Source organism: Acidovorax sp. 99 (assembly GCF_003096455.1).
Classification (GTDB): Bacteria; Pseudomonadota; Gammaproteobacteria; order Burkholderiales; family Burkholderiaceae_C; genus Acidovorax; species Acidovorax delafieldii.
The window spans coordinates 898,109-955,779 of sequence record NZ_QEKU01000001.1 but is presented as its reverse complement, the minus strand read 5'-3'; the positions used below and the strand labels follow the sequence as shown (position 1 = coordinate 955,779).

The following is a 57,671-nucleotide window of genomic DNA, read 5'->3' as shown; positions in this document are numbered from 1 at the left end:
GGTACTCGCCAACGGAACGGGTGCGGAAGTGAGCATCACGGCCAGCGGCAGTTACGTCACCAATGTTGCGCAGGGGCAGGCTTACAACATTGTTGTGCGCACCCAGCCGGTGGGGCAGACCTGCGTGGTGGAAAACGGCTCGGGTGTGGTGACGGGCCCGGTCACCAACATCCTGGTGACCTGCACCACCAACACCTATGTGGTGGGTGGGACCGTCACGGGCCTGGTGGGGGGGCTGAGGCTGCGGCTGAACGGCGCTTCAGATTTGCTGTTGACTGAGAACGGCGCTTTCCGGTTTGCATCGCCGGTGTCTCACGGCAGCGCCTATGCGGTCACGGTGTATGCGCAGCCTGTGGATCAGGCCTGTACGGTCGAAGCTGGCACCGGAGTCGCTGTGGCGCCGGTCACCCAGGTGAGGGTGCTTTGCAGCACGATCTATACGCCGCCTCCGCCACCGCCCCCACCGCCGCCAGCTCCTCCGGCGCCGGGTGGTCTGGGCATTGGCTACGGGACGAAGGCGCTGATCTTTTCGTGGACTTCGGCGCCGGGTGCAACCAGCTACACGGTGTATGAGGATCCGGATGGCGCGGGCCCGCTGACACCCGTGCAGATCGGGTCCACCGCCACCACAGGGCTGACCTATGCAGTACCGGTGCTGCTGCACCTGCGGCTGAATGCCACCTACACCGTGCAGGCCTGCAATGCAGGTGGTTGCAGCGCCCCGTCGACTTCTGTGGCAGCCGACATGGTGCGCGCCATTGGGTACTTCAAGGCGTCGGCGACCACCGCCGAAGGCCGCTTTGGCAACCGTGTGGCCTTGTCCAGCAACGGCACCACCTTGGCCGTGGGGGCGTATGGCGAGGGGGGCAACACCGGCGCGGTGTACGTCTTCACGAAGAGTGGCGCCACGTGGTCGCAGCAGGCGCGCATTGCCGCCCCCAACGGCGAGGCCAACGATTATTTTGGCAATGCCGTGGCGCTGTCTGCCGACGGCAACACGCTGGCCATCGGCGCGGATGGCGAGAGCGGCGACCAGAAGGGCACGTTTGCGACGATGCCCGCCACCAACAACCTGGCCAGCAACTCCGGCGCCGTCTATGTGTATTCCCGCACGGGCGCCGTCTGGTCGCAGCAGGCATTCATCAAGGCGAGCAACGCAGATGCCGACGATCTTTTCGGTTCATTCGTAGCCCTCTCGAACGACGGCAACACCCTGGCGGTCGGGGCCTATAACGAGGATGGTGACCTGACCGGAACACACGGCAATGCAGCCTATGCTGCGTCCGGGGCCGCCTACGTCTTTGCCCGCACGGGCACCAGCTGGGCACAGCAAAGTTACCTCAAGGCCGCCAACGCCGGTGCGGGAGATTTCTTCGGCATCTACCTCAGCCTGTCTGGCGCGGGCGACACCCTGGCGGTGGGTGCGTTCTTTGAGCGCAGCGCCTTGGCGAGCGATCCTGCGGACGACACCTTGACCAATGCCGGTGCGGCTTATGTGTTCCAGCGCAATGCGGGGGCATGGTCGCAGCAGGCCTATCTGAAGGCCCCCAGTCCCCAAGCGCAGGACCGCTTCGGTGTGTCGGTCATCCTGTCAGGCGACGGCAACACGCTGGCGGTTGGCATGGATGGAGACAGCAGCAACTACACAGGCACCTTCGTCGTGCCGCCACCGCGCAACACCCTGGCACTCAACTCTGGCGCGGTGTTTGTGTTCATTCGCGCAGGTGGCGTCTGGCAGTCACAGGCGTATTTGAAAGCCTCCAACACCCGCACCCCCCACCGGTTTGGCAACAACTTGGCCATGTCCAGCGACGGCAACACGCTGGTGGTGCCGTCGTACCGCGACGACAGCAATGCGCGCGGATTCAATGGCGACCAGGCCAACACCGCCGCTGCGGATGCGGGCGCTGTGCTGGTGTTCCGCCGCAGCGCGGGCACCTGGGCGCAACAAGCCTACCTGAAGGCACCCAATACGGGCACTGGGGATCGGTTCGGTGGCCGTGTGGCGATATCGGGTGACGGCACGACCCTGGCCGTGGGGGCGTCCACCGAAGACAGTGGATCGACTGGCGTTGGCGGCAATCAGTCGGACGAAAGCAGCACCAACGCGGGCGCGGTGTACCTGTACTGAAAACTGGATGATGGGCGGCCGTCAACATGCCGCCCCTTCCTCTATCGGCGGATGGCGAGGGGCTCAGCACCCCTCGGCATCCTTGACGGTTGCTTTGTCTATGAGCGTTGCACGCCTTACCGCACCCGCATGCCGGGCGTGGCGCCGGGCCAGGGGTTGAGCACGTAGATGCCGGGGTTGGCCTTTTCGTCGCCATGGCTGGCGGCCAGCACCATGCCTTCGCTCACGCCAAACTTCATCTTGCGCGGCGCCAGGTTGGCCACCATCACGGTGTGCTTGCCCACCAGATCTTCGGGCTTGTAAGCGCTGGCAATGCCGCTGAACACGTTGCGCGTACGGCCTTCGCCCACGTCCAGCGTCAGGCGCAGCAGCTTGGTGGAGCCCTCGACCGGCTCACAGTTCACGATCAGCGCAATGCGCAAGTCGATCTTGGTGAAGTCGTCGATGGTGATGGTGGGGGCCAGTTCCTCGCCACCAGGAAGGGAGTTGGCTGCTACGGTTTCAGTAGCTCCTGGCGCTTGCTCTGCTTGCGCTGGGGCCTCAAACAGTGCTTCAAGCTGTTCGGGGGTGACGCGCTGCATCAGGTGCTGGTAGGGCTGGATGGCCTGCACGTCGCCTGCCACGTTCCACTGCTGCATGTTCACGCCCACAAAGCCTTGCACCGCCTGGGCCAGGCCCGGCAGCACGGGGGCCAGGTAGCGGGTGAGCGTGGCAAAGGCGTTGACCAGCACCGAGCACACCTGGTGCAGCGCCTCGTTGTTGGCAGCGTCCTTGGCCAGATCCCAGGGCTTGTTCTGGTCCACATAGGCGTTGACCTTGTCGGCCAGCAGCATGATCTCGCGCGTGGCCTTGCTGTATTCCCGCGTTTCGTACATCTGCGCGATGGCGTCGCTGGCACCGCGCACCTCGGCCAGCAGGGCCGCGCCCGTGGTGCCAAATTGGTCGGTCAGCTTGCCGTCAAAGCGCTTGGTCAAGAAGCCCGCCGCCCGGCTGGCAATGTTCACGTACTTGCCGATCAAATCGCTGTTCACACGCAGCATGAAGTCTTCGGCATTGAAGTCGATGTCTTCGTTGCGTGCGCTCAGCTTGGCCGCCAGGTAGTAGCGCAGCCATTCGGCATTCATGTTCAGGCTCAGGTACTTGAGCGGGTCCAGGCCCGTGCCCCGGCTCTTGCTCATCTTCTCGCCGTTGTTCACGGTCAAAAAGCCGTGCACAAACACGTTGTTGGGCGCCTTGCGGCCGCTGAAGTGCAGCATGGCGGGCCAGAACAGCGTATGGAAGGTGACGATGTCCTTACCGATGAAGTGGTACTGCTCCATCGCCGGGTCGGCCATGTAGGCGTCGTAGCTTTCGCCGCGCTTTTCCAGCAGGTTCTTCAGGGATGCCAGGTAGCCCACGGGGGCATCCAGCCACACGTAGAAGTATTTGCCGGGCGCGTCGGGGATCTCGATGCCGAAATAGGGTGCGTCACGGCTGATGTCCCAGTCGCCCAGGCCTTCGCTGGTGGTGCCGTCGGGGTTGGTGCGGACGGTGAACCACTCCTTGATCTTGTTGGCCACCTCGGGCTGGAGCTTGCCGTCCTGCGTCCAGTTCTCCAGAAACTCCACGCAGCGTGGGTCCGACAGCTTGAAGAAGAAGTGCTCCGAATTCTTCAGCTCGGGCTTGGCACCCGACAGGGCCGAGAAGGGGTTGATCAGGTCGGTGGGGGCATACACCGTGCCGCACACCTCGCAGTTGTCGCCATACTGGTCCTTGGCGTGGCACTTGGGGCATTCGCCCTTGATGTAGCGGTCGGGCAGGAACATGTTCTTCTCGGGGTCGAAGAACTGCTCGATGGTGCGTACTTCGATCAGGCTGCCATCGGCGCGGTCGCGCAGGTCGCGGTAGATCTGGCGGGCCAGTTCATGGTTTTCGGGCGCATCGGTGCTGTGCCAGTTGTCAAAGCTGATGTGAAAGCCGTCCAGGTACTGCTTGCGGCCTGCGGCAATGTTGGCCACGAACTGCTGGGGCGTGACGCCTGCCTTTTCGGCGGCAATCATGATGGGCGCGCCGTGCGTGTCGTCCGCGCCCACAAAGTTCACCGCGTTGCCCTGCATTCGCTGGAACCGCACCCAGATGTCGGCCTGGATGTATTCCATGATGTGGCCGATGTGGAAGTTGCCGTTGGCGTACGGCAGGGCGGTGGTCACGAAGAGTTTGCGGGCGGATGTCGTCATTGGAATGCGGCTTTCTCAGGCGGAACCCGCGATTTTAGGCGGTTGTCATGAAGCCATTCAGTGCAGGACAGATGGATGCATGGGGAGATCGAGCGAGTGCACATCACTTGCATCTGTTTGTAGATGGCGCCGGTCATAATGCACAGCATCTCTCGCTGCGGTGCGTCCGTTTTCCCTCCAGCACACTCCCACTCTCTATACGAGTCCCGTTCATGCACCAGCATCTCAGTTTTACTTGGTTGGGTACCTCTTGCGCTTAGCCACGCTCATCATCAAGGTTGCGGCGACGATGTGTTTCGCAATGTCCGTGCACGCTGCCCCCGTCATCACCACCATTGCGGAAGAACCGTTTGCCTACGCGGGCGGCGTATCTATCGGCGGTTTGAACGGTGGCTCTGGCTGGAGCGCAGCGTGGACCGCAGGCGCGCGCCAGCACCGTACCAATGCGACGAGTCTTACGTTACTGGGTTTGAGCAGTTCTGGCGGCAAACTAGTCGATAACGGCAATGCCGTGAATGTGAGCGTCAACGCTCGGACACTGCCTATGCAGAGTTCCGGCGTTGTCTTCGTGCAGTTCTTGGCCCAGTTTGGCACCCAGTCCGGACTTGGCACGCCGCAGATTCGGCTCTTCAACTCGGTCACCGGCTCAAACGCTGCTGCGGTGGGTAATAACGGCCGGTGCGGCAGTCCGGTTTTCGCGCTTTTTGGTCCCGATCTGGTGACGGGCCCTTGCAGCGCAGTGGCCCTGAGCTCGCTCAACGTGATTGTGCTGCGCATCGATTACACAGCAACGAGCACCAGCATGTGGGTGTTGCCGGACTTCAGCGGCTTTGACTACCTCAATCCGCCCACGCCCTCGGCGGTGTACGCGGGGCTGGCGGTTCCATTTGACACAGTCCAGGTTGTGACGCGGGCGCCAGCGCTGCTTGACGAACTGCGAATCTTCACAGTTGCGGCTGCACCAGCGCAGCCGACACCTGTTCCCTTCATGTCCTGGACTGCGTTGATTCTGTTATCAGGACTCGTGGGTTTGTTGGGTTGGCGTCGCGCTGGGATCTTTCGGGCTTGATCGCGCACCGGGTGCGGCTAGGGGTTGCGCGAGGGAAGTTTTACTCGTGCAGCCGTGTCTGCAACTCTGCCCCGGAATCCGTCCACCCAAAGAACCGGCAAACCTCCCCGCGCATGGCCAGCGTATCGGCCCGGCCCAGGGCCATCAGCTCTTGCGTGTAGCCGGACTCGAACAGCAGGTAGCTGGCCAGCGCCGCGCCGCGCACATCGGCCATGTTGGAGGTGACACCCAAGGCGCCCAGCATGGTGCGCACGGGGCCAGGCAGGTCGCCCACATGGCGTGCAGCCACGGCGTCCAGGCGCTGCGAGGGGGCAATCACCAGCAGCTCGATGGGGCGCAGTGCACTGTGCAGGCGCTTTTCTTCGGGGATGAGGGACAGGGTCTGGTTGATGCGCTGCACGCGCTCCACGTCCACCGCCAGCGCGTCCAGAAAGATGTTGGACAGCGCATGGCCCGCGATCTGCGCCAGGGTGGGGTAGTTGGGTGTGGGGTTGGCGGCAGCGTCGCCCTTGGGCTCGTGCATGCGGCCTGCGCCGATCACCAGGATGCGCTCGGCCCCCAGGTGGATGGCCGGGGCGATGGGCGCTGATTGGCGCATCGAGCCGTCGCCAAAGTATTCGATGTGGTCATCCACCTCGATGCCCTTGGCCGGAAAGATGAAGGGAATGGCCGAGGACGCCAGCAGATGCTCGTGCGTGATGCGGTCGCTGGCCGCCTTGCGCTGCGAGCGCACCCAGGGCTTGACGGGTGCGGCGGCTTCAAAAAAGGTGACGTGTTCGCCCGAGCTGTAGCTCGACGCTGTGACGGCAAGCGCTGTGAGATGCCCTTTGCGGATCAGCCGGGGCAGGCGCACCAGCGGCACCATCTTGACCAGCAGTTTTTCGAGCGGGGTGTTGTCCAGCAGCGACTTGGGCCGCATGCGCCGCCAGCGCGCCAGCGCCCAGCCCAGCGACACCAGCGTGAGCCAGCGCGCGCCGCTGCGCATCACGCTGAGCGAGTCGGCGCCATACACCTGGCTGGCATGGAACTGCCGCCACACGCGGGCGATGCGGCGCACGGCGCGGTCAAAGTGGTCGGCCCCGCAGGCCAGCGCGGCTGCATTGATGGCCCCCGCCGAGGTGCCGGTGATGATGGGAAAGGGGTTGGGCCCGTGCGCTTCGCCACAGGCCTGGCGCAGGTCGGCAATCGCTTCCAACACCCCCACCTGGTAGGCGGCACGGGCACCGCCGCCGGTCAGTAGCAGGCCCGTGGCGGGTGCAGAGGGCGCGGTGCCAGGGGCTGCGGTGGAGGATGTGGACGGCATGGACGGTCGGAGGGTGTGAGGCCCCCAGTGTGGAGGGGCCCCCGGGCGCAGCTCATGTGGGAAAACCCGCATGTGTGGGCCACCCCACGGGGGGTTGGGGGGGTTAACGCTGCTTGATCAGCAACTGCGCCACCGCGTCGCCCTGCAGCACCACGATGCCGTGCTCCCGGGCAAACGCCTGGGCGTTCTCGCTGACCTGGCCCAGGGCGGCCACGTAAACGCCCGCCGACGCATCGGCAGCGGTCATGGCCGTGTGCAGCTCCCGCAGGGGCTCCACCCCGTGGGTAGCGGCCTTCCAGCGCTTGGCGCTGACCAGCGTGGTCTTGCCGCCTTGGCTCAGGCGCATGTCGGCCCCGGTGGCGTTGCTGCCGGTCAGGCGCTCCACCCTGTAGCCCGCGCGTTCCCAGGCGGTGGCCAGAGTGTCGGCGAAGCTGCGCCAGGGCATGCTGCCCACGGCCTCCAGCATCTCCACCACCTTGGCGGGGTTGGGCGCGCGCAGCTGCTTCCAGGCTGCAATGCAGCCCACCACAAAGATGGGGAACCCTGCCAGCGCGCCCACGACAAAGTACTCCTTGGGCAACAACGCCCCGGCCGCCAGCGTGATGAGGCCCACCACCACAAAGCTGATCCACCACGGCGAGCGCAGCAGGACGGCAAACAGGGAGTTTTCGGACATCTTGAATTTCACGGGAGGCCTTTTTGGAGAGAGCGACGATGCAATGCGGTGCGCATTGTCCTTCAGCGGCAGGGGGCGGGAGCTTGGGAATAGACTACCGGCCCCACAGGAGTTATTTGAATGGCAGTCACCGAACAGGGCCTTTTGGCCGCACTTTCCAGCGTGCTGGACCCCCATACGGGCAAGGATTTTGTCAGCAGCCGCGCCCTGCGCAACCTGCAGATCACCGGTGGCGACGTGGCGTTTGACGTGGAACTGGGCTACCCCGCCAAGAGCCTGGTGCCCGAGCTGCGCCGCAGCCTGGTGGCCGCCGCCAAGGGCGTGGCGGGCGTGGACAACGTGTCGGTCAACATCACCACCAAGGTCATCGCCCACGCCGTGCAGCGCGGCGTGCAGCTCTTGCCCCAGGTCAAGAACATCATCGCCGTGGCCTCGGGCAAGGGCGGCGTGGGCAAGAGCACCACGGCCGCCAACCTGGCCCTGGCCCTGGCTGCCGAAGGCGCCAGTGTGGGCGTGCTTGACGCCGACATCTACGGCCCCAGCCAGCCCATGATGCTGGGCATCAACCGCCGCCCCGAAAGCGACGACGGCAAGACCATGGAGCCGCTCGAAAACTACGGCGTGCAGGTCATGTCCATCGGCTTCCTGGTGGACCAGGACGAAGCCATGATCTGGCGCGGCCCCATGGCCACCCAGGCGCTGGAGCAGCTCTTGCGCCAGACCAACTGGAAGGACCTGGACTACCTCATCATCGACATGCCGCCCGGCACTGGCGACATCCAGCTCACGCTGAGCCAGCGCGTGCCCATGACCGGAGCCGTGATCGTGACCACGCCGCAGGACATCGCGCTGCTGGACGCCAAGAAGGGCATCAAGATGTTCGAGAAGGTGGGTGTGCCCATCCTCGGCATCGTCGAGAACATGGCCGCCCACGTGTGCAGCAACTGCGGCCATGTGGAACACATCTTTGGCGCCGACGGCGGCAAGAAGATGGCGGCCGAATACCACATGGACTACCTGGGCGCGCTGCCCCTGGACATGAGCATCCGCCTGCAGGCCGACAGCGGCAAGCCCACCGTGGTGGCCGATCCGGACGGGGATGTGGCCAAGATCTACAAGAAGGTGGCGCGCGATGTGGCGGTGAAGATCGCCCAGCAGGCCAAGGATTTCTCGAACAAGTTCCCCACCATCTCGATCAGCAAGAACACCTGATCCTCCTGATCTGCCGCACTGCGCCATGAACCTGCTCGCGTCCCTGCGCTACCTGGTCGCGCTGCACGAGCACCGGCACTTTGGCCGGGCGGCGCAGGCCTGCCACATCACGCAGCCGGCGCTTTCCAACGCGCTGCGCGCGCTGGAAAAGGAGTTTGGCGTGGTGGTGGTGCGCCGGGGGCGCAGCTTCGAGGGCTTCACGCCCGAGGGTGAGCGTGTGCTGGCATCCGCCCAGCGCATGCTGCACGAGCATCAGGTGCTGCAGCAGGACCTGAGCGGCGACGCCGCCCACCCGCGCGGCACGCTGCGCCTGGGCGCGGTGCCCACGGCCATGCCCATCCTCGCGCGGTTTGCGGCGCAGCTGCAGGCGCGGCACCCGGGCATCGTGCCGGTGGCACTGTCGATGAGCTCGCAGGCGTTGGAGGCCGGGCTGGAAAACATTTCGCTGGACCTGGCGCTGGGCTACACCGAGCGCATGCCCGCACGCGGCGGCCCGCTGCGGGCCTGGCCGCAGTATGTCGAGCACTACTTTCTGCTGCGCCGCGCACCGCGCCCGCTCCAGGGCCCGGCGCGTGGGCTGCAGATCGGCCCGTCCATGGCCTGGGCCGATGCAGCGGCCTTGCCGCTGTGCCTGCTCACCCCGGAGATGCACAACCGCAGCCTGGTCGATGGCGCCTTCCGCGCGGCAGGCGCCACGGTCATGCCCGCCATGGAAACCGATTCGGTGCTGACCCTGGCGCTGAGCGTGGTGGCGGGCCAGTTGTGCAGCGTCCTGCCCGGGGCGCTGGTCGATGCCGTGCGCGGTCATGAGGGGCTGGAGGCCCTGCCGCTCAAGGGCCCGGTGCTGACCACCCCCATCGGATTCATGTCGCACCGCCAGGTGCAGCCCACCCGCGCCCTCGATGCAGCGCTGGCACTGGCGCAGGACCCCGACTGGTTGCAGCACGCCGCCGCACACAGCGGGCTTCTGGTCGCCGATTGAGCGCTGACCGCACGGGTTGCGGTGATTGATTCATAGGGAGCGGCAAAAACGGCCGTTTCATTTGTTTTTGTGATCGACCCATGTGCATCGGCAATTTGACGCCGCAGGCGCCCGTGGCCGACACTGCGGCGGCCCGGGCACCCTATGCAGGTGCCTGCATACAACCAGATCAGCGCCCCACGCCCCCGGTCCATGCACCTTGCCCCCGAAGCCCCCACCGTCGCCGCCGTGTCCGTCAACGACATGCGCGAACGCATCCGCCGCAAAAGCCGCCTCAAGGGCCGCCAGCCCGAAGACGCGGCCATGGCCGAGGTGGCGCAACTGCTGGGCCCGCGCCCGGCCACCGGCTTTCGGCGTGACCTGCTCATCGAATACCTACACTGCCTGAACGACCACTTTGGCGTGCTGCACGACCGGCACCTGGTGGCACTCGCCAAGCAGATGAACCTGCCGATGGCCGAGGTATACGAGGTGGCGAGCTTCTACCACCACTTCGAGATCGTGCGTGGCGAAGAGGCCCAGGCGCCCCGCCTTGTGGTGCGGGTGTGCGACAGCCTGAGCTGCAGCATGACGGGCGCCCGCGACCTGCTGGCCGCGCTGCCCGAGCGCCTGCGCGCGGCCGGGCAGGGCGATGTGCAGGTGTTGGCCGTGCCCTGCTTGGGCCGGTGCGAGCAGGCGCCCGTGGCGGTGGTGCACCAGTGCCCGGTGCCCCACGCCACGGTCGGTGGGGTGCTGGAAGCTGTTGATTTGAAGCCCAATCGGGCGGTAGCGCTACATCCATATGCCCAAGGTGCTATCAATTTTGATATTGCTGAGTGTGTGGAGGCGAGCGTGCCTGCGCAGCCGGATGGAATCAGCCCCGGGCACACCGACCTGGCCACCTACCGCGCCCACGGTGGGTACCAGACCGCCGCTGCGCTGGTCAATGGCGAGATGGACGCCGAGGCCGTGCTGGCCGCCATGGAAGACTCCGGCCTGCGCGGATTGGGGGGCGCAGGCTTTCCGGCCGGGCGCAAGTGGCGCATCGTGCGCGAGCAGGCCGCGCCACGCCTGATGGCCCTCAACATCGACGAAGGCGAGCCCGGCACCTTCAAGGACCGTACTTACCTCGAACGTGACCCGCACCGTTTTCTGGAAGGCGTGCTCATTGCCGCCCAGGTCGTGGGCACTGAGGCCGTCTACATCTACCTGCGCGACGAATACCACGGCTGCCGTGCGCTGTTGCAGCGGGCTTTGGATGACCTGCGTGCCGAGCCGCCGTGCCCCTTGCCCCACATCGAGCTGCGGCGCGGCGCGGGCGCCTACATCTGCGGCGAAGAGTCGGCCATGATCGAGAGCATCGAAGGCAAGCGTGGCGAACCCCGCATGCGCCCGCCCTACATCGCGCAGGTGGGTCTGTTCGGCCGGCCCACGCTGGAGCACAACTTCGAGACGCTGTACTGGGTGCGCGACATCGTGGAGCGCGGGCCGCAGTGGTTTGCCAGCTTTGGCCGCCACGGGCGCAAGGGGCTGCGCAGTTTCAGCGTGAGCGGCCGGGTGAAACACCCTGGCGTCAAGCTCGCGCCTGCGGGTATCACGGTGCAGGAACTCATCGACGAATACTGCGGCGGCATGCTGGACGGCCACCAGCTCTATGCGTACCTGCCCGGCGGCGCCTCGGGCGGCATCCTGCCTGCCAGCCTGAACCAGATTCCCCTGGACTTCGACACGTTGCAGCCCTACGGCTGCTTTATCGGCTCGGCCGCCGTCATCGTGCTCAGCCAACACGACCGCGCGCGCGACGCGGCGCTGAACGTGATGCGCTTTTTTGAACATGAAAGCTGCGGCCAGTGCACGCCGTGCCGCGTGGGCACGGCCAAGGCGGCCACGCTGATGCAGGCGCCGCAGTGGGATGAGGAGTTGCTGGACGACCTAGCGCAGGTGATGGGCGATGCGTCCATCTGCGGCCTGGGGCAGGCGGCGCCCAACCCCATCCGCTGCATCCACAAATACTTTGCGCATGAGGTGGGCGAGGGGCCCTGGCCGGGCGACCTGCCCAAGCCGCGCAACAGCCCGCTGGCGGAGCAACTGCTGAAGGGAGCCCAGCCATGAGCAGCTTGCAAGACACCGACGGCGTGGCCTTTGAGCTGGACGGCCAGCCCGTCACCGCCCATCCTGGCGAAACCATCCTGAAGGCTGCGCAGCGCCACGGCGTGGAGATCCCGCACCTGTGCTACAGCGACGGCCTGCGCCCCGACGGCAACTGCCGCGCCTGTGTGGTGGAGATCGCGGGCGAGCGCACGCTGGCCCCCAGCTGCTGCCGCGCACCCACTGAAGGCATGAAGGTGCAGGCGACCAGCCCGCGCGCCCGCAAGAGCCAGCAGATGGTGGTGGAGATGCTGCTGTCCGATATGCCGGAGGTGGGCTATCAATGGAATGATGACCAGTCAGATACTCCTGAATTGATAGCTGGAAGCCCATGTGTATCTAGCGCTACAGGCGAAGTGGACTCAAAAACTGCCCCAGCGGTAGGCCAGCACGGCGAACTGAGCGCCTGGGCTGATCGCTTGGGCGTTTCGGTGCGCCCGACCCTCAAAGCCCTGCGCCGCGAGCAACCCGCGCCTGACCTCAGCCACCCCGCCATGGCCGTGAACCTGGACGCCTGCATCCAGTGCAACCGCTGCGTGCGCGCCTGCCGCGAAGAGCAGGTCAACGACGTGATTGGCTACGCGCTGCGCGGGGCCGACAGCAAGATCGTCTTCGACCTCGACGACCCCATGGCGGAGAGCACTTGCGTGGCCTGCGGCGAATGCGTGCAGGCCTGCCCCACCGGCGCGCTCAGCCCCAAGACGCACATCGGCTCGCAAAAGGTGGACCGCAAGGTCGATTCGGTCTGCCCGTTCTGCGGCGTGGGCTGCCTCATCACCTACAACGTGCGCGATGAAAAAATTATCAGCGTCGAAGGGCGCGACGGCCCGGCCAACCACGGCCGCCTGTGCGTGAAGGGACGCTTTGGTTTCGACTACGCCCACCACCCCGACCGCCTCACGGCGCCGCTGATCCGCAAGCCCGGCGTGCCCAAGGAGGTGCGGCCCTACGGTGCCGACTGGCGCGATACCTTCCGCGAAGCGACCTGGGACGAAGCGCTGGACCTGGCCGCAGGCCAGCTCAAGACCCTGCGCGACACGCACGGCCGCAAAGCGCTGGCGGGCTTCGGCTCGGCCAAGGGCAGCAACGAAGAGGCCTACCTGTTCCAGAAGCTGGTGCGCACCGGCTTCGGCAGCAACAACGTGGACCATTGCACGCGGCTGTGCCATGCGTCCAGCGTGGCCGCGCTGCTCGAAGGCGTGGGGTCCGGCGCGGTGAGCAACCCGGTGAACGACGTGGAGCATGCGGAGCTGATCTTTGTGATCGGCTCCAACCCCACGGCCAACCACCCCGTGGCCGCCACGTGGATGAAGAATGCCGCACAGCGCGGCGCGAAGATCGTGCTGGCCGACCCGCGCATCACGGACATCGGCCGCCATGCCTGGCGCACGCTGCAGTTCAAGGCCGACACCGACGTGGCCATGCTCAACGCGCTGATCCACACGGTGATGGACGAAGGCCTGGTGGATGACGCCTTCATCCGCGACCGCGCCAACAACTTCGAGGCCCTCAAGGCCAACGTGATGGGCTGCAGCCCCGAGGCCATGGCGCCGGTGTGCGGCATCCCGGCAGAGACGCTGCGCCAGGTAGCGCGGGCGTTCGCAAAAAGCAAAGCCTCGATGATTTTGTGGGGTATGGGCGTGAGCCAGCACGTGCACGGCACCGACAACGCACGCTGCCTGATCGCGCTGTGCGCCGTCACCGGCCAGATCGGCAAGCCCGGCTCCGGCCTGCACCCGCTGCGCGGCCAGAACAACGTGCAGGGCGCGAGCGACGCGGGGCTGATCCCCATGATGTTCCCCAACTACCAGCGCGTGGACAATGCGGGGGCGCATGCCTGGTTCGAGGACTTCTGGGGTACCCGGCTCGACGAGTCACCAGGCTACACCGTGGTCGAGATCATGCACAAGGCCCTGGCGCCTGACAGCGACCCGCACAAGGTGCGCGGCATGTACATCATGGGCGAGAACCCCGCCATGAGCGACCCCGACCTGAACCACGCGCGCCACGCGCTGGCCAGCCTGTCGCACCTGGTGGTGCAGGACATCTTCCTGACCGAGACCGCCTGGCTGGCCGACGTGGTGCTGCCCGCCAGCGCCTGGCCTGAAAAGACGGGCACGGCCAGCAACACCGACCGCATGGTGCAGATGGGCCGCCGCGCGCTCAATCCGCCGGGCGATGCGCAGCCGGACCTGTGGATCATCCAGCAGATCGCCGCGCGCATGGGGCTTGGCTGGAACTACGAAGGCGAGGAGTCTGGCGTGGCCGCTGTCTACGACGAAATGCGCCAGGCCATGCACGCCAGCATCGAGGGCATCACCTGGGACCGCCTCGCACGCGACTCCAGCGTGACCTACCCCTGCCTCACGCCTGACGACCCGGGCCAGCCCATCGTCTTCACCGAAAAATTCCCCACGCCCACGGGCCGCCTGCAGTTGGTGCCCGCCAGCGTGATCCCGGCGGCAGAGAAGCCCGATGCCGACTACCCCCTGGTACTCATCACCGGCCGCCAGCTGGAGCACTGGCACACCGGCAGCATGACGCGGCGCAGTACCGTGCTGGACGCGATCGAGCCCATGGCCACCGCGTCGCTGCACGGTGACGAACTGGTTCGGCTGGGCGTGGCGCCCGGCGCGCTGGTGGGCATCCGCTCGCGGCGCGGCATGGTGCAGGTGCGCGTGCGCCGCGACGACGGCACACCGCACGGCACGGTGTTCATGCCATTTGCCTATGTGGAGGCGGCGGCCAATCTGCTCACCAACGCGGCGCTGGACCCGTTTGGCAAGATCCCCGAATTCAAATATTGCGCCGTGGCGGTGGATGTCATGCAGGCCACTGGCGTGCCGGGCTGACACCGCGCGATCCGTACGCTGGCTGTGGGGCTTTGCACCGCGCGCTGCGGGCAAGGGGTTACTCCGGGGTACAGTCGCAGCCCATGACAGAGCGCCCCTACACCGACGTTGCCGTGATCATGCGGCGCGAGCACATCGACAACCGCTGGCAGCCCTGGCGGTGGTCCCTGGCCGAGGTGGTGATCCACGAGCCCGCCTTTGGGACCGAACCCCGCCCGCTGATCCAGGACGAGCGCGAGCAGCGCTGGCTGTTCCCGGGCTTTCGCGTGGAGCTGTTCCGCGACGACGCCGAGGGTTATCACCTGAACCTCACTTCGCCCGCGCCCTGCTGGTTTGTGATGTGGCGCCAGGATGAAGACACCGGCGCGGGCGAGGTCCCCATGGCCCGCCCGGTGGCGGTGAGCCTGAGCTACCACGACGCCGGCCGCTGGCTGGACGCACAGGAAACCGTGGAGCAAGTGCCCGCCGATGCCGAGGTGGTGGAGGCACTGCGCGCCTTTGTGGCCGAGCATTACCAGCCCGAGCCCAAGCGCCGCAAGCGCCCCGAGAGCTTTCGCACGCTGCAGGACCGCTTTGGCAACCCCGCGTCCGTGTCCACCGACAAGCCGCGTGGCGGCGGTGGTGGCGGTGGCGGTGGCCATGCGGGAGGCGCGCGAGGAGGTGGCGACCATGGCTGACGGATTCCTCGGCCGCTGGTCGCGGCGCAAGCAGGATGTGCTGGCGGGCAAGCCCGTGCAGGACCCGCCGCCGCCCACCCCCCAGGTGGCAACCCCCGCGCCGGTGGCCGCTGTGGCAGCGCCCGTCGCACCTGCAGCCCCTGCTGCCCCTGCCCCGGAGGTGCCACCGCCGCCCACGTTGGCGGATGCTGAGGCGCTCACGCCCGCGTCCGACTTCAAACCGTTTGTGGCCCGTGCCGTGTCGCCTGAGGTGCGCAATCTGGCCATGAAAAAGCTGTTTGCCGACCCGCACTTCAATGTGATGGACGGCCTGGACATCTACATCGGCGACTACACCCAGCCCGACCCGCTGCCTGCAGGCATGCTGCGCAAGATGGCCAGTGCGCATGCACTGGGCTTTTTTGACCACGAGAAAAAGGCCGCGACCCCTGCGCAGGGTTTGCCAGGTGATGCTGCGCCGGACGCGGCCCCTGCGGCCGCAATATCCCCGCCGGGCAGTCAGCCTCGGGATGATGCGGAGGCGCAAAGCCCCGCAGACGTGGCACAGTCCCAGGTATGCAACGCTGTTCCTAGCGTTCCCTCTAGCGAGCCTGAGGTGGCCCCACGCTCTGCCCAGGATGCGGTGGTCACGCCAGCCAGCCATACCCACAATGACCACGACGCTCATCTGCGACTGCAACCAGACGATGCCCCTCAACGCCAAGGCGTTGGGCGAGGCGCTGCATGAAGACCTGACCCTTCACTCTACCCTGTGCCGGCGCGACGCGGGGGCGTTCCAAAAGGCCATCCAGTCCGGGCAGGACGTGGTGGTGGCCTGCACCCAGGAGCAGCGCCTGTTTGGCGACCTGGGCCAGCAGACCGAGGGTGCGGTGTCGCCCATCCGGTTTGTGAACATCCGCGAAACCGGGGGCTGGAGCCGCGATGCTGCCAAGGCCAGCCCCAAGATCGCCGCGCTGCTGGCGGCCGCCCGGCTGCCCGACCCTCCGCCCGTACCCACGGTCACCTACAAAAGCACGGGCCGCTTGCTGATCATCGGACCGCTCGACCAGGCCGAGCAGGCGGCTGCCCTGGTGTCGGATGTGCTGGATGTGACGCTGTTCACCCAAGGCCCTGGCAATGCCGGTGGCGCGCAGGCGCGGCGCTATCCGGTGCTGGGTGGCCGCATCACGGGTCTCACCGGCTGGCTGGGTGCGTTTGAGCTGCAATGGGCGGCCGACAACCCCATCGACCTGGACCTGTGCACGCGCTGCAACGCTTGCGTGGCGGCCTGTCCTGAAAACGCGATTGGCCTGGATTACCAGATCGATCTGGCCGCCTGCCAGTCGCACCGCGCCTGCGTGAAGGTGTGCCAGGTGGCGGGCGCCATCGACTTCACCCGCGATGCCACGGCGCAGACCGAGCGTTTTGACCTGGTGCTGGACCTGCGTTCATCCACTGCCACGCCCACCTTCCTGCAGCACGCGCTGCCGCAGGGCTACCTGCGCTGGGACGGGCGGGACCTGGGCACGCTGCTCAAGCTGCGCGAGCTGGTGGGCGAGTTCGAGAAACCCAAGTTTTTTGTCTACAAACAAAAGCTCTGCGCCCACAGCCGCAACGAAACCGTGGGCTGCAATGCCTGCGTGGATATCTGCTCGGCCGAGGCCATCAGCAGCGACAAGGGCCGCCAGCAAATCAAGGTGAACCCCAACCTTTGTGTGGGCTGTGGCGCTTGCACCACCGTGTGCCCCACGGGCGCACTGACCTATGCCTACCCCAGTGCGACGGAGCAGGGCACCAAGCTCAAGACGCTGCTGTCCACCTACACCGCCGCCGGCGGCAAGGATGCGGCATTGCTGCTGCACAGCCAGGAGCGCGGCCAGGCGCTGGTGGAAGAACTGGGCCGTGCTGCTCAGCTGAAGTTGGCGCACGGCGTGCCTGCCAATGTGATCCCGGTGGCGCTGTGGCACACGGCCAGCACGGGGGTAGACCTGTGGCTCAGCGCCATGGCCTATGGTGCGTCGCAGGTGGTGGTGTTGAGCACCGATGAAGAAGCGCCGCAGTACCTCGAAGGCCTGCAGGCGCAAATGGACGTGGCGCAGGCCATCCTGCGCGGCCTGGGCTACACCGGCACCCATGTGCAGTTGCTGCGTGCCAACCACCCCACCGCGCTGGATGCTGCACTGCAGACTCTGGGCCAGACGCGCCAGAAGACCCCGGCCGTGGCTGCACGCTTTGCGGTGGCCCAAGAGAAGCGCAGCACGCTGGAGATGGCACTCGACCATCTGATCGAGCAGGCCCCGATGCCCGTAGACGAGCGGCCTGCGGCCATTGCTCTGCCTGCCGTGGGGTCGCCGCTGGGCACGATTGAAGTCAACAAAGACCGCTGCACCCTGTGCCTGAGCTGCGTGAGCGCCTGCCCCGCCAGTGCGCTGCAGGACAACCCGCAGATGCCGCAGCTGCGCTTCATCGAAAAGAACTGCGTGCAGTGTGGCCTGTGCGCCACTACCTGCCCCGAAGACGCCATCACCCTGCAGCCGCGCCTGCTGCTCACGCCCGAGCGTGCGCAACTGCGGGTGCTTAACGAAGCCAAGCCCTGGGCCTGTGTGCGCTGCAGCAAGCCCTTTGGCACGGTGAAGGCCATCGAGGCCATGCTGGGCAAACTGTCGGGCCACCCCATGTTCCAGGGCGAGGCGCTGGAGCGCCTGAAGATGTGCAGCGACTGCCGCGTGATTGACCTGTATTCCGCACAAAACGAGACGAAAGTGACCGACCTGTGAGCGCCTCATCCACCTTGACTCCCCTGGGCGGCAGCTCTGCGCTCGATGAGGAAACTGCCCGCGCCGAGCTGTACGGCTTGTTGTCGCAGCTGTATTACGTGGCGCCCGGCCCGGAGCTGCTGTCGGCCTTGCGGGTGGCAGTGACGGAGGCGCCTGCCGATGGCGGCTTTCTGCAGGAGCCCTGGCAGCAACTGGTGGCGGCGTCGCGTGCGCTCAGCGATGCTGCCATTGCACAGGAGTTTGACCGGCTCTTTGGTGGTGTGGGCAAGCCCGAGGTGTTTTTGTATGGCTCGCACTACCTCAGCGGGTTTCTCAACGAGAAGCCGCTGGCGCGTCTGCGTACCGATTTGCAGCAGCTGGGCCTGGCGCGGGACGAGACCATGCCCGAGACCGAGGACCATGTGGCCTACCTGCTGGAGGTCATGCGCTATCTGATCGCTGGAGACGATGTAGCTGTCTGCAACCTGACATCGCAGCGTGAATTTTTTTCAACGCATCTGCAGCCCTGGGTTCTTCAGCTCTGCGATGCCTTGGCCGCACAGCCGCAAGCACGGTTTTATGCGGCTGTGGCGCACTTCACGCGGGCCTTTGTGTCGGTGGAGACCCAGGGCTTCGACATGTTGGATTGATCCCTCCAGATGCTCGTAAACCCTCGATATGCCGCTACAAAAGATGAGTGTGTTACTGGGAGTTGTAAAGCCCGATGGCGGGTTTTTACACACTGACATAGACTGTATGAATTCCGTTTCATAGCTGCCAGCCTTTCTGGAGACAAGCATGCAGAACAGCCAGCCAAATTCCTCCCGCCGGAGCTTCTTTTCCGGCGCCGCCACCGTAGGGGCTGCCGCAGCAGCCGTGGTGGCACTCCCCCATGTCGCGCCGTCCGATGCCGTGGTGTCCGAGCCCGCGCGCGTCGCACCCGAAAAGGGCGGTGGCTACCACCTGTCTGCCCGCGTGAAGCAGTACTACAAGACCACCCAACTTTGACATCGGGGCACGCCATGTTGCTAACCAAGAAGTCTTCCCATTCTGTGCAGGGCAACGGCTCTGCATCGCCTTTTGTGCACAGCCTGCGCCGTGGCCTGTCGCAGGCCCTGCCCACCATGGACCGTCGCTCGTTCCTGCGCCGCTCTGGCCTGGGAGTGGGCGTGGGCATCGCGGCCTCGCAGCTCACGCTGGTCAAGAAATCCAACGCTGCCGAAGGTGCCAAGGTCGGCATCGGCGACAGCAAGATCGAAGTGCGCCGTACGGTGTGCACCCACTGCTCGGTGGGCTGCGCGGTCGATGCCGTGGTCGAGAACGGCGTGTGGGTGCGACAGGAGGCGGTGTTCGACTCGCCCATCAACCTGGGTGCCCACTGCGCCAAGGGCGCAGCCCTGCGCGAGCACGGCCATGGCGAGTACCGCCTGCGTTATCCCATGAAGCTGGTCAACGGCAAATACGAGCGCATCAGCTGGGACACGGCCCTGAACGAAATCACGGCCAAGATGCAGGAGCTGCGCAAGGCCAGCGGTCCTGACAGCGTGTACTTTGTGGGTTCGTCCAAGCACAACAACGAGCAGGCCTATCTGCTGCGCAAGTTCGTGAGCTTCTGGGGTACCAACAACTGCGACCACCAGGCGCGTATCTGCCACTCCACCACGGTGGCGGGTGTGGCCAATACATGGGGCTACGGCGCCATGACCAATTCGTACAACGACATGCAAAACAGCAAGGTCGCTCTGTACATCGGTTCCAACGCGGCCGAAGCGCATCCGGTGTCCATGTTGCACATGCTGCACGCCAAGGAAACCGGCTGCAAGATGATCGTGGTGGACCCGCGCTTCACCCGCACGGCCGCCAAGGCGGACGAGTACGTGCGCATCCGCTCCGGTACCGACATTCCCTTCCTGTTTGGTGTGCTGTACCACATCTTCAAGAACGGCTGGGAAGACAAGAAGTACATCAACGACCGTGTCTATGGCATGGACAAGGTGCGCGACGAAGTGCTGGCCAAGTGGACGCCTGACAAGGTGGAAGAGGCTTGTGGCGTCAAGGAAGACCAGGTTTTCAAGGTCGCCAAGATGCTGCACGAGAACAACCCTGGCACCATCGTGTGGTGCATGGGCCAGACGCAGCACACCATCGGCAATGCCATCGTGCGTGCATCGTGCATCTTGCAGCTGGCTTTGGGCAACGTGGGCAAGAGCGGTGGCGGCACCAACATCTTCCGCGGCCACGACAACGTGCAGGGCGCCACCGACGTGGGGCCCAACCCAGACTCGCTGCCTGGCTACTACGGCCTGGCCGAAGGCTCGTGGAAGCACTTCGCCGCTGTGTGGGGAGTGGACTTCGAGTGGATCAAGAAGCAGTATGCGTCGCCCGCGATGATGACCAAGAACGGCATCACCGTGTCGCGCTGGATCGACGGTGTGCTGGAGAACAACGAGCTGATCGACCAGGACTCCAATCTGCGCGGCGTGTTCTTCTGGGGCCATGCGCCCAACTCGCAGACCCGTGGTCTGGAGATGAAGCGCGCCATGGACAAGCTGGACCTGCTGGTGGTGGTAGACCCTTATCCATCGGCCACCGCCGCGATGGCTGCCATGCCAGGCAAGGCCGAAGATTTGAACCCGAACCGTGCGGTGTATCTGCTGCCCGCAGCCACGCAGTTCGAGACCAGTGGTTCGTGCACGGCATCCAACCGGTCGCTGCAGTGGCGCGAAAAAGTGATCGAGCCGCTGTGGGAGAGCCGCTCCGACCACATGATCATGCACCAGTTCGCCGAAAAGCTGGGCTTTGCCGCCGAGCTCTCCAAGAACTACAAGATGCAGAAGGTCAAGGGCATGGACGAGCCCGTGCCCGAGGACATCCTGCGCGAGATCAACAAGTCGGTCTGGACCATTGGCTACACCGGCCAGAGCCCTGAGCGCCTGAAGGCCCACATGAAGAACATGCACCTGTTCGATGTGAAGACCCTGAAGGCCAAGGGCGGCAAGGACAAGGAGACTGGTTACGACTTTGGCGGTGACTATTTTGGCCTGCCATGGCCCTGCTATGGCACGCCGGAGCTCAAGCACCCAGGCTCGCCCAATCTGTACGACACCTCCAAGCATGTGATGGAAGGCGGCGGCAACTTCCGCGCCAACTTCGGCGTGGAAAAGGACGGCGTCAACCTGCTCGCAGAGGACGGCTCCCATTCGGTGGGCAGCGAGATCACCACGGGCTACCCCGAGTTCGACCACGTGCTGCTCAAGAAGCTGGGCTGGTGGGACGATCTGAGCGATGCCGAAAAGGCCAAGGCCGAGGGTAAGAACTGGAAGACCGACCCCACGGGCGCGATCATTCGGGTGGCCCTCAAGCACGGTTGCCATCCATTCGGCAATGCCAAGGCGCGCGCTGTGGTGTGGAACTTCCCGGACGCCATTCCGCAGCACCGTGAGCCTCTGTATGGCACGCGTCCTGACCTCATGGCCAAGTATCCGACCCACGACGACAAGAAGGCCTTCTGGCGCCTGCCTACCCTGTACAAGAGCGTGCAGGAGAAAAACGTGGCCGACAAGGTGCACGAGAAATTCCCGCTCATCATGAGCTCGGGTCGTCTCGTGGAGTACGAAGGCGGCGGCGAGGAAACCCGCTCCAACCCCTGGCTGGCGGAGCTGCAGCAGGAGTCGTTCGTCGAGATCAACCCCAAGACGGCCGCCGACCGGGGCATCCGCAACGGCGAGCGCGTATGGCTCAGTTCTCCCACCGGTGCCCGCATCAACGTGCAAGCACTCGTCACCGAGCGCGTGGCACCCGATACCGTGTGGATGCCGTTCCACTTCTCGGGCCGCTGGCAAGGGGCGGACATGCTGGCGTACTACCCCAAGGGTGCGGCACCTGTGGTGCGCGGTGAAGCCGTCAACACGGCCACCACCTATGGCTACGACAGCGTGACCATGATGCAAGAAACCAAGACCACGATCTGCAACGTGGAACGCGCCTGATCGCGCCACGCAAGGAGACACACATGGCACGAATGAAATTCATCTGTGACGCAGAGCGCTGCATCGAATGCAACGGCTGCGTGACCGCCTGCAAGAACGAACACGAAGTACCGTGGGGCGTGAACCGCCGCCGCGTGGTCACCCTGAACGACGGTGTGCCGGGTGAAAAGTCCATCTCGGTGGCCTGCATGCACTGCAGCGACGCACCTTGCATGGCGGTCTGCCCCGTCAACTGCTTCTACCGCACCGAAGAGGGTGTGGTGTTGCACGACAAGGACGTGTGCATTGGCTGCGGCTACTGCAGTTATGCCTGCCCGTTTGGCGCGCCGCAGTTCCCATCGTCCGGCACCTTTGGTGTGCGCGGCAAGATGGACAAGTGCACCTTCTGCGCCGGTGGTCCTGAAACCCATGGCAGCCAGGCCGAGTTTGAAAAATACGGCCGCAATCGCCTGGCCGAAGGCAAGCTGCCCGCCTGCGCAGAAATGTGTTCTACCAAAGCCCTGCTGGCCGGTGACGGCGATGTGGTGGCGGATATCTTCCGCAACCGCGTGGTGCAGCGTGGCAAGGGCTCCGAAGTGTGGGGCTGGGGCACGGCCTACGGCTCACAACAGGCAGGTCAGCCTGCAGGAGGCAAGTCATGATGCAGCGCACCATACACATGACCTTGGCCGCTGCGGTGGCCGCCCTGGCATTGACGGGCTGCGGCGAGAAACCGCAGACCGGCGCGGGCATTCGCAGCGATGCTCCGTCTTACGCCGGCACCGGCAGCAACTTCACGCAGCCTGGCTGGAAAGCCGGCGACAAAACCAGCTGGGAAGCGCAGTTGAAAGCGCGCCAGCAGTACGGCCAGAACGAATACACCCGCACCCAGGCGAAGTGAGGTCCACCATGAAATACATCGTGTGGTCCATGGCCTTGGCGGCCAGCCTGGCCTGTGGGCTGGCTGGCGCCCAGACGCCGCCTGCTGCGCCCGACGCATCTGCGGCAGCTCCTGCAGCCACGGCTGCACCGGCTGCGGTGGGGGGTGTACAAAGCCAGAATATCTTTCAGGTCAAACCCGACGCCAGCGCTGATCCCAAATACGCGGAACAGACCAATGGCGAGCGCATGAAGGTGCAGCCCGGCAACAACGCGCCCATGTGGCGCCAGGTGGGGCAGGGCGTGACAGGCTACAGCAGCTTGCCTGTGACCCAGGCGCCCGAGGCGGGCAACCTGATCCAGCGCTTTGTGCAGTACCCCGGCTCGCGCTACACCAATGCGGGCGAGGCGTGGCGGCAAGTGCGCAACCACTGGATCATCCCCTACGGTGCGGCGCTGTTTGCCATCGTGTTGCTGGCTTTGGGCATCTTCTACTTTGTGAAAGGCCCGCTGGGGCATGAGCATCCCGACGGCACCGGCCCCCGCCGCATCGAGCGTTTCACCCCGTTCGAGCGTGCGGCCCACTGGGCCAATGCGTTTGCATTCGTCGCGCTGGCCATCTCAGGCATCGTGATGGCGTTTGGCAAGTTCTTCCTGTTGCCCATCCTGGGGACCACGCTTTTTGGCTGGTTGACCTATGCGCTCAAGAACGTTCACAACTTTGTGGGTCCGTTGTTTGCCGTGTCGCTGCTGGTGATCATTCTTACGTTCATCAAGGACAACATCGCCAACCGCGCTGACTTTGTCTGGTTGGCCAAGGGCGGCGGCATGCTGGGCAAGGGTAATCATGAGGTGCCCTCACACCGCTTCAATGCGGGCGAGAAGGGCTTGTTCTGGTGGGGCATCACCATCCCCGGCATCTTTGTGGTGGCCACTGGCCTGGTGCTCGACAAACTCATCCCCGGCTTTGGCGACGTGCGTGGCGACATGCAGATCGCCCACATGATCCACGCCACTCTGGCCATCTGGATGATGGCGCTGATCTGTGGTCATATCTACATGGGCACAGTGGGCATGAAGGGTGCCTACAAGGCCATGCGCACCGGCTATGTGAGCGAGGGCTGGGCCAAGGAACACCATGAGCTGTGGTACGACGATGTGCAGGCCGGCAAGATCCCGCGCCAGCGCAGCGCTAGCCTGTCAGCGACCGACGTAACAGCATCTGCGGGCCAGCAGCCCGCCCAGGTATGAGGATCCACTCCATGACGAGATCAAGCATCCGCACCTCTTTGCTGGCGCTGTGCGCGGCAGCCGTATGCACTGTGGCATCCGCCAAGCTGCCGGCCCCGTCCCCCGAGGCGGCCGCCAAGGCCGCCGAAGCGGCAGCCAAGGCTGCATGGGCTGGCAAGGTGGACAACTACAAGTTGTGCCTGTCGCAAGACAAGGTGGCCGCGCACTACCGCAAGACCACGCCTTCGGCCAAGCCCGCGGCTGCTACTGGTGCTGCTTGCACGGACCCTGGTCCCTTCGCCTACACACCGCCAGCGGCCAAGCCTGCAGAGGCTGCTGGTGCACACTCGCCACCTGGCACCGCCAGCAGCCCTCCCAGCACGCAGGTACCTGCCGCTGCAGCTGCACCGGCCTCCAAGTCCTGACACGCGCCCTGCCGCGCTGGGCTCGAAGCCGCGTTCCCTGGTGGGGCGCGGCTTTTTTTCTGGGCGCGATGTGCCAGGTGCACCGCCGAGCCAGCAATCGCAGAGCGATACGGCACCAGCCCGCCCCCTTGGTGCAGTGGACCGGGCCACGCAGCGGTTCATTCCCGTGCGCTAACCGCGGTAGCACCACACTGCGTATATTTGCCCCATGAGTTCCAGTTCTTTGTCCACTCCTTCAGTTTTGTCTTCGCCCTCTCTGCCGCGCCTGACGCAGGCCCACGCCCCGCTGACCCATGCAGTGGAGGTCGTCAACGAACTGGGCGCACGGGAACAGGTACAGATCCCCGCCGAGCGTCCGCTCACGATCTACGTGGACAAGCGCGAGCTCGTGACGCTGATGACACTGGGCGCGCAACCAGAGCTGCTGGTGCTGGGTTATCTGCGCAACCAGCGGCTGGTCGAATCGGTGCTCGACATCGAATCGATCACGGTCGATTGGGAGGTCCACGCCGCCGCTGTGCGCACGCGCCATGGCATTGCACGGATCGAAGAGCGCACGGCCAGCAAGGTTGTCACCACGGGCTGCGGACAGGGCAGCGTGTTTGGCGGGCTCATGGACGAGGTGGACCGCATCCAGTTGCCCGACGCCCGCCTGACCCAGGGCCAGCTGTACGGCATTGTCAACGCGATTCGCCTCAAGGAGACCACCTACAAGTCGTCCGGTTCGGTGCACGGCTGTGCCCTGTTCAAGGGGGAGGACTTGCTGATTTTTGTGGAAGACGTCGGCCGCCACAATGCGATCGACACCATCGCCGGCTGGATGTGGATGAATCCTGAGACGTGCTCATCCAGCGACTGTGCAGGAGACCCCGCAACCTCTCCCATGTCGGGGGCAGACAAAGTGTTCTACACCACCGGCCGCCTCACCAGCGAGATGGTCATCAAGTCCGCGCAGATGGGGGTGCCCATTGTGGTGTCTCGCAGCGGCATGACCCAAATGGGCCATGCCGTGGCCCAGCAGCTGGGCCTGTGCGCCATCGGGCGCGCCACCAACCGCCGGTTTGTGTGCTACAGCGCTACGCACCGCCTGGTACTGCAGCCAGAACTGGCCCAGGCACCGGTGGTGCCCCCCGCCCGGGCTGCTGGTGAAGTGTGAGGCGGCAGCGCTCAATGGTTAGCGCCCGCGCAGACGGGGTGGTGCTGGGGCCGTTGCCGCTCAATAGTCTTTGAGTCGGCCACCGCAGCGGCGTCGAGCACCTTCGGCCCGCCTTTGGCCTGCGGCCCATGCAAAGGCATGGGGCGAGACGAAAAAAAGCCGGCTACAGGGAGCCGGCTTTTTTCATGAGCCACAGGGCTCAATAGCGGCCGCCGCCGTAGCCGCCCGTGCCATAGCCAACGTCCGAGCGTTTGCTCGCACTGTAGCCATTGGCGCTGTAGCCTCCTGCTCCGCCACCTTCTTCACGGGGGCGGGCCAGATTCACCACAATCGAGCGCCCATCGACGGACATGCCGTGCAGCGCGCTGATGGCGGCTTGGGCCACTTCGGCCGACGCCATTTCCACAAAGCCGAAGCCCTTGGAGCGACCGGTTTCGCGGTCCATCATGACCTTGGCGGAGGACACACTGCCGAACTCGGCAAAGTTGCTTTGCAGGCTGGAATCGGTCACGGAATAGGGCAGGTTGCCCACGTAGATCTTGGTGCTCATGGAAGAGCCTTTCTGAAGGATGGCACGCAACGAAGGGCGCACCGTTGGGGTACAGCACTGTGAGCGGAAGCCCACGGCAACTGGGATGAGGAAATGGAGCCTGCGGTCAGCAGAACTTCAGCACACAGGGGGATGGGACATGCACGCTTGCAGCCAGCCCTGGGTGACGGCAAAGAGCCTGGCTGCTTCGCGCGAGGCAAAGGCTTTGTCAAAACGGAACACTCGGCAGTAGCTGCCGTTGCCACTTGAACGATGGACCGAGAAGGAGGCGCGGAAGCGGCCGCAGTCGGTCGGGTGTGTCGCGGGCGAAACGACGTATTGGCCCATGGAAATGGCGTTATTTGAAATCTGGTGCATTCGGGAGCGCAGGCCAGCATCGACCTGCGTGAGCATCGAGGGACTCGGTGGGCTGCAGCTCTTCAGACCCACTGGGCGACAAGGTCGCAAAAGGCAGCCTGCCGTGGCGCGGTAGACCGCTGGGAGGCAGGCGTTGCGGTGACTGCTGGCGTCAAAAGCCGTGACCACGACAAAGCAGAGTATATGCGATTAGTTATTTAATTTTTATTTAATATTATTTTCTGTTTTAAAAGACGGTGCCAGTCCTTCGATTGCTCCTACGAAGGCCGGGGGGGCGCTGGCGCAATAGCGAGCTCGTCCATCGCTCTCCATCGTCTTTTGGCCCGTTCCCGCAGCCTCTTGCGTCCTGCCTTCGACGGATTCCACGGCCACAGAAGGCGTCACCCCGCGATGGCATGATGCGCGCATGAAAGACCTGAACGCCAGCAGTAGCACCTGGGCCGACACGTTGCCCAGCCAGTGGGGACCAGAACTGGCCCACACGGAAATTGAAGTTCCTTTGAGCCGGTCGCCACAAGACCTGCCCACATCGTCTGCCATCAGGGCGGTTTCCGCCACGGAGCGCCTTTCCCTGTGGGGCTGGATGCGCGAAGGACTGCGCGCTGCACTGTTTCTGGCACCGCGTACAGGGGCTGCGGCACCCACGCCCTGGCAGTTGCTGGTGTTGTCGTTGATCAGCGGCGCGTTGCTGTTGGGCGCTGCACGGTTACAGGTCGTGGGCCCGGCCCAGTTCAGCATGCGTGGCTGGCTCACCCCCATGTGGAGCAGCCTGGTGCTGCTGTGGCTGGCTTGGTGGGCCATGGCGCCAGCACAGCGTGCTCCTACCCCTGCGCCCGAGCTGGGTGTGCCCGGCCCTTCGGGCGGGCTGGCCGCGTGGTATGTGCTGTCGGCGTGGGCGCCCTTGGCCCCCTTGCTGGTGCTCTATGTCCTGATGGGATTGGCGGTTCACCAGCCTGCACTGTGGAATGGGACGGTGGCAAGCATTCTTTTCTGGGTGGCCTACGGCGTGCTCACGGTATGGGTGCTGGCCACGTTGGTGGTGGTGAGTGCCCGCTTCATCCGATCGCGGGTGCGCACTGCGGTCTTTGGCGTGGCGATGGCTGTGGTGGTCGGGGTGGGCATGTGGCAGTTTCAGGACCAGCCCTGGGAGGAAGACGCCCTGGCGGTGGCCGATGCGTCGGCCGACGGAGCACAGCCTCCAGAGCCTGCGCAACTGGCGCTATCGCAAGGCCTTTTTGAGAACCAGCAGCTGCTGTGGCAACAGCAGGTGGATGCTTTGTTGCCTCAGCGTCCCGGCGTTGTGGATGTCTATGGGTTGGTGTTCGCGCCCTATGCGGATGAAAACGTGTTCCGCCGCGAAAGCACGATGGTCAACACGCTGCTGCAGGATCGGTTTGACGCCCAGGGCCGGGTTCTGCACCTGCTCAACCATGCTGAAACTGCCGAGACCCACCCCTGGGCGACGCCCGAGAATCTGCAACGCGCCATTGCCGCGCTGGCCGCGCGCATGGATCGCGAGCATGATGTGCTGGTGATTTACATGACCTCGCATGGCGCACGCAACCATGAACTGGCCGCCGCACACTGGCCGCTGCAGGTGCCCCCGGTGACGCCCGAGATGCTGCGCGCAGCGCTGGACGAATCGGGCATCCGCAACCGCGTGATCGCAGTGTCTGCCTGCTTTTCGGGAGGCTGGATCGAACCGCTGGCCACCGACAGCACCCTGATCATGACGGCGGCCGACGCCACCCACACCTCGTATGGCTGCGGCAGGCTGTCTGAGCTGACCTTCTTTGGCCGCGCGGTGTTTCATGAACAACTGCGCCAGACCCATTCCTTCACCGAGGCCTTTGCCAAGGCTGTGCCGCTGATTCAGCAGCGTGAGGTCGAGGCCGGCAAGGCCGACGGATTTTGGAACCCGCAGATCCGCGTGGGCCAACAGATCGCCCCGGTGTTGCAGGCGCTGGAGCAGCGGCTGCAGACGGAGGCACCAAATGCCTCCAGCGCAGCCCCTGCGCCGGCGGCCGAAGCGCCGGGCCCGGTGCCAGCGACAGCTGCGGCGATCGACGCCGCCACAGCGCCATCCCCGCGGCACTGATGCGTTGAACGCGTTCTAACACCCCACGGCCCGCCAGCCCGTTCGCTTTGCGCTAAGGTCTGTCCATGAACCTGTCTTTCCTGCGCCTTGGCTGGCGCACCCTGGCCCGGGACCTGCGCGCGGGCGAGTTGCGCCTGTTGATTGTGGCGGTCACCCTGGCAGTGGCCGCGCTCACATCTGTGGGTTTTTTTGCCGATCGCCTGCAAGGCGGACTGCAGCGCGATGCCCTGCAGCTGCTGGGGGGGGATGCAGTCGTGGCCAGCGACAACCCAACGCCCGCTGCATTCGTGGAGCGCGCCAAGGCGCTTGGGTTGCAATCGGTGACCACGCTGGGCTTTCCGACCATGGGCCGCGCGAGCGATGCGCAGGGCGGTGCCAGCAAGCTGGTGGCACTCAAGAGCGTGCAGCAGGGTTACCCGCTGCGCGGCAGCCTCACGGTGGCAGATGCCCCCGGCGCGCTGGAGCAGCCGACGCGTGACATCCCGGCGCCCGGCGAGGTGTGGGTGGACGCGCCACTGCTCGAATCGCTCAACCTCGCCATGGGCGACAAGCTGTTGCTGGGCGATGCGCAACTGCGCATCGCGCGCATCATTGTCATCGAGCCTGACCGGGGGGCGGGCTTCATGAGCTTTGCGCCACGTGTGATGGTGAACGAACGCGACCTGCCCGCCACGGGGCTCGTGCAGCCTGCCAGCCGCCTGACCTACCGCTTTGCCGTGGTCGGCCCGGCGTCGGCCATCAAGGCGTTCAACGATTGGGCGGTGGTCGAGGCCAAGAAGCCCGAAGTGCATGGCGTGCGCGTGGAGTCGCTGGAAAGCGGCCGCCCCGAGATGCGCCAGACGCTGGATCGCGCGCAGAAATTCCTGAGCCTGGTAGCGCTGCTGGCTGCACTGTTGTCTGCCGTGGCCGTGGCGCTGGCCGCGCGCGGGTTTGCGGCGGAGCACCTCGACGCTTCGGCCATGCTGCGTGTGCTGGGGCAGAGCCAGCGCACCATTGCTGGGGCCTATACCACTGAGTTCGCGCTGATCGGCCTGTTTGCCAGCTCCTTGGGTGTGGCGCTGGGCTATGTGGTGCACTACGCGTTTGTGCTGCTGCTGGCGGGATTGGTGGAATCGGCCTTGCCTTCGCCCAGTCTGTGGCCGGTGGTGTTTGGCCTGGGCATGGGGCTCACGCTGCTGTTTGCGTTTGGCTTGCCGCCGGTGCTGCAGCTGGCGCAGGTGCCACCATTGCGGGTGATACGGCGTGATGTGGGGGGGCTCAAGCCCGCATCGCTGGCAGTGCTGGGTATCGGCATTGCGGGCTTCGCTGCGCTGTTGCTGGCTGTCAGCAGCGACATCAAGCTGGGTCTGATTGCCGTGGGTGGTTTTGCCGGCGCCGTGGCGCTGTTTGCAGGCCTGTCATGGGTGGCGGTCAAGCTTCTGCGCAAGAGCGTGAACGAAAGCACGGCCCCGCGCTGGCTCGTGCTGGCCACGCGGCAGATTTCTGCGCGCCCGGCCTATGCCGTAGTGCAGGTCAGCAGCCTGGCGGTGGGTCTGCTGGCCCTGGTGCTGCTGGTGCTGCTGCGCACCGACCTCATCAGCAGCTGGCGCAAGGCGACCCCGCCAGATGCCCCCAATCGCTTTGTCATCAACGTGATGCCTGACCAGTCGGAGGCCTTTCAGCAGACGCTCAAGGACAGCGGAGTGGGTCGCTACGACTGGTACCCCATGATCCGCGGCCGGCTGGTGGCTGTGAACGGCAAGCCAGTGGGCCCCGACAATTACACCGACGACCGCGCCAAGCGCCTGGTGGACCGGGAATTCAACCTGTCCAACGCTGTGGAGGCACCGCCCCACAACCAGGTGGTGGCTGGGCGCTGGACGCCCGGCGAGGAGGGCGCCATCAGCGTGGAAGAAGGTATCGCCCAGACGCTGGGCCTGCAGCTGGGTGACCGTTTGCAGTTCGATATGGGCGGCGTGCAGGACGAGGCCCGCATCACCAGCCTGCGCAAGGTGGACTGGGGCTCCATGCGCGCCAACTTCTTTGTGATGTACCCGGTGGCCGAGGTCAAGGATGTCCCGGTCACCTACCTGGCCGCCTACCGCGCTCCAGAAACCCACGGTTTCGACAACGCGCTGGTGCGCCAGTTTCCCAACATCACCAACGTGGACATGGGCGCCACCATTGCCCAGGTGCAGCGGGTGCTGGAGCAGGTGATCCGGGCGGTGGAGTTCTTGTTTGCCTTCACGCTCGCAGCTGGGCTGGTGGTGCTGTTTGCCGCCGTCACGGCCACCCGCGAAGAGCGCGCACGCGAGTACGCCATCATGCGTGCCGTGGGGGCCCGTGCCAGCCTGCTGCGCCAGGTGCAGCGGGCCGAGCTGGTGGGTGTGGGCCTGCTGGCGGGCTTTCTGGCCAGCGCGGTGGCGGTGGGCGTGGGCTGGGCATTGGCGCGTTATGTGTTTGACTTCACCTGGACCGCCGCCCCCTGGGTGCCGCTGGCCGGTGCGCTCGCGGGCGCGGTGCTGGCGCTGGCCGCAGGCTGGTGGGGTTTGCGCGAGGTGCTGCTGCGCCCGGTGGTGGACACGCTCAGGCGGTCTGCCGAGTAACTGGACAGCAGCAGACGCACTGCACTGCGTCCGGAAAGGGTGAGAGTCCGCACGAGCGCCCTCTGCCTTTGGCCGGTGCCAAGCGCTTTCCGAGGGTGTTTGTCGTGGCAGCTGCGGGACATTGCTCGCCCCGCGATGCAACGACCGCACGCGGCGCAAGGTGTTGCGGCCATTGGCCTCGCCGGCCCAGAGTTTGAATAAAAACAGACGATAGCGCCGAATTCATATGCGCTGATAGCTATCAAATAGATAGCGAATACTCGCCAATGCGCTGGCTGCGCCTACTGCATTTTTGCTGCTCCGGGCCCGAAAAATCGCTTTTTGGGCCACCGGTGCGACAATAGAGGGCTAAATGACAAGTTCCTTTTCCAATCTATCGCTGGCTGAGCCGCTGGCGCGCGCCGTAGCCGAAATGGGCTACGAGTCCATGACGCCCATCCAGGCGCAGGCCATCCCGGTGGTGCTCACCGGCCAGGACGTGATGGGCGCAGCCCAGACCGGCACCGGCAAAACCGCCGCGTTCTCGCTGCCTTTGCTGCAGCGCCTGCTCAAGCACGAGAGCAGTTCCACATCCCCCGCTCGCCACCCTGTGCGCGCTCTGGTGCTGTTGCCCACCCGTGAGCTGGCCGACCAGGTGGCCCAGCAGATTGCGCTGTACGCCAAGTACACCAAACTGCGCAGCACCGTGGTGTTTGGCGGCATGGACATGAAGCCCCAGACCATCGAGCTGAAAAAAGGCGTCGAAGTGCTGGTGGCTACGCCGGGCCGCCTGCTCGACCATATCGAGGCCAAGAATGCGGTGCTCAACCAGGTGGAGTACGTGGTGCTCGACGAGGCCGACCGCATGCTGGACATCGGTTTTCTGCCCGACCTGCAGCGCATCCTGAGCTACCTGCCCAAGCAGCGCACCACGCTTCTGTTCAGCGCCACCTTCTCGCCCGAGATCAAGCGCCTGGCCAGCAGCTACCTGCAAAACCCCGTCACCATTGAGGTGGCCCGCCCGAACGAAACGGCCTCCACGGTGGAGCAGCGCTTTTACAGCGCCAATGATGACGACAAGCGCCGAGCCATCCACCAGGTGCTCAAGACGCGCGGCATCAAGCAGGCTTTCATCTTCGTGAACAGCAAGCTCGGATGCGCCCGTTTGGCGCGCAGCCTGGAGCGTGAGGGCCTCAAGACCGCAGCCTTGCACGGCGACAAGAGCCAGGACGAGCGACTGAAGGCGCTGGAAGCCTTCAAGAGCGGCGAGGTTGATCTGCTGGTGTGTACCGATGTGGCTGCGCGCGGCCTGGACATCAAGGACGTGCCTGCGGTGTTCAACTTCGACGTGCCTTTCAATGCGGAAGACTATGTGCACCGCATTGGCCGCACGGGCCGTGCGGGCGCGTCCGGCCTGGCCGTCACGCTGGTGTCGGGCAGCGATGCCCGCCTGGTGGCCGACATTGAGAAGCTGATCAAGAAGAAGATCGATCTCGAAGCCATCGAATACGAAGAAGACCGCCCCCGCGGCCGCATCAACGACGGCCGCCGCGCATGGCGTGAAGCAGGCGAGACCGGTGATCCGCGCGATGCGATTCCAGGGGCAGTGCGTGAACGCAGCGAGCGCCGCGAACCCCGCGAGTCGCGTGAACACCACCGGGGTTTCCGCCCTGCCGTGGCCTCGCGCGATCCCTTCTTCGAAAAGCCTTACGAACCCAGCAGTGCGGATACCGCCCCCGCCTGGGAGGCCGCCGCCAAATCGCCTGCGCGCAGCAGCATTTCGGCCAACATCAAGCCCAAGCGCAAGGTGGCAGCCCTCTTCAAGGCCACTCAGCCAGAAACTTCGGTGCAGTGATAAAAAACAGGCCTTTTGGGCCTGTGGCACCAGAAGAATAAGCGCTGGCAGCTATATTTTCAATAGCGGTCAAGCTCCCTTCAACTTGCGTGAAGGCGGTGGTCGGCCCTGAGGTTGGGGGCCAGGCCGCGCAGCAAGCGCGTGTCGATGCCGCCGAACAGAACGGCCTGCCCACCACGCTGCTGCACAAACTGCTGTGCCGCCCCCGCGCTGCCAAAGGCGGGCAGGTTGCCGGCCAGCACGGGCCCCAGGGCCGACGAACCTGTCACGTACACCGCTTCCTGCGCGTTCAGCCACAGCCCCGTGTCGGTATCGGTCACGTAGCGGGCCACGATGGCGTCGTGCGTGCGGCCCCGCGTGTAGTGGTCCACGTTGCCCAGGTACAGCATGAGACTGAGCGGCGAGTCGAAAAAGTAGGCGTCCCCGTCCGCAAAAATGACCTGCGCCGCCCACGCCCGTGCGCGTGCCGGGTACATGCCACACACCGGGCAGCGCGCTTCGGCGGGCACCTCGCGCGCAGCGGCCAGGGGCTGGCCCAGCGCAGGGTCGTAGGGCGTGGGAGGCGCCACCACGCACACATCGTCGCCAACTCCCTCCAGGGCGGCGTTGCCGGATGGCGGGGGCGGGGTGCGCTGGGGCCATTGCCACGCCACAAGGCCTGTCGAGCCCAGCAGCAGGGCTGCGAGCACGGCGCGCCGAGCGGCGGGGCGGGGTGGGGGCGGTATCAATGCCGACACGGGTGGCTCACATGCGTGTGTCTTGCTGGGCCCCGCCGCTCAGGTCCACCATGGCGGGCTTGATCTCGGCAAAACGCAGCACCTTGCCTCCGTATTCGGCGGCGAATTTCTGCGCGTCGGCCTCTTGCGCAAAGCTGCCGATGGTGGGGCCCATGGAGCCGTGGCGCTTGCCGCCCACCACGTAGATGGCGGTCTTGCCATCGATCCAGTGGCCTTGCGGGGCATTCCAGTCGGCTTTGCCCATGTCCTGCACGTACACGGCCTGCACGGCGCGCACTTGTTCGCCGGCCAGCAGGGTGCTGAACAGCTCTACGGTGTCGCAGAAGAACGAGGGCTTGTCCTGCCCCGCAAAGCGCACCTGCGCCTTGGGGCCGGGGTAGTCGGCCAGCAGCATGCCGTCGAGTTCGCAACTGGTGGTGCGGTCGATCTCCACGGGTTTCAGGGACTGCGCGCTGTTGTCCGCCTGGCTGCAGCCGGTCAGGCCCGTGAGGCCGGTGAGCGTGCCCAGCGATGTGAGGGCCGCCCAGCCCAGCAGTTGGCGCCGGATGGCACAGGCGCATTGGTAGTGGTGATCGGATGGGTTTGTCATGGTTTGAATCTCCAGCTCGCCAGGCCGAGTGGCACAACAATCCAGGCCGCCATCACCGAGCCCATCAACCATGGCTTGGCCAGGGCAGGGGGCACGATGCTGGTGAGCCCGTACAGAGTGCGCACGTCTTCCAGCGAGAACACGTTGAGGATGCGGAAAACGTCTGCGGGGTTGAGCAGCAGCAGGTAGGCCATGGCCGCACCGCCGTGGCTGCCGCCCGTGGCCACCAGGGCACCGAGCAGCAGCAAATCAAACACCAGCACAAAGAAGAACCAGGTGGCAATGGCCAGCCCCGAGGCGCGCGTGCGCTCATGGGTCAGGACGGACAGCAGCACGGCCAGGCTCAAGAAGGCCAGACCCAGCAGCACCGAACTGACCATGAAGCCGCCGTAGTGGAACAGGCCTGCCCAGTTGAACTGCCGGTACAGCAGCACAGCCACCAGACCAAAGCCCGCCAGGGTGGACAGCGTGAGTGCCGCCGCCAGCCCCAGGTACTTGCCCAGCAGCAGCTCAATCCGCGTGATGGGCAGGGACAGCAGCAGGTCGAGCGAGCCGCGCTCACGCTCGCCCACGATGGCGTCAAAGCCCAGCAGCAGCGCGATCAGCGGGATCAGGTAAATGACCAGGCTGACCAGGCTGGCGATGGTGAATTCGATGGAGCGAAAACCCACGGTGCCCTGCTGCGCGCCGCCAAAGTAGGCAATGGCCAGCGAGAACACCGTGAACACCAGCGCCACGGCCAGCACCCAGCGGTTGCGCATGCGGTCGCGGAATTCCTTGCCCGCGATGGTGAGGATCTGTGTGAATTCCATGGCTCAGTTCTCCCGCAGGCCGAAGTACACGTCTTCGAGCGAGGGCTCGATGATGTTGACGTCCAGCACCTTGGCGCCCAGTGGCCCCAGGGCGCCCAGCACGGCCATCTTGGCGCCGCGCGGGCAGCTGATGCTGAGCCCGCTGGCATTGGTGTTTGCGGTGGTGGTGATGCCTGCCAGGGGCGCCAGGGCCAGCACCGCAGCGGGGATGTCTGCTTCGTTCAGCGCCAGCTCAATGGTCAGCGGCATCTGGGCCTGTTCGCGCAGTGCCTGCACGCTGCCCAGGGCCTGCAGCTTGCCTGCGGCCAGGATGGCCAGCCGGTCTACACGTTCTTGCAGCTCAGCCAGGATGTGCGAGGTGATGACGATGGTGACGCCACCGGCCTGCAGCTCGCGCAGCGTGGCATAGAAGTCGCGGATGGCCTGCGGGTCCAGGCCGTTGGTGGGCTCGTCCAGCAGCAGCACCTGCGGGTTGCCGAGCAGCGCCTGCGCAAAGCCCAGGCGCTGGCGCATGCCCTTGGAATATTCGCGCACTGATCGCTTGCCTGCATGGGCCAGGCCCACGCGGTCCAGCAGCGCCTGGCACTGCGACAGCGGCGCGCCCTTGAGGCGGGCGAAGAAGTGCAGGGTTTCCAGCCCGTTCAGGTTGTCGTACAGCACCACGTTTTCAGGCAGGTAGCCCAGGTGCCGGCGCGCAGCGCGAAAGTCGCGGCCCTGCACCGTGGCGCCGCTGACCCGGATGTCGCCCGAGGTGGCGGGCACCAGGCCCAGGATCATCTTGAACAGCGTGCTCTTGCCCGCGCCGTTGTGGCCGATGAGGCCGAAGATCTCGCCGCGCTCCACGCGCAGGTCGATGCCGTCCACGGCGTGCAGGGCACCGTAGTGCTTGTGCACGCCTCGCACCTCAATGGCGGCGGTTGCGCTCGGGTCAGTGGGGGGAGGTTTGCGTGTCACGCTGAAAATTCCGTTGGGGTTGATTCGGTTGCATGCGGGGCTTGGGGTCCACCACGGTGGGCACGCGCAGCACAGGGAACTGCTGGCCAACCAGGCGCAGTGCCTGCACCGCAGGGCTGGCCAGCAGCAGCTTGATGGTGGGGTGGCGCCAGGTCAGGCGGTCCACCATGTCGTTGGCTTCGTAGGGCACATCGCCCACGCCGTTGCCGTCACGATCCCAGCCGAGGTAGTTGCTCCAGTAGTTGCCGCTGTCGGCGCCCCAGCGCTCGTCGCGTGCGCCCACGTAGCGCACCTGTTCGCGGTTGCCGATGAAGTCGTTGTTGTCCACCTTGTTGCGGGTGGAGCCGGCCGACAGGTGCACGCCCACCGTGTTGCGCGCCACCAGGTTGCCGCGCAAGGTGACGTACTCCACGTCGTAGATGAAAAAGCCCCGGTTGTTCTCGGCCACCACGTTGTTCTCGATCACCGAGTCCTGCATGGTGCGCAGCATGATGCCGTGGTCGGTGTTGCCCCAGGCGCGGTTGTTGCGCACCACCTGGTCGCGCACTTCCATCAGTGCCAGGCCGCCCCGGTTGTAGTAGGTGTCGTTGTCCTCCCACAGGTTGTAGTAGGAGTTCATGTAGTGCGTGCCGTAGCGGCTGTGGTGCAGCTTGTTGCCGCGAAAGACCGCGTGGTGCGATACATCCACATACAGCGCGTCGCGCACAAAGCTGATGTGATTGCCCTCGATGCGCGCGCCCGTGGTGTTGTACAGCTGCACCCCGTTGCCGCGCTGGGACGAGCCCACATCGCGCAGGCCGGTGATGGTGTTGTGCAGCACCTGCACGTCGTTGGCCTTCTCGATCCACAAGCCGAACAGGTTGTAGGTGAGGTCGTTGTGGCGCACCACGGCACGGTGGGCACCGGGGTAGATGTAGATGCCCGCGTTCTGGTCCTTGAGGCTGGTGCCCGAGTCGCGCACGATCAGGCCCTCGATCACCACGTCGGGCGCGATGACGCGGATGGTGTTGCCCGTCTGGCCGCCGCTGAGCGTGGGGCGGTCGATGCCGCGCAGCGTCAGGGCTTTGTCGATGCGCAGGTTCACGCGGTAGGCGCCGCGCAGCACCTCCACCGTGTCACCCGGTTTGGCGGCCTGGATGGCAGCCTGCAGGTCCTGCCCGGGGCGCACCTGCACGGTGGCAGCGTGGGCGGGCAGGGCCAGCAGGCACGCAGCCAGCGCCACGAGTGCGGTGAATGTGGTGGCGGCAAGGGGAGGCTTCATCACGCCAATCCCACCACGGCCTTGATGGCCAGGAAGAGTGCTGCACCGATCAGCAGGTTCTTGAAGCCCACATAGCTCAGCATGTCCATCACGCCCGCCCGGCGGTACTGGTCGCGCCACCACGGGCCGTCCTTCACATAGCGCTTGCCCGACAGGCGGATCAGCACCTCGTACACGCTCCAGCCAAACCACCAGCCGATGATGGCGCCCGACGACAACGTGCCCAGTGCGGTCATCACCCAGGCCACGCTGGCGGCGACGGCCAGCGAGAAGCCCGCGATCTGCAGCGCGCGCCGCGAGGCCCAGCCTTCGCGGCTCCAGGGCCACAGGTGGTCCACCAGCTCCAGCCAGATCCAGCGCAGGCCTTGGCTTCCAGCCTTGTGGGCGGGCAGTGCTGGCGTGGTGGGCATGCGTGGGTCCGGCCCCTGGGCGGCCTTGGCCGAAATCTGGTCTTGCACCGTGGCGGGGTGGATTGGGATGAAGTAGCCGTTGGCGCCGATGGGCGTGATCTCCAGGCCGTCCTTTTCGCGGCGCTTGCGCTCTTTTGCCAGGGGCGGGCAGCCCTTGGTGTCGGTGTAGAGCACCATGCAGTCCAGGCAATGCAGGCATTCGCGGTGGTCGATGCGGCCATCGGCGTCAATCGCCTGGGCGCCGCAGCCCACGGCGCAGGCCTTGCAGCTGTTGCAGTCCTGCTTGCGCTTGAGGCCAAACCAGCGGAACGTGCTGGGCATGGCCAGCGAGGCGCCCAGCGGGCAGATGTATTTGCAATAGGGCCGCTCGATGACGATCGACACGCCCAGTATGGCGGCCACAAACAGGCTGTAGGGCCAGGCGCGGTTCATCACACCGACCAGGAAGGTGGTCTTGAACGGCTCCACCTCGGCCAGCTTTTCGGCCAGTCCCATCGAGAACATCGACACCGCGAGCAACCCGAAGAACACCGCGTACTTGATCCACTTGAGCCGGTCGTGCCACTTTTGCGGCAGCTGGGTCTGGAACCGCTTGAGGCCCACCGCGCGCGCGATCTTGTAGATGCCCTCCTGCAGCGAGCCAAACGGGCACATCCAGCCGCAGAACAGACCGCGCCCGAACAGGAACACGGTGACGATGATGAAGATCCAGAACAGGAAGATGAACGGGTCGGACAGGAACAGCGACCAAGTCCACTGGAACAGCAGCGAATGGAACCAGGTCAGCACCTGCGTGATGGAGGGCTGCGCCATGGCGCCAAAGCCGATCCAGCCAATGCTGAGGGCCCAGAAGCTGTACTTGAAGGCGTTGACGGGCCACTTGTTCTTGTGGGTGGACAGGCGGGTGAGCTTTTCGCGCAGTGCGTAGACCACGCTCACGGCGACCAGCAGCACGGCAAACAGTGCAATCTCCAGCGCACGCGACTTCCACACGCGCACCCAGGGGGCATCAGGCTCCTCAATGGTGGGGCGCCCGCCCTGCAGCATGGCGGCGGGCAGCCAGTAGGGCGTGTCGAAGCTGGTGAAGCTGCGTGTGCCCGTGGCCCGGTCCACGCGGTTGCCCAGAAAGCTCAGCTTCCAGGGGTAGGCGGCCGAGAACGCGGCAGAGCGGATGATAAAGATGACCGATTCGTTGTAGCTGGGCGCGCCTGCGGCCTCGATGCCATACAGGTTGAGCGCGTCCAGGTCGCGGAAAGTGAACGAATCTGCGCCTTGGCGCACCTGCACGCGGTCGTAAATGCCGCCGCGCACAAAGCCCGAGCCCTTGAACGATTCCTTGCCGCCGGTGCGGACGATGAAGAAGGCGTGTTCGCCCTCCTTGAGCTGCAGGCGCAGGTTGTTCCAGCCGTTGTCGCCCAGCAGGCTCTTGCCAATGTCGGGGTGGTTCAGGTCGCCAAACCACAGCTCGATGAACGGGGCGGGGCCTTTGTCCAGGCCCACCTGTTCGGGCAGCACCCGCAGGCGCTGCACGGTGCCTTGTTGCACCAGTTCGGCCCAGCTCAGGCGTTTGCCGGTTTCGGCATAGCGTGCCGGTTCGCGCACCGTGGGCGCGAGGATGCCCACCTGCCGCGCCACGGCCGAGCCCGAGGCCATCATGACCTGGTTCTGTGCGATGACGGTGACCGTGGCGCCCGAGATGGCGTCCAGGCCCAGCACGTTCTCATCGGGGCGCGACTGGCCCACCTCGATCTTGTCGGCCACCGACTTGCCCAGGTACTGGGCGTTGAACTTGAGCAGCGCGGATTCAGGGATGCCCAGCAGCAGGATGGGCTCGGAATGCTTGAGCACCTTCACGCCCACGAAGCGGCCCTGTGTGTCCATGCCGATCAGCGTGACGACGGGCTTGCCCGAGTAGGCGGGGGTGTCGGTGATGTCTGTGGACAACATGACGTAGCCCAGCAGCTTCTTCTGGGTACCGTTGTTGTCGTAGGCCTCCACATAGGGCGGCTGACCCTTGCGTTCAGAGAAATGGCGGGCGCCGGGAAACACTTCGGCGCAAGGCACCAGTGCGCACATGTCGCGCGCGGTAGAGAGTTCCGCAGGCAGCTCGGCCTCGTAGGCGCCTGCTGCAGCATGCGCGCGCGGCGCCAGCCAAAGGGCTGCCAACAAGACCAGAAGAAGCGTGGCGAACTGCCGACGAAGGGAAATCATGGTACTATCTTTTTGATAGCTGCTAGCGCTTATTCATCAAGCGCTAGCGGCCAATTGAATTCAAATATCTATCTGATCGGCTTTGCGGAGTTGCCATTGCTGAGAGTTGTGCGGGGCTTCGACAAGCTCAGCCTGAACGGGCTGGGGGAGGTCAAAACACTCCAGCTCTACAAGAAGCGCGGCCTGCGCAACTGGCGCGCTCCAGGCGAGGGCCACCGCGCAAGGGCCGCCCCGCTGCGCTGGTGGCGTCCCCCTTCCCGGAGCGCGAAGCGCGCAGAGAGAAGGGGGAAGGCGCGCAGCGCCTCAGGGGGATCGCCCTGGTTAACCCTCCACGATCATCCGAGTGCGCATTTCCAGATGGAGCGCATGGCAGAAGTGCGTGCAATAGCACCAGAACACACCGGGCTTGTCGGCCACGAAGCTCACCGACTTGGTCTCCAGCGGGTTCACGATGAAGTTCACGTTGTAGTTCGGGATCGCAAAGCCGTGGGTCAGGTCTTCGATCTTGTCCAGGTTGGTCAGGATCAGCGTGACCTCGTCACCCTTCTTGAGCTTGAACTCGCGCAGGCTGAACGCCGGGGCTTGCGAGGTCATCTTCACGGTGACCTTCTTGCCATTACGGAACACGCCGGACTCCTTGGGGTCCTTCACGGCCAGCGGGAACTCGTCGAGCGTGTAGACCTGCTTGGGGCGCACCAGGTCGCGCTTGAAGATGATGAAGTCATGGGGCTCGCCACGCACAGGGTGGTCGGCCAGCAGCACCATCTTCTCGCCCGAGATGTCGATGAGCTGTTCGTTCTCGGGGTGCAGCGGGCCCACGGGCAGGAAGCGGTCCTTGGAGAACTTGCAACCCACGGCCAGGATCTTGCCGTCGGCGGCCCGGGTTTCGGACTGCGAGGCGTTCAAGTGGCCGGGCTGGTATTGCACATCGAGGCGGTCCACCACGTACTTGGCGGTCTTGTCGCCTGCGTGGAACTTGATGGCAGCCTCCACGTTCCACTTCACGACCTGGCTGTCCAGGAACAAGGTGGTGTAGGCATTGCCACGGCCGTCGAACGCGGTGTGCAGTGGGCCCAGGCCCAGCTCCACTTCGGCCACGATGGCGGAGTCCAGCTTTTCGAGCTTGCCGTCAAAGTAGTCCAGCACCTTGGCCAGCTCGATCACGGTGCCAGTGGGCGAGAGCTTGCCGGCGCAGATGAAGTACTTGCCATCGGGGCTGGCGTTCACGCCGTGCGGGTTCTTGGGCACCGACACATAGGCGGTGAGGGCGGTCTTGGGGTCCTTGTTGGCTTCGTGCGTGCCGTCCACCACGGGCACCTTGCTGGTGCCGATGGTCTTGAACTTGCCAGCCTTCACGGCGGCTTCAATGCGGCCCACGTTGAAGAACAGGCAGGCGTCGCGCTCGGCGGACATCATGTCTTCGTACTTTGCGCCCATCTCGGTGTTGTACTGGTTGGTGGCGGCCAGCTTGCCGTCGTACGACGTGGCCACCAGGTCGCAGTTGCCGTCGATCAGCACTTGCCAGCGCACTTCCATCGTTTCTGCATCCACGCAGCTGAACATGGAGCGGTATTTGCTGGAGTCTTCGGTGCCCGTGTTGGGCATGGGAATGGCGAACTCACCGCCGCAGAACACGCGCGTGGTGTAGTTGATGGCGGGGTCCACCGGGTCGGCCTTGTCCGGGAAGATGCCGTGAAAGCCCTGCACGTTGGGCAGCTTGGTGATCTTGTCGCACACGAAGTAATCGAGGCGGATGCGCGCGATGCGGCTGTTGATCTTGTCGTTGATCCAGGCGTAGCGGCCGTCGTAGTTGCCGTCCTTGTACGAGGCGTGCGTGTGGTGGGTGTCGGCCACCGTGTATTCGAGGTGACCATCGGCCTTGGTGCCCATCACGGCCTTGGACTCGTTGGTGATGCCCCAGCCCACGAGCGCGTCAGGCACGAAGCAGGGGATGCGGGTGATTTCGCGGCCCGAGGGCAGGCCCAGCACGCGCATGTCGCCCGTGTGGCCGCCGCTCCACAGACCGTAGTAGGTGTCCAGTTCGCCGGGCTTGAGGTGGGGGTTGGCACCGCCGGCCGCGTGGCTGGCGGCAGGGGCTGCCGATGCCGGTGCCGCAGGTGTGGCGGCGCTGGGCTTTTCGTTGCAGGCGGCAACGCCTGCGGTCAGGCCCACCAGGGCTGCCGTGTTGATGAAACTGCGTCGGCCCAGGCCAGCAGCGGGAAGGGAACTGTCTTTTCTCTCGGTCATGGTTTTCCTCTTTGGGATCGCTCAGTTGAAAAGGGGTGGTGCGCGTGCAGGGGGGCTGAGCGCCATCCCTGTGCGAGCGGAAAGTGATGTGTGAAAGAGGGGCGCCAATGGGGGCGCTGCCGCGGTGGTGTTTGCTGTGATCGGGGTAGCGGGTGGAGCGTCGGCGGCCAGGCACAAGGGGCAATCAAGGCCGGCGCTATCTGCCGCCACCAGGCCCTCTGCGGTCTTCACCACCAGGCGGGTGCCACCTGTGCCGGAGCAGACCAGCTCCAGGGCACGGGGCGCTATCAGCGGCGAAGCCGCTGCTGCAGCCAGCGCCATGACAAACCACGCCAGCAACCAAAGGCGCAGGGTTCGTACGGTTGGATGGCTTTGCATGGGGCGGATAATAGATTCATGTAATATGAATCAATTTGATCTGGATCATGTTCTGGCGAGGCCCGTAACTGCCCAAAAGGGCCTGTTGCCTCTAAAGTTCATGCACCGGTCTGAAGTGGCGCTGCATGCATTTCGTGCGCAGTCACAGGCCCCCTCAGATGTTTTTAACCATCAAGAACAGGATGTATGCGATGCAAAAGAAAACCGTGTTGGTCGCCGTAGCGATCTTGGCCGCGCTGCTGGCCGGTTGTGGCGACAAGAAGTCGGAACCCGCGCCTGCTGCCGCACCCGCTGCAGCGACGACCCCGGCGCCCGCGGCGGCCCCTGCCGCCCCGGCTGTCGCAGAAAACGAAGTGGGCAAGGGCGTGTTCGGCAAGACCTGCGCCATGTGCCATGCCGCGGGCGTGGCCGGTGCCCCCAAGCCAGGCGACAAGGCCGATTGGGGCCCGCGCATTGCCCAGGGCAAGGACACGCTGTACAAGCACGCGATCGAGGGCTTTACCGGGGCCAAAGGCATGATGCCTGCCAAGGGAGGCTCCGCCAAACTGACCGATGACGAGGTCAAGGCCGCCGTGGACTTCATGGCCGACAAATCGCTCTGAGCGCAGACGCCATGCAGCAAGCTTCTCTGCATTCCCACGGTCTGTTGCGCCGTCGCATGGTGATGGCGCTGCCTTTGCTAGGTGGTGCGACCTGGGGCGCCGGCGCGGCAGCCCACGCGAGGGTGGTGTCTGAACGCAGCTCGCGGCCACTGATGGGCACGCAGGTGGATATGGCTGTGGAGGGTGTTGACGCCCTGCTGCTGCGCCGCGCCATGGACCGGGCCTATGCCGAGATGCAGAGGCTGGAGGCGCTCATGAGCCGCTACCAGCCACGCAGCGTGGTCAGCCGCATCAACCTGGCTGCGGGCGTGACGCCGGTGCAGGTTCCGGCCGAGGTCATGGCGGTACTGCAAAGCGCACAGCGTGTGTCGGCAGCGAGCCGTGGTGCCTTCGATGCCACCGTGGGAGCTTTCAGGTCCTGGAACTTTGGCCCTGGCGAAAAGGTGGTGCCAGGCGCCAGCGAGATCGCGCGGCAACTGCCGCTGGTGGATGCACGCGGTCCGGTGCTGGATGTGGCCGCAGGATCTGCCTACCTGGCTCGCCAGGGCATGGCGCTGGATTTGGGTGGCATCGCCAAACTCCCGATTCTGAAAGCCGGCATGGACATGCTGCGCTCCGAAGGGGTCGATAACGCCATGATCAATGGCGGCGGTGACGTGCTGACCCAGGGGTTGTGGCAAGGCCGACCCTGGCGTGTGGGCTTGCGCGACCCACGGTCTCCCGAGCGCTTGCTGGGCGTCGTGGCGGTGGCAGGCACCGGTGTGGTGGCCTCTTCAGGGGACTATGAACGCTTCTTCTTTCACGAAGGCCAGCGCCAGCACCATGTACTCAACCCGCGTACGGGGCGCCCGGCATCCGGGGTGCATGGCGTGAGTCTGGTGGCGCGGGATGTGGCAGCCGTCAACGGACTGGGCGCCGCGCTCATGGTGAAGGGCCCGCAGGCGGGCAGGGCGCTGGCGCAGCGTATGCCGGGACTGGCTGTGTTGATCGCCGGGCAGGATGGTGGTGTCTGGCAGTCTGCCGCCATGTCGGCCTTGCTCGAGCCTATGCCGTCTTGAGTCGGTTGCGGCTCTGAGCGAGCTGGCGGGTCTTGGCGAGATGGTCTCCAGACACTCAGCCCGGGGCCTGGGCCTGCTCGCAGTGCACCTGCAGCAGCTCCCGCTGTCCCAGCGTCGCGCCAAAACGCACGGCGCTCAGGCACCCCCCCCATACACAGCCAGTGTCCAGGCCCAGCAGGTCGCTGCGGTTGAGCCACCCCAAGGTGGACCAGTGGCCAAAGGCCATCAGCGTGCCAGTGGTGCGCCGGCCCGGCACATCAAACCAGGGCATCAGGCCCTCTGGGGCAGCGCTGGCGCTTTCGGTGCTTTCAAAATCCATCACACCGTCGGATGAGCAAAAGCGCATGCGCGTCAGCGCGTTCACGATCACACGCAGCCGGTCGGTGCCTGTGAGGGTATCGCTCCAGTGGTCCGGCGTGTTGCCATACATGCTGTGCAAGAAGACGGGCAGGTCCGGGCTACCCAGCACGGCATGGACCTCCTGCGCGCGTTCCAGGGTATCTGTGGGGGTCCAGGCGGGGACCACGCCCGCATGCACCATCAGCAGGGTCTGGCCGGCATGCTCGTGGGCCCGCGCCAATGGCTGGTGGCACAGCCACTCGAGCAAAGCGCTGCGGTCCGGGGCGTCGAGCACCGAGGCCAGGGTGTCGCGGCGCGAGGGCTTGCGCGCGCCCCGTGCGGCAGCGAGCAAGTGCAGGTCGTGGTTGCCCAGCAGGCAGCGGATGGCGTCGCCCTGCTGCATGCAGCGGCGCAGCACGGCGGCGGAGTCGGGGCCGCGGTTGACGAGGTCCCCCAGCAGGTACACCGTGTCACGGCTGGCAGAAAAGCCGATGGTGTCCAGCAGGCGCCCCAGGGCGTCGTCGCAGCCCTGAATGTCGCCGATACAGTAAAGTGCCATGATGGTCGTCGGTTGCAAACCTGATTGAGTGAAGCATGGATTTTCTGCTGATCGCGCTGCTGACCCTGCTCAACGGCGTGTTCGCGATGTCCGAGCTGGCGCTGGCGTCAAGTCGCAGGTCGCGGCTGACCGCCATGGCCGAGGCGGGTGACAAGGGCGCACAGGCCGCTCTGGCGCTGCTTGAGAACCCCACGCAGTTTTTGTCCTCGGTGCAAGTGGGCATCACCTCCATTGGCATGCTCAACGGGATCCTCGGAGAGGCTGCTTTCAGCGATGACCTGGGGCTGTGGCTGCAGCAGCTGGGGATGCCTGTGCGGGCCGCCAGCATCACCGCCACCGCGCTGGTGGTAACCGTCATCACCTTCGTCACCATCGTGTTTGGCGAACTGGTGCCCAAACGCATCGGACAGCTCTATCCCGAGGCGGTGTCCCGCCTGGTGGCGCGACCCATGGCCTGGGTGGCCCGGGTGGCCAAGCCTTTTGTGCGCCTGTTGTCGCTCTCAACCCAAGGGGTGCTGCGCCTGATGCAGGTGGACAACACAGCAGGGCGTTCGGTCACGGAAGAAGAAATCGTTGCCAGCCTGGAAGAAGGGCGCGAGGCCGGTGTGATCGAGCACCATGAGCACCAGATGGTGCAAAACGTCTTTCGCCTGGATGATCGGCCATTGACCTCGCTGATGGTGCCGCGCAGTGATGTGGGCTGGCTCGATGCAGGGTGGTCGGTGTTGCAGGGCTTGCAGCAGGCGGGCCGTGGCGGCGAGCATGCCGCGCATTCGTGGTACCCCGTGTGTCGCAACTCTCTGGACGAGGTGGTGGGTATTGTGAGCGTGGCCCGGTTGCTGGAGCTGGGGCCTGATGCGCCCGGCACGCTGGAACAGTATGTGAAGCCCGCCGCCTTTTTGCCCGAGACCTTGAGCGGCATGGAGCTGCTGGAGCAGTTTCGGGCGCGCTCGGGGCGCATGGTGTTTGTGGTGGACGAATATGGCGTGGTGCAGGGCATCATGACCCCGCACGATCTGCTCGAAGCCATTACCGGTGAATTGCAGCCCGGCGCTGCCGCCGATGCCTGGGCCACCCCGCGTGGTGATGGCGCATGGCTGCTGGATGGGCTGATGCCTGTGTCCGAACTCAAGGCCCGCCTGGATATTCGAGATCTGCCGCAGGAAGACCGTGGGCGCTATAACACCCTGGCGGGGTTTTTGATGGCAGAAACAGGGCATTTACCTGCCGTAGGCGAACAGATTGTGTGCGTGGGCTGGATATTCGAGGTGCTGGCCCTGGAGGGCAAACGCATTGACCGCGTATTGGCACACCCTGACAGCGCACTTTGAAGCCTTTGTGGCTTCTTGGACCACCGGCTGTCCAGGTACTGAATATGCCAGGCAGTATTTTTGTGGTTTCTTAATGCAAAATCTTTACCCCGGCGTGTGCTCGCAGCGGTTATCCATATAATCGCGTTGTCACCAACCCCATTTTCTTATTCAGACACCATGACCAGCTACAAAGAACTTTTGAAGCAGCGTGAAGCGCTTGAGCAACAAATCAGCGAAGCCCGTCGCCGAGAATTGTCGGACGCTGTTTCCCAAGTGCGCGCCTTGGTGGCCGAATATGGTCTGACCGCCCAGGATGTGTTCCCCGCAGGCAAGGCCGCAGGGAAAACCGGCCGCAGCTCTACCGCAGGTACCAAAGTGGCCCCCAAATACCGCGACCCGGCGACTGGCCAGACATGGACCGGCCGTGGCAAGGCGCCCAAGTGGATTCAGAACGAAAACCGCGAAAAGTTCGCCATCTGAGAACCGGCATTCGCTGCACTCAAAAAAATAGCCCGCAACTGCGGGCTATTTTTTTGGGTGGCCTGGCATGGGGCGTCGAACTACCGAGCCTGGCCCAGCATCTGGAGCCTTCATACCTCGCTGGGGACACAAAATCTGCGTCCTGCATTCACCGGGTGGATACCGCAAAAACCGCTATCCCGACCAGCCATTGCGCACGGAACCCAAAAAATCGGTCTGCGTGTTGTTGTTCAACCCACCCCGGGCGGTCAGTCCGCAGCATATTGCTGCGCCATCTCCCGCAGTACCTGGGCAGTAAATGCGTCGGCCGGGAAAAACGATTCCACCGCCAGCTCCTGCAGCGTCACATCCACTGGAGTGCCGAATATCGTCGTGGTGCTGATGAGCGACAGCATGCCGTGCACGCTATTGAAACAAAACGGCATCACCACACCCAGCATTTCTCCCGCCATGACGAGTGGTGTGGATTCATCGGGCGCGGGGTATTCCAGCAGTTCGGCCTGCAGGGCCAGCAATGCCGGGTCCCCCGTGGCATGAATCTGCTGGCGCAGGCGCTCGAAGAGGTGGTGGCGCCATTGCGCCAGATTGGCGATGCGTGACGCCAGGCCGTCGGGGTGCAGGCTCAGGCGGAACACGTTGATGGGGGGCACGAGCAGTTCAGGGCTCACATGCGCGGCCAACAAGGCCTGCGCTGCGCGGTTGGCTCCCACCACGTTCCAGCAGCGGTCGAGTGCGATGGCGGGGCAGGGCTCATGGCCTTTGAGCACCAGCTCGACGGCCTGGCGCGCTGCGGTCAGTGCCGGGTCGTCCAGCGCGCGTTCTCGGTACATGGGGGCGTAGCCGGCTGCCACCAGCAGTGCGTTGCGTTCGCGTAGCGGGATGGCCAGGCGCTCGCACAGGCGCAGCACCATGTCGCGGCTGGGATTGGTGCGGCCGGTTTCCATGAAGCTCACGTGCCGCGTGGAGATGTCTGCCTCGTCGGCCAGCTCCAGCTGACTCAGGTGCCGTTGCTGGCGCCAGGTGCGCAGGTGGTCGCCAAAACTGGCAGGCCCCGTCGCTGTGCTGCGGTGTGGCAGCGGATGGCGCGGGGTGCGGCGAGAGGGGGTGGAGGGTGCGGACGTCATGCCTCGCATCCTAGGCCCAACCAGGCCGCAGGCCATTACCTGCCATGTCATCGACGCCATGCGCCGCAGCGGCAACGATGCAGCCTTCTTCAACCCCCAAGGAGCTTGCCATGTTGAACCTGTTGTCTTCCCCCTCCCTTTTGCGTGCCGTGGTCTGGTTCGATGCGTCCACCGGGCTGCTGCTGGGCGCCTTGCATCTGCTGCTGACGGCGTCGCTGGCCGAATGGCTGGGGCTGCCGCACGGACTGCTGGTGGTGTCCGGCGTTTTGCTGCTGGGCTACGCAGCACTCGCCACCCGCATTGTCCGCGCGCGCACCATGCCGCGCGGAGGGCTGTGGGCGCTGATTGCTGCCAACTTTGGATGGGCGTTGGCCAGCCTGGTGCTGCTGCTCGGTAACGCCGTGGCACCCACGTTGCTGGGTCAGGCGTACCTGGTGGTGCACGTGTTCTCGGTGGCGCTCATTGCGGAGCTGCAGTGGATGGGTGTGCGCCGCTTGCCTGCATGGGCTGCTGCTTAGTTCTTTTGTGCTATATATTTGATAGCTATTGAGGCATAAGGATGTAGCGCTTGGGCGGTTTTTTCGCAAAAAGGGTGAAAAGAGCGTCGTATGGGCCTCTGCGTCAGGGCGGCGGGGCACAGCGGCATACCCCCAACGATTGCGCCGTCATGGGGGACTGCCAGAATAGACGCTGTTGCCTTATCAAGGAGTTCGCCATGGCCTCATCGTCCAAGCCGCTAGCCAAACCGTCGTCCCGACCCGCACGCCACGCCTTTGCCAACACGCTCAAGGGCTTCAAAACGGCGTCGGGCAAGGAGGGCAAGTTCTACTCTCTGCCCGCGCTGGCCAAGCAGTTTCCGCAGATCCAGCGTCTGCCGGTGTCGATCCGCATCGTGCTCGAATCGGTGCTGCGCAATTGTGACGGCCGCAAGGTGACGGCCGAGCATGTGCAACAGCTTGCGCACTGGGCGCCCAATGCCGCGCGCACCGACGAGATCCCTTTTGTCGTCTCGCGCGTGGTGCTGCAGGACTTCACCGGCGTGCCTTTGCTGGCCGACCTGGCCGCCATGCGCAGCGTGGCCGCCAAGCTGGGCAAGAACCCCAAGAAGATCGAGCCCCTGGTGCCGGTGGACCTGGTGGTGGACCACTCGATCATGGTCGACCACTACGGCAAGAAGAATTCGCTCGATCTGAACATGAAGCTCGAATTCCAGCGCAACAAAGAGCGCTACGAGTTCATGAAGTGGGGCATGCAGGCCTTTGACACCTTTGGTGTGGTGCCCCCGGGCTTTGGCATCGTGCACCAGGTCAACCTCGAATACCTGGCGCGCGGCGTGCACAAGCGCAAGGATGGCGTCTGCTACCCCGACACCCTGGTGGGCACCGACAGCCACACCACCATGATCAACGGCATCGGCGTGGTGGGCTGGGGCGTGGGCGGCATCGAGGCCGAGGCCGCCATGCTGGGCCAGCCGGTGTACTTCCTCACGCCCGATGTGGTGGGCTTTGAGATGACCGGCCAGCTGCGCGAGGGCGTGACCGCCACCGACCTGGTGCTCACCGTGACCGAGCTGCTGCGCCAGCACAAGGTGGTGGGCAAGTTCGTGGAGTTCTTTGGCGAAGGCACGCGCACCCTGGCGCTGCCCGACCGCGCCACCATCGGCAACATGGCGCCGGAGTACGGCGCCACCATGGGCTTCTTCCCGGTGGACGAAAAGACCATCGACTACTTCAAGGGCACGGGCCGTACCAAGGGCGAGATCGAAGCCTTCGAGGCCTACTTCAAGGCCCAGGGGCTGTTTGGTGTGCCGCTGGCCGGCGAGGTCGACTATTCGCAGGTCGTCAAGCTCGACCTTGGCAGCGTCACCCCCAGCCTGGCGGGCCCCAAGCGCCCGCAAGACCGCATCGAGCTGGGCAAGGTCAGCAGCCAGTTCGCTGAGCTGTTCAGCAAGCCCAACGCGCAAAACGGCTTCAACCGCCCGGCAGAGCTGCTGCACACGCGCCATCACATCCACCGCCATGGCGAAGCTGTCGGCGAAGAGGCTACGCCAGACGGCAAGCCCACGCCGGCCGGCGCACCGCGCTCGGTGGTCGAGATGGAGGCCAACAAACCCGCACTGGCCACTGCGCACGGCGAGGCCCGCGCAGCCACGCTGCCCGCCAAGGGGGCTGACCCCACAGTGGGCAATGGCGACGTGCTGATTGCCGCCATCACCAGCTGCACCAACACCAGCAACCCCAGCGTGCTGCTGGCTGCCGGCCTGCTGGCCAAGAAGGCGGTGGAGGCAGGCCTCAAGGTGCAGCCGCACATCAAGACCTCGCTGGCCCCCGGCTCGCGCATCGTCACCGAATACCTCACGCAGACCGGGCTGCTGCCGTACCTGGAAAAGCTGGGCTTTGCGCTGGCGGGCTATGGCTGCACCACCTGCATCGGCAACGCGGGCGACCTCACCCCCGAATTGAACGAGGTCATCACCAGCAACGATCTGGTCTGCGCAGCCGTGCTGTCGGGCAACCGCAACTTCGAGGCGCGCATCCATCCCAACCTCAAGGCCAACTTTCTGGCCAGCCCGCCACTGGTGGTGGCGTATGCCATCGCGGGCACGGTGCTCAAAGACTTGATGACCGAACCCGTGGGCAAGGGCAAGGGTGGCAAGGACATCTACCTGGGCGACATCTGGCCCACCAGCGATGAAGTCCACGCCCTGCTCAAGTTCGCCATGAACGGCAAGGCCTTCCGCGAGAACTATTCCAAGGTGGCCTCCGACCCCGGCAAGCTGTGGGAGAAGATCAAGGGCGTTAGCGGCACGGCCTACACCTGGCCCGCCAGCACATACATTGCAGAGCCGCCGTTTTTTGCCCAGTTTGCGCTCGACAAAGGCGCTGCGGCCGCGTCGGCGGTGCACGGCGCGCGCATCATGGCGCTGTTCGGCGACTCCATCACCACCGACCACATCTCGCCCGCAGGCTCCATCAAGGAAAGCTCACCCGCAGGCCAGTGGCTGTTGCAGCACGGCGTGCAAAAGGCAGACTTCAACAGCTACGGCGCCCGCCGGGGCAACCATGACGTGATGATGCGCGGCACCTTTGCCAATGTGCGCATCAAGAACCTGATGATTTCGCCCACCGCCGATGGCTCGCGTGAAGAGGGCGGCGTCACGTTGTTCCAGAACGATGGTCCGCTGCAGGGCGAAAAGATGTTCATCTTCGATGCCGCCATGCAGTACATGGCGCAGGGCACGCCCACCGTGATTTTTGCGGGCGAAGAGTACGGCACCGGCTCCAGCCGCGACTGGGCCGCCAAGGGCACGCAACTGCTCGGCATCAAGGCGGTGGTGGCGCGCAGCTTTGAGCGCATTCACCGCTCCAACCTCGTGGGCATGGGTGTGTTGCCGCTGCAGTTCAAGGCGGGCGATTCTTGGGAAACGCTGGGCCTGACGGGCAATGAGGTGATTGATGTGGTGCCTGATGCAGCACTCACGCCACAGAGCGATGCGAGGCTGGTCATTCACCGTGCCGATGGCACGCGCCAGGAAGTGACGGTGACCCTGCGCATCGACACCCCCATCGAGGTGGACTATTACCAGGCCGGTGGCATCTTGCCGTTTGTGCTGCGCCAGCTGCTGGAGGGTTGAAGGCCCGCTGCATCCTTCTTCCTTGCCGCATCGCGCCCTGCGCTGATGCGTGCACGCAACGCCTGGGCGCAGCGCCGTCCCGGGTTGTCTTGGACGGGGCTTCGGCCCCGTTTTTCATGGTGCGAGCGCTCTGGTCATTTCCTTACGCGTAGATACACTTGTGACGTTGTGCGGCCATTTCGCTGGCACTGCCATTCACCCCTTCGTCCATGCCACCTCCCAACAGCTCTCCGACAGCGCGCATGCCCTGGTCGGATGCGCCTGCCATCACCGTGGTGCTGGTGGTGGCAGTGCTGGCGCTGGTCGTGGTGCCTCTGGCGCAGATGCTGGGGGATGGGGCGGGCGCCCAGCACGGGCTGGAACCGTTGCTGGAACTGGTGGCGGTGCTGCTGGGACTGCTGGTGGTGTCGGTGTCCCTGCACGCCCTGGAGGCGCAGGAGCAGGCGCGCGCCAATGTCCTGGTGGTGGGTTTTGGCGTAGCGGCGGCCTGCAATTTTCTGCACGGGGTGCTGGTGCACTCCGGCCCTGTGCACATGCCGCCTGGCAGTGCCGACGTGTCGTTGTGGCTGAGCAGTTGGGCGCGTGTGGCCGAGGCCCTGACCTTGGGGCTCACCGCCACGCGCTTGTCGGCCCCCGGGCCGGCCCGCGCCTGGCTGGCAGCTGCGGGGGGTGTCACGCTGGTGCTGGCAGGGTCGTCGCTGGGGCCGCTGCCCCAGTGGTTTGCCCATGCTGCAGACGGTGCCTTGCGCCAGGTGGTGGCCGTGGGGCTCGCCCTGGCCATGGCCGCCAGCGCGGTGGTGCTGCATCGCCGCAGCCGCAGCGAAGATGCACCGCGTGAACGCCTGTTTGCCTGGGCGGCAGGAGCGTTCGTGTGCGGCGAGGTCACGGTGGGCGCGCTGGGCGGGCATTCGATGCTGGGTGGAGTGCTGTCCCATGGCTTTCGGGTGGTGGCGTATGCGCTGCTGTACCAGGCGGTGTTTGATGCAGGCATCCGCCGCCCGTTCGCGCGCATCCAGGAGGCCGAGAGCCGGTTGCGCGAGAGCGAGGGGCGTCTGTCATTGCTGGGGCGCAACCTGCCGCACAGCGTGTTGTTCCAGATCGTGCGCGAGCTGGATGGCCGGGTGCATTTTGTTCACATGGGCGACGCCATCGAACGGCTGAATGGGGTACGCGTCGAAGACGTGTTGCAGGACCCACGCGTGCTGTACCGCCAGATCCTCCCGGAAGACATTGATCGCCTGCGGCAGGCAGAGCGCCAGTCCTACCTGTCCATGACCAGTCTGGAGGCGGTGTTTCGGCTGCGACGCACCGACGGCCAGGTGCGCTGGATGCACCTGAGTTCGTCGCCACGCCGACTGCAGGATGGCCGGGTGTTGTGGGACGGCGTGCAGACCGACATCACCGCCCACCACCAGGCCGAAGAGGCCGCCCACGCCCAGCAGGCTCGGATGGCCAACACGCTGCGCCATGTGCCGGGTGGTGTCTCGCGGATTGATCGGGACTTGCGCGTGCTGTACGTCAATGAACAGCAGGCACGCTGGCTGTACACCACGCCCCAGGAGCTGGAAGGGCAGCTGCTGCAGGATGTGATCCCGCCCGAAGTGTTCGCACGCATCCACCCGCATCTTGAAAAAGCCTTTGCGGGCGAGACCGCGGTGTTTGAAAACCGCATTGACGGCCCTGACGGCACACAGTTTCGCCACACCACCATTGCCCCCGAGAGCGTGACGGCGCAAGGGGTGGCAGCCGTGGTGCTGTTTGCCTACGACTTGACGGCGCTCAAGCGCATCGAACAAGAATTGGCCCAGCAGAAGGCGCATCTGGCCAGCGTGGTCAATGCCATGCCGGACATGGTGTTCATGAAGGACACCAACGGGGTGTACCTGTCAGTCAACCCGGTATTCGAGCGTTTTGCCGGCCGTCCGGAGAACCAGATCGTGGGCTGCAGCGACTTTGACCTGGTCGCGCCTGCCGACGCAGAGCGCTTTCGCAAGTACGACCAGCGCGCCATGCAGGCCTGGCAGCCGCTGGTATATGAGGAGACGCTCACCTTCGCCGAAGACGGCTACCAGGGTCAGTTCGAGACCATCAAGACGCCCATCCGTGACCTGCATGGGCGCGTGACAGGCATCCTGGGCGTGTGCCGCGACATCACAGACCGCAAACGCGCTGAACAAGAGATCGAACGCCTGGCGTTCTACGACGCGCTCACGGGTCTGCCCAACCGCCGCCTGCTGCTGGACCGCCTGCAACGCTCCATCGCCGCCTGCCAGCGCACCAGGAACCTCGGGGCCCTGCTGTTCATCGACCTCGATAACTTCAAAGACCTCAACGACACCCTGGGCCACGACATGGGCGACCAGCTCCTGGCCCAGGTCGCCGCCCGCCTGGTGGGCAGCGTGCGCGAAGCCGACACCGTGGCCCGCTTCGGCGGAGACGAATTCGTCGTCATGCTCGAAGCCCTGGCCCCCGACCTGCAAAACGCCGCCACCCAGGCAGAAACCGTCGCCGAAAAACTCCTGGCCAGCCTGAACCAGCCCTTTGACCTGGACGGCGCCCAGCACTACAGCACCCCCAGCATCGGCATCACCCTCTTTGGCGACGAACGCCTCACCGTGGACGAACTCTTGAAGCGCGCCGACCTGGCCATGTACCAGGCCAAAGCCGCAGGACGCAACACCCAGCGCTTCTTCGACCCCGACATGCAGGCGGCCGTCAACGCCCGCTCCAACCTCGAAGCCGACCTGCGCCAGGGCCTGGCCCGGGGCGAATTGCTCGTGCACTACCAGCCCGTGGTCGACCACCACGCCCGCCTGCTGGGCGCAGAAGCCCTGGTGCGCTGGCGCCACCCCCAGCGCGGCATGATCAGCCCCGGCGACTTCATCCCCCTGGCAGAACAGACCGGCCTCATCCTCCCCCTGGGCCAATACGTGCTCCAGACCGCCTGCGAACAACTGCAGCGCTGGAGCCAACACCCGGACACCGCCCACCTGTCCATCTCCGTCAACGTCAGTGCCCGCCAATTCCGGCAACCCGGCTTCGTGGCCGAAGTGCTGCAAACCTTGAAGAACCACAACGCAGACCCCCGGCAACTCAAGCTCGAACTCACCGAAAGCCTGCTGCTGGGCGACATCGAAGACACCATCGCGCGCATGGTGCAGCTCAAGAGCGAAGGCGTGGGTTTTGCGCTGGACGACTTCGGCACCGGCTATTCCAGCCTGAGTTACCTCAAGCGTCTGCCGCTGGACCAGGTGAAGATCGACCAGAGCTTCGTGCGGGACGTGCTGACGGACCCGAACGACGCGGCGATCGTGCGGACCATCCTGGCGCTGGCCAAGAGCCTGGACCTGGAGGTGGTGGCGGAAGGGGTGGAGACGACGGGGCAGTTGAGTTTTCTGAGGCTGCATGGGTGCGAGGGGTTCCAGGGGTATCTGTTTGGAAGGCCCGGGCCTGTCGAGTTGTTCGAGCGTGAGCACTTGCCGGGCCATTCGGCGCCCTCGCTCACTACCTCGCAGCCCGCACAGCAGGAGCAACGGCCATGAACGGCGTGGGCATCCTGTGGGTGGACATAGATACCCAGCACGCAGCGGCCGCGCGGCGGTTGATCGCGGCGCGCTACCCGGACTGGCGGGTGGTCAACAGCCCTACGCCCGAAACCGCCAAGGCCCCCCTCGCCAGCCAGGCCTGGGACGCCGTGGTGCTGTGCCTCAAACCCACCGACCAGGAACTGCCCGGCCTGCTGGAGCTGTGCGCTGGCCGCCCGGTGCTGATGTGCATCGATGCAGCGCAAGAGGCCCTGGCTGCGCGCGCCTTTCGCTGCGGGCTGGGCGACTATGTGCTGCGCGAGGCCGATGGCGTAGCGCACCTTAGCGAGCTGCTCAACCGCCTGGTGGCGCTGGTGCAAGGCGCCAAGGGGCAGGGCCAGCCCGTGCGCATGGTGGATGCCCGCATCTGGCAAGAGGCGTTGACCATGCTGCAGGAACAGCGCTCGGCCCTGCAGGCCACGCTGGCCAGCATGAGCCAGGGCATCTTCAAGACCGGGCCCGATGGCCGCATCACCGTCTACAACGAGCGCGTGCTGGAGCTGCTGAACTTGCCCGAGTCGCTGATGGCCACTCGACCCACACTGGCCGACCTCACCCGTGTGCAGGCCGAGCGCGGAGACTTTGGCGAGGGCTACAGCCTGGTGGACCGGCGCGGGCACGACTACGTGGCCCAGGGCGCAGTGGCCCCGGCCCCGGCCTTGTACTGGCGCACCACGCGCGATGGCCGCACGTTCGAGGTGCGCACCACCTCGCTGGCCGATGGCAGCCTGGTGCGCACCTTTGCCGACGTGAGCGACTACGTGCGTGTGGAAAACGAGCTGCGCGAGAGCGAGGCCCGCTTCCGGTCGCTGAGCGACCTGTCGTCCGACTGGTATTGGGAGCACGACGCCGAGGGCCGCTTTGTGCAGCTGGCCGGGGACCTGAGCGTGAACGGCATCCCGCTGTCGGACGTGATGGGGCGCACGCGCTGGGAGATCGGTGCCCTGAACATGACCGATGCCGACTGGGCTGCGCACCGTGCGGTGCTGGCGGCAAACCAGCCGTTCCGCGACCTGGAGCTGCAACGCCGGCGTGCGGATGGCAGCATGCACTGGATCTCGGTCAGCGGGGTCCCCGTGTTCGATGCCAATGGCGCCCTGCGTGGCTACCGGGGCGTGGGCCGCGACATCACGGAGCGCAAGCAGGTCGAAAGCCAGATCGAACGTCTGGCGTTTTATGACTCGCTGACGGGCCTGCCCAACCGCCGCCTGCTGGTGGACCGGCTGCAACATGCCACGGCGGCTGTGGCACGCTCTGGCACCCAGGGTGCACTGCTGTTCATCGACCTCGACAATTTCAAGGACCTCAACGACACGCTGGGCCATGACACCGGCGACCAGCTGCTGCTGCAGGTGGCGCAGCGGCTCAAGGGTTGCGTGCGGGAGTCCGACACCGTGGCCCGTTTTGGGGGCGACGAGTTCGTGGTGCTGGTGGAGGGCCTCAGCGCTGATCCCGCTCACGCCAGCGCCGAGGCCGCGCTGGTGGCCAGCCACATCACCACCACGCTGGGCAAGCCCTACACTCTGGGCGATGCCAGCCACCACAGCACACCCAGCATCGGCATTGCGCTGTTCGGCCAGCAGACCGTGAGCGTGGACGAGCTGCTCAAACATGCGGATCTGGCCATGTACCAGGCCAAGGCGGCGGGGCGTAACACCCAGCGCTTCTTCGACCCCGACATGCAAGCGGCCGTGAGCAACCGCTCGGCCCTGGAGGCCGACCTGCGCCGGGGCCTGCAAGAAAAGGAGCTGGTGCTGTACTACCAGCCGGTGGTGGATGGCAAAGGCCGCTTGCAGGGTGCCGAGGCCCTGGTGCGCTGGCGCCACCCGCGCCGGGGCATGGTGTCCCCCGCCGAATTCATTCCGCTGGCCGAGCAGACCGGGCTCATCCTGCCCTTGGGCCAGTGGGTGCTGGAAGCGGCGTGCGCACAGCTGGTGGCCTGGTCGCGCAGCTCACTCACCCGGCAGTTCTTCCTGTCGGTGAACGTAAGCGTGCGGCAGTTCCGCCAGCCCGACTTTGTGGAGCAGGTGCTGGGCGTGCTGGACGCCACGGGCGCCAACCCGGAACGCCTGAAGCTCGAACTCACCGAGAGCCTGTTGATGGCCGATGTCGAGGACGTGATTGCGCGCATGGAACACTTGCGCCGCTATGGCGTGGGCTTCTCGCTGGATGACTTTGGCACGGGCTATTCCAGCCTGAGTTACCTCAAGCGGCTGCCGCTCGACCAGCTCAAGATCGACCAGGGTTTTGTGCGTGACCTGCAGACCGACCCCAACGACGCCGCCATCGTGCGCACCATCCTGGCCTTGGCCGACAG

General features: G+C 65.2%; 42 protein-coding genes (2 of these 42 running past the window's edge). 28 read left to right on the top strand and 14 right to left on the bottom strand.

Annotation, left to right across the window (positions count from 1 at the left end; translation table 11 throughout):
• Positions 1-2,131: the 3' portion of an integrin gene (locus C8C95_RS04470; RefSeq protein WP_116747794.1), read on the top strand. Its footprint begins 206 nt before the window's first position; only the last 2,131 of its 2,337 coding nucleotides appear in the window; its start codon lies off the left edge, out of view; it ends in the stop codon at positions 2,129-2,131.
• Between the two features lie 116 nt (positions 2,132-2,247).
• Here the strand turns inward: C8C95_RS04470 and metG are convergent, their stop codons facing one another.
• On the bottom strand, positions 2,248-4,347 hold the full coding sequence (gene metG, locus C8C95_RS04465) for a methionine--tRNA ligase (RefSeq protein ID WP_116747793.1): 2,100 nt from the start codon (positions 4,345-4,347) through the stop codon (positions 2,248-2,250).
• 250 nt (positions 4,348-4,597) lie between these two features.
• Between metG and C8C95_RS04460 the strand changes: the two genes are divergently transcribed.
• Complete coding sequence (locus C8C95_RS04460) at positions 4,598-5,416, top strand: hypothetical protein (RefSeq protein WP_133246207.1); 819 nt, start codon at positions 4,598-4,600, stop codon at positions 5,414-5,416.
• A gap of 40 nt (positions 5,417-5,456) precedes the next feature.
• Here C8C95_RS04460 and C8C95_RS04455 read toward each other — a convergent pair whose 3' ends face one another.
• A complete protein-coding gene (locus C8C95_RS04455; RefSeq protein ID WP_116747791.1) occupies positions 5,457-6,719 on the bottom strand; it encodes a patatin-like phospholipase family protein in 1,263 nt (420 codons plus the stop codon).
• 103 nt (positions 6,720-6,822) lie between these two features.
• The gene (locus C8C95_RS04450) at positions 6,823-7,395 is read right to left on the bottom strand and encodes a restriction endonuclease (protein ID WP_116750137.1); all 573 of its coding nucleotides are present in this window, start codon (positions 7,393-7,395) and stop codon (positions 6,823-6,825) included.
• 120 nt (positions 7,396-7,515) lie between these two features.
• Between C8C95_RS04450 and apbC the strand changes: the two genes are divergently transcribed.
• The 15 genes from apbC (at position 7,516) to C8C95_RS04375 (ending at position 25,638) form a co-directional block, all read left to right on the top strand.
• A complete protein-coding gene (apbC, locus tag C8C95_RS04445) occupies positions 7,516-8,607 on the top strand; it encodes an iron-sulfur cluster carrier protein ApbC (protein WP_056746768.1) in 1,092 nt (363 codons plus the stop codon).
• 25 nt (positions 8,608-8,632) lie between these two features.
• Entirely contained in the window at positions 8,633-9,589 is a 957-nt protein-coding gene (locus tag C8C95_RS04440; RefSeq protein ID WP_116747790.1) for a LysR substrate-binding domain-containing protein, read from the top strand.
• Between the two features lie 192 nt (positions 9,590-9,781).
• Complete coding sequence (locus tag C8C95_RS04435; RefSeq protein ID WP_116750136.1) at positions 9,782-11,680, top strand: NAD(P)H-dependent oxidoreductase subunit E; 1,899 nt, start codon at positions 9,782-9,784, stop codon at positions 11,678-11,680.
• Positions 11,677-14,568 (top strand): formate dehydrogenase subunit alpha, encoded by a 2,892-nt coding sequence (gene fdhF, locus C8C95_RS04430; RefSeq protein ID WP_116747789.1) that lies wholly within the window; start codon positions 11,677-11,679, stop codon positions 14,566-14,568. Before C8C95_RS04435 ends, fdhF begins: the two co-directional genes overlap by 4 nt.
• Positions 14,569-14,651: 83 nt before the next feature.
• Complete coding sequence (locus C8C95_RS04425) at positions 14,652-15,245, top strand: DUF3305 domain-containing protein (protein ID WP_116747788.1); 594 nt, start codon at positions 14,652-14,654, stop codon at positions 15,243-15,245.
• Complete coding sequence (locus C8C95_RS04420; RefSeq protein WP_116750135.1) at positions 15,238-15,972, top strand: DUF3306 domain-containing protein; 735 nt, start codon at positions 15,238-15,240, stop codon at positions 15,970-15,972. The genes C8C95_RS04425 and C8C95_RS04420 overlap by 8 nt, the downstream gene beginning before the upstream one ends.
• Positions 15,932-18,001, top strand: coding sequence for a 4Fe-4S binding protein (locus tag C8C95_RS04415; protein ID WP_116747787.1), 2,070 nt, complete (start codon positions 15,932-15,934; stop codon positions 17,999-18,001). The genes C8C95_RS04420 and C8C95_RS04415 overlap by 41 nt, the downstream gene beginning before the upstream one ends.
• Complete coding sequence (locus C8C95_RS04410; RefSeq protein ID WP_116747786.1) at positions 17,998-18,630, top strand: molecular chaperone TorD family protein; 633 nt, start codon at positions 17,998-18,000, stop codon at positions 18,628-18,630. Before C8C95_RS04415 ends, C8C95_RS04410 begins: the two co-directional genes overlap by 4 nt.
• 148 nt (positions 18,631-18,778) lie before the next feature.
• The gene (locus tag C8C95_RS04405; protein WP_056058615.1) at positions 18,779-18,988 is read left to right on the top strand and encodes a hypothetical protein; all 210 of its coding nucleotides are present in this window, start codon (positions 18,779-18,781) and stop codon (positions 18,986-18,988) included.
• Between the two features lie 14 nt (positions 18,989-19,002).
• Positions 19,003-21,969 carry a formate dehydrogenase subunit alpha gene (locus tag C8C95_RS04400; RefSeq protein ID WP_056746763.1) on the top strand — a complete coding sequence of 989 codons (2,967 nt, stop codon included), beginning with the start codon at positions 19,003-19,005 and terminating at the stop codon, positions 21,967-21,969.
• Positions 21,970-21,992: 23 nt separating this feature from the next.
• On the top strand, positions 21,993-22,610 hold the full coding sequence (gene fdh3B / locus C8C95_RS04395) for a formate dehydrogenase FDH3 subunit beta (RefSeq protein ID WP_116747785.1): 618 nt from the start codon (positions 21,993-21,995) through the stop codon (positions 22,608-22,610).
• Complete coding sequence (locus tag C8C95_RS04390; protein WP_225581042.1) at positions 22,610-22,849, top strand: hypothetical protein; 240 nt, start codon at positions 22,610-22,612, stop codon at positions 22,847-22,849. The genes fdh3B and C8C95_RS04390 overlap by 1 nt, the downstream gene beginning before the upstream one ends.
• A gap of 8 nt (positions 22,850-22,857) precedes the next feature.
• Positions 22,858-24,078 carry a formate dehydrogenase subunit gamma gene (locus C8C95_RS04385; RefSeq protein ID WP_116747784.1) on the top strand — a complete coding sequence of 407 codons (1,221 nt, stop codon included), beginning with the start codon at positions 22,858-22,860 and terminating at the stop codon, positions 24,076-24,078.
• An 11-nt stretch (positions 24,079-24,089) separates the two neighbouring features.
• Positions 24,090-24,482, top strand: coding sequence for a hypothetical protein (locus C8C95_RS04380; protein WP_056058628.1), 393 nt, complete (start codon positions 24,090-24,092; stop codon positions 24,480-24,482).
• Positions 24,483-24,690: 208 nt separating this feature from the next.
• Positions 24,691-25,638 carry a formate dehydrogenase accessory sulfurtransferase FdhD gene (locus C8C95_RS04375; RefSeq protein ID WP_116747783.1) on the top strand — a complete coding sequence of 316 codons (948 nt, stop codon included), beginning with the start codon at positions 24,691-24,693 and terminating at the stop codon, positions 25,636-25,638.
• Between the two features lie 199 nt (positions 25,639-25,837).
• Here the strand turns inward: C8C95_RS04375 and C8C95_RS04370 are convergent, their stop codons facing one another.
• Entirely contained in the window at positions 25,838-26,188 is a 351-nt protein-coding gene (locus C8C95_RS04370) for an RNA-binding protein (protein WP_116747782.1), read from the bottom strand.
• A gap of 117 nt (positions 26,189-26,305) precedes the next feature.
• Entirely contained in the window at positions 26,306-26,545 is a 240-nt protein-coding gene (locus C8C95_RS04365; RefSeq protein ID WP_192420591.1) for a hypothetical protein, read from the bottom strand.
• A gap of 406 nt (positions 26,546-26,951) precedes the next feature.
• On the opposite strand from C8C95_RS04365, the gene C8C95_RS04360 reads away from it, so the two are divergent.
• From C8C95_RS04360 to C8C95_RS04350, 3 genes are all read left to right on the top strand, one after another.
• On the top strand, positions 26,952-28,643 hold the full coding sequence (locus tag C8C95_RS04360; protein ID WP_116747781.1) for a C13 family peptidase: 1,692 nt from the start codon (positions 26,952-26,954) through the stop codon (positions 28,641-28,643).
• A gap of 65 nt (positions 28,644-28,708) precedes the next feature.
• Positions 28,709-31,228: an FtsX-like permease family protein gene (locus C8C95_RS04355; RefSeq protein ID WP_056058640.1), complete on the top strand. Its 2,520-nt coding sequence runs from the start codon at positions 28,709-28,711 to the stop codon at positions 31,226-31,228.
• A gap of 352 nt (positions 31,229-31,580) precedes the next feature.
• A complete protein-coding gene (locus C8C95_RS04350) occupies positions 31,581-33,062 on the top strand; it encodes a DEAD/DEAH box helicase (protein WP_116747780.1) in 1,482 nt (493 codons plus the stop codon).
• Between the two features lie 80 nt (positions 33,063-33,142).
• Here C8C95_RS04350 and C8C95_RS04345 read toward each other — a convergent pair whose 3' ends face one another.
• From C8C95_RS04345 to nosZ, 7 genes are all read right to left on the bottom strand, one after another.
• Positions 33,143-33,799, bottom strand: a complete 657-nt coding sequence (locus tag C8C95_RS04345; RefSeq protein ID WP_116747779.1) for a nitrous oxide reductase accessory protein NosL — start codon at positions 33,797-33,799, stop codon at positions 33,143-33,145.
• A gap of 7 nt (positions 33,800-33,806) precedes the next feature.
• On the bottom strand, positions 33,807-34,388 hold the full coding sequence (locus C8C95_RS04340) for a nitrous oxide reductase accessory protein NosL (protein ID WP_116747778.1): 582 nt from the start codon (positions 34,386-34,388) through the stop codon (positions 33,807-33,809).
• On the bottom strand, positions 34,385-35,200 hold the full coding sequence (locus C8C95_RS04335; protein ID WP_066698741.1) for an ABC transporter permease subunit: 816 nt from the start codon (positions 35,198-35,200) through the stop codon (positions 34,385-34,387). Before C8C95_RS04335 ends, C8C95_RS04340 begins: the two co-directional genes overlap by 4 nt.
• 3 nt (positions 35,201-35,203) lie before the next feature.
• Positions 35,204-36,154, bottom strand: a complete 951-nt coding sequence (locus C8C95_RS04330) for an ABC transporter ATP-binding protein (RefSeq protein WP_116747777.1) — start codon at positions 36,152-36,154, stop codon at positions 35,204-35,206.
• Positions 36,129-37,415, bottom strand: coding sequence for a nitrous oxide reductase family maturation protein NosD (locus C8C95_RS04325; protein ID WP_207780569.1), 1,287 nt, complete (start codon positions 37,413-37,415; stop codon positions 36,129-36,131). Before C8C95_RS04325 ends, C8C95_RS04330 begins: the two co-directional genes overlap by 26 nt.
• The gene (locus C8C95_RS04320; RefSeq protein ID WP_116747776.1) at positions 37,415-40,036 is read right to left on the bottom strand and encodes a NosR/NirI family protein; all 2,622 of its coding nucleotides are present in this window, start codon (positions 40,034-40,036) and stop codon (positions 37,415-37,417) included. The genes C8C95_RS04325 and C8C95_RS04320 overlap by 1 nt, the downstream gene beginning before the upstream one ends.
• Before the next feature lie 321 nt (positions 40,037-40,357).
• Positions 40,358-42,283 carry a TAT-dependent nitrous-oxide reductase gene (gene nosZ / locus C8C95_RS04315; protein WP_116747775.1) on the bottom strand — a complete coding sequence of 642 codons (1,926 nt, stop codon included), beginning with the start codon at positions 42,281-42,283 and terminating at the stop codon, positions 40,358-40,360.
• A gap of 569 nt (positions 42,284-42,852) precedes the next feature.
• Between nosZ and C8C95_RS04310 the strand changes: the two genes are divergently transcribed.
• Both C8C95_RS04310 and C8C95_RS04305 read left to right on the top strand, forming a co-directional pair.
• Positions 42,853-43,263 carry a c-type cytochrome gene (locus C8C95_RS04310; RefSeq protein WP_116750133.1) on the top strand — a complete coding sequence of 137 codons (411 nt, stop codon included), beginning with the start codon at positions 42,853-42,855 and terminating at the stop codon, positions 43,261-43,263.
• Positions 43,264-43,274: 11 nt separating this feature from the next.
• A complete protein-coding gene (locus C8C95_RS04305; RefSeq protein WP_116747774.1) occupies positions 43,275-44,321 on the top strand; it encodes an FAD:protein FMN transferase in 1,047 nt (348 codons plus the stop codon).
• A 55-nt stretch (positions 44,322-44,376) separates the two neighbouring features.
• Here the strand turns inward: C8C95_RS04305 and C8C95_RS04300 are convergent, their stop codons facing one another.
• Positions 44,377-45,219, bottom strand: coding sequence for a symmetrical bis(5'-nucleosyl)-tetraphosphatase (locus C8C95_RS04300; RefSeq protein WP_116747773.1), 843 nt, complete (start codon positions 45,217-45,219; stop codon positions 44,377-44,379).
• Positions 45,220-45,254: 35 nt separating this feature from the next.
• Here C8C95_RS04300 and C8C95_RS04295 point away from each other — a divergent pair, with 35 nt between their 5' ends.
• The gene (locus C8C95_RS04295) at positions 45,255-46,550 is read left to right on the top strand and encodes a hemolysin family protein (RefSeq protein WP_116747772.1); all 1,296 of its coding nucleotides are present in this window, start codon (positions 45,255-45,257) and stop codon (positions 46,548-46,550) included.
• Between the two features lie 159 nt (positions 46,551-46,709).
• Complete coding sequence (locus tag C8C95_RS04290; protein WP_056058651.1) at positions 46,710-47,012, top strand: H-NS histone family protein; 303 nt, start codon at positions 46,710-46,712, stop codon at positions 47,010-47,012.
• Positions 47,013-47,260: 248 nt separating this feature from the next.
• Here the strand turns inward: C8C95_RS04290 and C8C95_RS04285 are convergent, their stop codons facing one another.
• On the bottom strand, positions 47,261-48,136 hold the full coding sequence (locus C8C95_RS04285) for a helix-turn-helix transcriptional regulator (RefSeq protein ID WP_116747771.1): 876 nt from the start codon (positions 48,134-48,136) through the stop codon (positions 47,261-47,263).
• A 110-nt stretch (positions 48,137-48,246) separates the two neighbouring features.
• On the opposite strand from C8C95_RS04285, the gene C8C95_RS04280 reads away from it, so the two are divergent.
• The 4 genes from C8C95_RS04280 to C8C95_RS04265 all read left to right on the top strand — a co-directional run.
• On the top strand, positions 48,247-48,654 hold the full coding sequence (locus tag C8C95_RS04280; protein WP_116747770.1) for a hypothetical protein: 408 nt from the start codon (positions 48,247-48,249) through the stop codon (positions 48,652-48,654).
• 197 nt (positions 48,655-48,851) lie between these two features.
• Positions 48,852-51,770: an aconitate hydratase gene (locus C8C95_RS04275; RefSeq protein WP_116747769.1), complete on the top strand. Its 2,919-nt coding sequence runs from the start codon at positions 48,852-48,854 to the stop codon at positions 51,768-51,770.
• Positions 51,771-51,979: 209 nt separating this feature from the next.
• Complete coding sequence (locus C8C95_RS04270) at positions 51,980-55,312, top strand: EAL domain-containing protein (RefSeq protein ID WP_243415629.1); 3,333 nt, start codon at positions 51,980-51,982, stop codon at positions 55,310-55,312.
• Positions 55,309-57,671 carry the 5' portion of an EAL domain-containing protein gene (locus tag C8C95_RS04265; RefSeq protein ID WP_116747767.1) on the top strand. The gene runs 151 nt beyond the window's last position, so the window shows 2,363 of its 2,514 coding nt (coding positions 1-2,363); the start codon lies at positions 55,309-55,311; the stop codon falls past the right edge of the window. The genes C8C95_RS04270 and C8C95_RS04265 overlap by 4 nt, the downstream gene beginning before the upstream one ends.

Coding starts and splice junctions, on each gene's coding strand:
- C8C95_RS04285 (WP_116747771.1), bottom strand. CDS start 48,136: ATGACGTCCGCACCCTCCACCCCCTCTCGCCGCACCCCGCGCCATCCG.
- C8C95_RS04415 (WP_116747787.1), top strand. CDS start 15,932: ATGCCCCTCAACGCCAAGGCGTTGGGCGAGGCGCTGCATGAAGACCTG.
- C8C95_RS04455 (WP_116747791.1), bottom strand. CDS start 6,719: ATGCCGTCCACATCCTCCACCGCAGCCCCTGGCACCGCGCCCTCTGCA.
- C8C95_RS04380 (WP_056058628.1), top strand. CDS start 24,090: ATGACGAGATCAAGCATCCGCACCTCTTTGCTGGCGCTGTGCGCGGCA.
- C8C95_RS04325 (WP_207780569.1), bottom strand. CDS start 37,415: ATGAAGCCTCCCCTTGCCGCCACCACATTCACCGCACTCGTGGCGCTG.
- metG (WP_116747793.1), bottom strand. CDS start 4,347: ATGACGACATCCGCCCGCAAACTCTTCGTGACCACCGCCCTGCCGTAC.
- C8C95_RS04370 (WP_116747782.1), bottom strand. CDS start 26,188: ATGAGCACCAAGATCTACGTGGGCAACCTGCCCTATTCCGTGACCGAT.
- C8C95_RS04385 (WP_116747784.1), top strand. CDS start 22,858: ATGAAATACATCGTGTGGTCCATGGCCTTGGCGGCCAGCCTGGCCTGT.
- C8C95_RS04310 (WP_116750133.1), top strand. CDS start 42,853: ATGCAAAAGAAAACCGTGTTGGTCGCCGTAGCGATCTTGGCCGCGCTG.
- C8C95_RS04390 (WP_225581042.1), top strand. CDS start 22,610: ATGCAGCGCACCATACACATGACCTTGGCCGCTGCGGTGGCCGCCCTG.
- C8C95_RS04290 (WP_056058651.1), top strand. CDS start 46,710: ATGACCAGCTACAAAGAACTTTTGAAGCAGCGTGAAGCGCTTGAGCAA.
- apbC (WP_056746768.1), top strand. CDS start 7,516: ATGGCAGTCACCGAACAGGGCCTTTTGGCCGCACTTTCCAGCGTGCTG.
- nosZ (WP_116747775.1), bottom strand. CDS start 42,283: ATGACCGAGAGAAAAGACAGTTCCCTTCCCGCTGCTGGCCTGGGCCGA.
- C8C95_RS04450 (WP_116750137.1), bottom strand. CDS start 7,395: ATGTCCGAAAACTCCCTGTTTGCCGTCCTGCTGCGCTCGCCGTGGTGG.
- C8C95_RS04350 (WP_116747780.1), top strand. CDS start 31,581: ATGACAAGTTCCTTTTCCAATCTATCGCTGGCTGAGCCGCTGGCGCGC.
- C8C95_RS04335 (WP_066698741.1), bottom strand. CDS start 35,200: ATGGAATTCACACAGATCCTCACCATCGCGGGCAAGGAATTCCGCGAC.
- C8C95_RS04440 (WP_116747790.1), top strand. CDS start 8,633: ATGAACCTGCTCGCGTCCCTGCGCTACCTGGTCGCGCTGCACGAGCAC.
- C8C95_RS04360 (WP_116747781.1), top strand. CDS start 26,952: ATGAAAGACCTGAACGCCAGCAGTAGCACCTGGGCCGACACGTTGCCC.
- C8C95_RS04295 (WP_116747772.1), top strand. CDS start 45,255: ATGGATTTTCTGCTGATCGCGCTGCTGACCCTGCTCAACGGCGTGTTC.
- C8C95_RS04305 (WP_116747774.1), top strand. CDS start 43,275: ATGCAGCAAGCTTCTCTGCATTCCCACGGTCTGTTGCGCCGTCGCATG.
- C8C95_RS04435 (WP_116750136.1), top strand. CDS start 9,782: ATGCACCTTGCCCCCGAAGCCCCCACCGTCGCCGCCGTGTCCGTCAAC.
- fdh3B (WP_116747785.1), top strand. CDS start 21,993: ATGGCACGAATGAAATTCATCTGTGACGCAGAGCGCTGCATCGAATGC.
- C8C95_RS04400 (WP_056746763.1), top strand. CDS start 19,003: ATGTTGCTAACCAAGAAGTCTTCCCATTCTGTGCAGGGCAACGGCTCT.
- C8C95_RS04375 (WP_116747783.1), top strand. CDS start 24,691: ATGAGTTCCAGTTCTTTGTCCACTCCTTCAGTTTTGTCTTCGCCCTCT.
- C8C95_RS04320 (WP_116747776.1), bottom strand. CDS start 40,036: ATGATTTCCCTTCGTCGGCAGTTCGCCACGCTTCTTCTGGTCTTGTTG.
- C8C95_RS04280 (WP_116747770.1), top strand. CDS start 48,247: ATGTTGAACCTGTTGTCTTCCCCCTCCCTTTTGCGTGCCGTGGTCTGG.
- C8C95_RS04270 (WP_243415629.1), top strand. CDS start 51,980: ATGCCACCTCCCAACAGCTCTCCGACAGCGCGCATGCCCTGGTCGGAT.
- C8C95_RS04365 (WP_192420591.1), bottom strand. CDS start 26,545: ATGCACCAGATTTCAAATAACGCCATTTCCATGGGCCAATACGTCGTT.
- fdhF (WP_116747789.1), top strand. CDS start 11,677: ATGAGCAGCTTGCAAGACACCGACGGCGTGGCCTTTGAGCTGGACGGC.
- C8C95_RS04425 (WP_116747788.1), top strand. CDS start 14,652: ATGACAGAGCGCCCCTACACCGACGTTGCCGTGATCATGCGGCGCGAG.
- C8C95_RS04405 (WP_056058615.1), top strand. CDS start 18,779: ATGCAGAACAGCCAGCCAAATTCCTCCCGCCGGAGCTTCTTTTCCGGC.
- C8C95_RS04355 (WP_056058640.1), top strand. CDS start 28,709: ATGAACCTGTCTTTCCTGCGCCTTGGCTGGCGCACCCTGGCCCGGGAC.
- C8C95_RS04275 (WP_116747769.1), top strand. CDS start 48,852: ATGGCCTCATCGTCCAAGCCGCTAGCCAAACCGTCGTCCCGACCCGCA.
- C8C95_RS04420 (WP_116750135.1), top strand. CDS start 15,238: ATGGCTGACGGATTCCTCGGCCGCTGGTCGCGGCGCAAGCAGGATGTG.
- C8C95_RS04340 (WP_116747778.1), bottom strand. CDS start 34,388: ATGACAAACCCATCCGATCACCACTACCAATGCGCCTGTGCCATCCGG.
- C8C95_RS04300 (WP_116747773.1), bottom strand. CDS start 45,219: ATGGCACTTTACTGTATCGGCGACATTCAGGGCTGCGACGACGCCCTG.